The 48,907-nt window shown below is 73.7% G+C and carries 46 protein-coding genes and 2 tRNA genes; 18 read left to right on the top strand and 30 right to left on the bottom strand.

Features of this window, described 5'->3' with window-relative positions; translation table 11 throughout:
* Window positions 1-42 precede the first annotated feature (42 nt).
* Both DEF28_RS08000 and DEF28_RS07995 read left to right on the top strand, forming a co-directional pair.
* A complete protein-coding gene (locus DEF28_RS08000) occupies window positions 43-1,032 on the top strand; it encodes an endonuclease/exonuclease/phosphatase family protein (protein ID WP_114399919.1) in 990 nt (329 codons plus the stop codon).
* A gap of 87 nt (window positions 1,033-1,119) precedes the next feature.
* Entirely contained in the window at window positions 1,120-1,938 is an 819-nt protein-coding gene (locus DEF28_RS07995; protein ID WP_114399918.1) for an alpha/beta fold hydrolase, read from the top strand.
* A 72-nt stretch (window positions 1,939-2,010) separates the two neighbouring features.
* Here DEF28_RS07995 and DEF28_RS07990 read toward each other — a convergent pair whose 3' ends face one another.
* Window positions 2,011-2,784, bottom strand: coding sequence for a L,D-transpeptidase family protein (locus DEF28_RS07990; protein WP_114399917.1), 774 nt, complete (start codon window positions 2,782-2,784; stop codon window positions 2,011-2,013).
* A 318-nt stretch (window positions 2,785-3,102) separates the two neighbouring features.
* On the opposite strand from DEF28_RS07990, the gene DEF28_RS07985 reads away from it, so the two are divergent.
* The gene (locus tag DEF28_RS07985; RefSeq protein WP_114399916.1) at window positions 3,103-4,701 is read left to right on the top strand and encodes an OmpA family protein; all 1,599 of its coding nucleotides are present in this window, start codon (window positions 3,103-3,105) and stop codon (window positions 4,699-4,701) included.
* Between the two features lie 48 nt (window positions 4,702-4,749).
* Here DEF28_RS07985 and DEF28_RS07980 read toward each other — a convergent pair whose 3' ends face one another.
* The gene (locus tag DEF28_RS07980; protein WP_114399915.1) at window positions 4,750-5,409 is read right to left on the bottom strand and encodes a hypothetical protein; all 660 of its coding nucleotides are present in this window, start codon (window positions 5,407-5,409) and stop codon (window positions 4,750-4,752) included.
* 122 nt (window positions 5,410-5,531) lie between these two features.
* A complete protein-coding gene (locus DEF28_RS07975) occupies window positions 5,532-5,756 on the bottom strand; it encodes a hypothetical protein (protein WP_147280224.1) in 225 nt (74 codons plus the stop codon).
* 416 nt (window positions 5,757-6,172) lie between these two features.
* Between DEF28_RS07975 and DEF28_RS07970 the strand changes: the two genes are divergently transcribed.
* Window positions 6,173-7,633 carry a nitrilase-related carbon-nitrogen hydrolase gene (locus tag DEF28_RS07970; RefSeq protein WP_233515157.1) on the top strand — a complete coding sequence of 487 codons (1,461 nt, stop codon included), beginning with the start codon at window positions 6,173-6,175 and terminating at the stop codon, window positions 7,631-7,633.
* 64 nt (window positions 7,634-7,697) lie between these two features.
* Here DEF28_RS07970 and DEF28_RS07965 read toward each other — a convergent pair whose 3' ends face one another.
* The gene (locus DEF28_RS07965) at window positions 7,698-9,266 is read right to left on the bottom strand and encodes a TROVE domain-containing protein (protein WP_114399920.1); all 1,569 of its coding nucleotides are present in this window, start codon (window positions 9,264-9,266) and stop codon (window positions 7,698-7,700) included.
* 104 nt (window positions 9,267-9,370) lie between these two features.
* A tRNA-OTHER gene (locus tag DEF28_RS27485) sits at window positions 9,371-9,516 on the bottom strand.
* Window positions 9,517-11,038: 1,522 nt separating this feature from the next.
* Here DEF28_RS27485 and DEF28_RS07960 point away from each other — a divergent pair.
* Complete coding sequence (locus DEF28_RS07960) at window positions 11,039-11,527, top strand: rubrerythrin family protein (protein ID WP_114399912.1); 489 nt, start codon at window positions 11,039-11,041, stop codon at window positions 11,525-11,527.
* A 991-nt stretch (window positions 11,528-12,518) separates the two neighbouring features.
* Entirely contained in the window at window positions 12,519-12,890 is a 372-nt protein-coding gene (locus DEF28_RS07955; RefSeq protein ID WP_114397125.1) for a hypothetical protein, read from the top strand.
* A gap of 332 nt (window positions 12,891-13,222) precedes the next feature.
* Here the strand turns inward: DEF28_RS07955 and DEF28_RS07950 are convergent, their stop codons facing one another.
* The 7 genes from DEF28_RS07950 to DEF28_RS07920 all read right to left on the bottom strand — a co-directional run bounded on the left by DEF28_RS07950 (window position 13,223) and on the right by DEF28_RS07920 (window position 17,394).
* Window positions 13,223-13,891, bottom strand: a complete 669-nt coding sequence (locus DEF28_RS07950; protein ID WP_114397126.1) for a hypothetical protein — start codon at window positions 13,889-13,891, stop codon at window positions 13,223-13,225.
* Between the two features lie 848 nt (window positions 13,892-14,739).
* Window positions 14,740-14,813: transfer RNA gene (locus DEF28_RS07945), tRNA-Val, on the bottom strand.
* Window positions 14,814-14,876: 63 nt separating this feature from the next.
* Window positions 14,877-15,224, bottom strand: a complete 348-nt coding sequence (locus DEF28_RS07940; RefSeq protein WP_114397127.1) for a hypothetical protein — start codon at window positions 15,222-15,224, stop codon at window positions 14,877-14,879.
* Between the two features lie 17 nt (window positions 15,225-15,241).
* Entirely contained in the window at window positions 15,242-15,703 is a 462-nt protein-coding gene (locus DEF28_RS07935) for a peroxiredoxin (RefSeq protein WP_114397128.1), read from the bottom strand.
* A 124-nt stretch (window positions 15,704-15,827) separates the two neighbouring features.
* A complete protein-coding gene (locus DEF28_RS07930) occupies window positions 15,828-16,259 on the bottom strand; it encodes a DUF3052 domain-containing protein (protein ID WP_114397129.1) in 432 nt (143 codons plus the stop codon).
* A 154-nt stretch (window positions 16,260-16,413) separates the two neighbouring features.
* Window positions 16,414-16,842 (bottom strand): secondary thiamine-phosphate synthase enzyme YjbQ, encoded by a 429-nt coding sequence (locus DEF28_RS07925; protein ID WP_114397130.1) that lies wholly within the window; start codon window positions 16,840-16,842, stop codon window positions 16,414-16,416.
* 66 nt (window positions 16,843-16,908) lie between these two features.
* On the bottom strand, window positions 16,909-17,394 hold the full coding sequence (locus DEF28_RS07920) for a DUF3060 domain-containing protein (protein ID WP_114397131.1): 486 nt from the start codon (window positions 17,392-17,394) through the stop codon (window positions 16,909-16,911).
* 266 nt (window positions 17,395-17,660) lie between these two features.
* On the opposite strand from DEF28_RS07920, the gene DEF28_RS07915 reads away from it, so the two are divergent.
* On the top strand, window positions 17,661-19,472 hold the full coding sequence (locus DEF28_RS07915; RefSeq protein ID WP_114397132.1) for a DUF7800 domain-containing protein: 1,812 nt from the start codon (window positions 17,661-17,663) through the stop codon (window positions 19,470-19,472).
* Between the two features lie 6 nt (window positions 19,473-19,478).
* Here DEF28_RS07915 and DEF28_RS07910 read toward each other — a convergent pair whose 3' ends face one another.
* Both DEF28_RS07910 and DEF28_RS07905 read right to left on the bottom strand, forming a co-directional pair.
* Entirely contained in the window at window positions 19,479-20,285 is an 807-nt protein-coding gene (locus DEF28_RS07910; protein WP_114397133.1) for a putative hydro-lyase, read from the bottom strand.
* 108 nt (window positions 20,286-20,393) lie between these two features.
* A complete protein-coding gene (locus DEF28_RS07905) occupies window positions 20,394-20,693 on the bottom strand; it encodes a hypothetical protein (RefSeq protein ID WP_114397134.1) in 300 nt (99 codons plus the stop codon).
* A 117-nt stretch (window positions 20,694-20,810) separates the two neighbouring features.
* Between DEF28_RS07905 and DEF28_RS07900 the strand changes: the two genes are divergently transcribed.
* Window positions 20,811-21,593, top strand: a complete 783-nt coding sequence (locus DEF28_RS07900; protein ID WP_114397135.1) for a GntR family transcriptional regulator — start codon at window positions 20,811-20,813, stop codon at window positions 21,591-21,593.
* A gap of 31 nt (window positions 21,594-21,624) precedes the next feature.
* On the opposite strand, the gene DEF28_RS07895 is transcribed toward DEF28_RS07900, so the two are convergent.
* From DEF28_RS07895 to pepE, 8 genes are read right to left on the bottom strand one after another with little or no spacing between them, the layout of a single operon-like run.
* Entirely contained in the window at window positions 21,625-22,596 is a 972-nt protein-coding gene (locus tag DEF28_RS07895) for an ABC transporter ATP-binding protein (RefSeq protein ID WP_181874255.1), read from the bottom strand.
* Window positions 22,596-23,627, bottom strand: a complete 1,032-nt coding sequence (locus DEF28_RS07890; protein ID WP_114397136.1) for an ABC transporter ATP-binding protein — start codon at window positions 23,625-23,627, stop codon at window positions 22,596-22,598. Before DEF28_RS07890 ends, DEF28_RS07895 begins: the two co-directional genes overlap by 1 nt.
* 4 nt (window positions 23,628-23,631) lie before the next feature.
* Complete coding sequence (locus DEF28_RS07885; protein WP_114397137.1) at window positions 23,632-24,576, bottom strand: DUF1177 domain-containing protein; 945 nt, start codon at window positions 24,574-24,576, stop codon at window positions 23,632-23,634.
* On the bottom strand, window positions 24,576-25,922 hold the full coding sequence (locus DEF28_RS07880; RefSeq protein ID WP_114397138.1) for a M20 family metallopeptidase: 1,347 nt from the start codon (window positions 25,920-25,922) through the stop codon (window positions 24,576-24,578). The genes DEF28_RS07885 and DEF28_RS07880 overlap by 1 nt, the downstream gene beginning before the upstream one ends.
* Window positions 25,919-27,493, bottom strand: a complete 1,575-nt coding sequence (locus DEF28_RS07875; protein ID WP_114397139.1) for an ABC transporter substrate-binding protein — start codon at window positions 27,491-27,493, stop codon at window positions 25,919-25,921. The genes DEF28_RS07880 and DEF28_RS07875 overlap by 4 nt, the downstream gene beginning before the upstream one ends.
* Window positions 27,494-27,513: 20 nt before the next feature.
* The gene (locus DEF28_RS07870) at window positions 27,514-28,428 is read right to left on the bottom strand and encodes an ABC transporter permease (RefSeq protein WP_114397140.1); all 915 of its coding nucleotides are present in this window, start codon (window positions 28,426-28,428) and stop codon (window positions 27,514-27,516) included.
* Entirely contained in the window at window positions 28,421-29,431 is a 1,011-nt protein-coding gene (locus DEF28_RS07865; RefSeq protein WP_114397141.1) for an ABC transporter permease, read from the bottom strand. Before DEF28_RS07865 ends, DEF28_RS07870 begins: the two co-directional genes overlap by 8 nt.
* A complete protein-coding gene (gene pepE / locus DEF28_RS07860; protein WP_114397142.1) occupies window positions 29,425-30,171 on the bottom strand; it encodes a dipeptidase PepE in 747 nt (248 codons plus the stop codon). Before pepE ends, DEF28_RS07865 begins: the two co-directional genes overlap by 7 nt.
* A gap of 129 nt (window positions 30,172-30,300) precedes the next feature.
* Between pepE and DEF28_RS07855 the strand changes: the two genes are divergently transcribed.
* The 3 genes from DEF28_RS07855 to DEF28_RS07845 all read left to right on the top strand — a co-directional run bounded on the left by DEF28_RS07855 (window position 30,301) and on the right by DEF28_RS07845 (window position 32,648).
* Window positions 30,301-31,125: an IclR family transcriptional regulator gene (locus DEF28_RS07855; RefSeq protein WP_233515156.1), complete on the top strand. Its 825-nt coding sequence runs from the start codon at window positions 30,301-30,303 to the stop codon at window positions 31,123-31,125.
* 53 nt (window positions 31,126-31,178) lie between these two features.
* On the top strand, window positions 31,179-31,862 hold the full coding sequence (locus DEF28_RS07850; RefSeq protein ID WP_114397143.1) for an AroM family protein: 684 nt from the start codon (window positions 31,179-31,181) through the stop codon (window positions 31,860-31,862).
* Window positions 31,863-32,024: 162 nt separating this feature from the next.
* On the top strand, window positions 32,025-32,648 hold the full coding sequence (locus DEF28_RS07845; RefSeq protein WP_114397144.1) for a nucleotidyltransferase domain-containing protein: 624 nt from the start codon (window positions 32,025-32,027) through the stop codon (window positions 32,646-32,648).
* Window positions 32,649-32,706: 58 nt separating this feature from the next.
* On the opposite strand, the gene DEF28_RS07840 is transcribed toward DEF28_RS07845, so the two are convergent.
* The 4 genes from DEF28_RS07840 to DEF28_RS07825 are packed head-to-tail and all read right to left on the bottom strand — an operon-like array spanning window position 32,707 to window position 36,318.
* Complete coding sequence (locus tag DEF28_RS07840; RefSeq protein ID WP_114397145.1) at window positions 32,707-33,576, bottom strand: 5-oxoprolinase subunit C family protein; 870 nt, start codon at window positions 33,574-33,576, stop codon at window positions 32,707-32,709.
* A 53-nt stretch (window positions 33,577-33,629) separates the two neighbouring features.
* Complete coding sequence (locus tag DEF28_RS07835) at window positions 33,630-34,238, bottom strand: 5-oxoprolinase subunit B family protein (protein ID WP_114397146.1); 609 nt, start codon at window positions 34,236-34,238, stop codon at window positions 33,630-33,632.
* Window positions 34,216-35,022 carry a LamB/YcsF family protein gene (locus DEF28_RS07830; protein WP_114397147.1) on the bottom strand — a complete coding sequence of 269 codons (807 nt, stop codon included), beginning with the start codon at window positions 35,020-35,022 and terminating at the stop codon, window positions 34,216-34,218. Before DEF28_RS07830 ends, DEF28_RS07835 begins: the two co-directional genes overlap by 23 nt.
* Window positions 35,023-35,082: 60 nt before the next feature.
* Window positions 35,083-36,318: an NRAMP family divalent metal transporter gene (locus tag DEF28_RS07825; RefSeq protein WP_114397148.1), complete on the bottom strand. Its 1,236-nt coding sequence runs from the start codon at window positions 36,316-36,318 to the stop codon at window positions 35,083-35,085.
* A 229-nt stretch (window positions 36,319-36,547) separates the two neighbouring features.
* Between DEF28_RS07825 and DEF28_RS07820 the strand changes: the two genes are divergently transcribed.
* Window positions 36,548-37,258 (top strand): GntR family transcriptional regulator, encoded by a 711-nt coding sequence (locus DEF28_RS07820; protein ID WP_374058087.1) that lies wholly within the window; start codon window positions 36,548-36,550, stop codon window positions 37,256-37,258.
* Window positions 37,259-37,343: 85 nt separating this feature from the next.
* Here the strand turns inward: DEF28_RS07820 and DEF28_RS07815 are convergent, their stop codons facing one another.
* Both DEF28_RS07815 and DEF28_RS07810 read right to left on the bottom strand, forming a co-directional pair.
* Entirely contained in the window at window positions 37,344-38,192 is an 849-nt protein-coding gene (locus DEF28_RS07815; RefSeq protein WP_374058088.1) for a hypothetical protein, read from the bottom strand.
* A gap of 339 nt (window positions 38,193-38,531) precedes the next feature.
* Window positions 38,532-39,827 carry a PucR family transcriptional regulator gene (locus DEF28_RS07810; protein ID WP_374058089.1) on the bottom strand — a complete coding sequence of 432 codons (1,296 nt, stop codon included), beginning with the start codon at window positions 39,825-39,827 and terminating at the stop codon, window positions 38,532-38,534.
* Window positions 39,828-40,110: 283 nt separating this feature from the next.
* Here DEF28_RS07810 and DEF28_RS07805 point away from each other — a divergent pair, with 283 nt between their 5' ends.
* The 5 genes from DEF28_RS07805 to DEF28_RS07785 all read left to right on the top strand — a co-directional run bounded on the left by DEF28_RS07805 (window position 40,111) and on the right by DEF28_RS07785 (window position 45,318).
* Window positions 40,111-40,998, top strand: a complete 888-nt coding sequence (locus DEF28_RS07805) for an ACP S-malonyltransferase (RefSeq protein WP_114397151.1) — start codon at window positions 40,111-40,113, stop codon at window positions 40,996-40,998.
* On the top strand, window positions 40,995-41,948 hold the full coding sequence (locus tag DEF28_RS07800) for a beta-ketoacyl-ACP synthase III (RefSeq protein WP_114397152.1): 954 nt from the start codon (window positions 40,995-40,997) through the stop codon (window positions 41,946-41,948). The genes DEF28_RS07805 and DEF28_RS07800 overlap by 4 nt, the downstream gene beginning before the upstream one ends.
* Before the next feature lie 79 nt (window positions 41,949-42,027).
* On the top strand, window positions 42,028-42,270 hold the full coding sequence (locus tag DEF28_RS07795) for an acyl carrier protein (RefSeq protein WP_114397153.1): 243 nt from the start codon (window positions 42,028-42,030) through the stop codon (window positions 42,268-42,270).
* Window positions 42,271-42,408: 138 nt separating this feature from the next.
* Entirely contained in the window at window positions 42,409-43,647 is a 1,239-nt protein-coding gene (fabF, locus tag DEF28_RS07790) for a beta-ketoacyl-ACP synthase II (protein WP_114397154.1), read from the top strand.
* A gap of 231 nt (window positions 43,648-43,878) precedes the next feature.
* Window positions 43,879-45,318, top strand: a complete 1,440-nt coding sequence (locus tag DEF28_RS07785) for an acyl-CoA carboxylase subunit beta (protein ID WP_114397155.1) — start codon at window positions 43,879-43,881, stop codon at window positions 45,316-45,318.
* Window positions 45,319-45,483: 165 nt separating this feature from the next.
* Here DEF28_RS07785 and DEF28_RS07780 read toward each other — a convergent pair whose 3' ends face one another.
* Window positions 45,484-46,257: a class I SAM-dependent methyltransferase gene (locus DEF28_RS07780; protein ID WP_114397156.1), complete on the bottom strand. Its 774-nt coding sequence runs from the start codon at window positions 46,255-46,257 to the stop codon at window positions 45,484-45,486.
* Window positions 46,258-46,759: 502 nt separating this feature from the next.
* On the opposite strand from DEF28_RS07780, the gene DEF28_RS07775 reads away from it, so the two are divergent.
* Window positions 46,760-47,929: an EAL domain-containing protein gene (locus tag DEF28_RS07775; RefSeq protein WP_233515155.1), complete on the top strand. Its 1,170-nt coding sequence runs from the start codon at window positions 46,760-46,762 to the stop codon at window positions 47,927-47,929.
* Between the two features lie 7 nt (window positions 47,930-47,936).
* On the opposite strand, the gene DEF28_RS07770 is transcribed toward DEF28_RS07775, so the two are convergent.
* Window positions 47,937-48,788 carry an SGNH/GDSL hydrolase family protein gene (locus tag DEF28_RS07770; protein WP_114400888.1) on the bottom strand — a complete coding sequence of 284 codons (852 nt, stop codon included), beginning with the start codon at window positions 48,786-48,788 and terminating at the stop codon, window positions 47,937-47,939.
* Window positions 48,789-48,907: the final 119 nt, after the last annotated feature.

The raw sequence follows: 48,907 nt of genomic DNA, 5'->3' as shown, positions 1-48,907 counted from the left end.
CGTTTCTCCCGTCCCCGTGTTCTCCGTCGAGAGGCCCCTCACATGGCCGCCACCTCCCACCCCGGCCCGCACCGCGCGGCCGCACCGCCCGGCCGCCGGCGGGCCGGCCGCTGGCTCGCCGGTGCCGCGCTGGCGGTGCCGACAGCCGTGCTGCTGTGCCGGCTGGCGGGCGTGGACGGCGTGACCCCGGTTCCGCAGCTGCTGGCCTTCCTCCCCCACCTGCTCGTTGCGGCCGCGGCCGGACTGGCGCTGTGCGTGCTGGTCCGCTGGCGCGCCGGGCTGGTCTGGTCGCTCGCGGTGGCGCTCGGCATCGGCGCGCTGCTGCCCTCCTACGGCCGCGCGGAGGCCGCCCCCGCCGGGCCGCCGGCGGCCCGGCTCAGCGTGCTCACGGCCAACCTCAGACTCGGCGCGGCGACCGACGCCCTGGTCGAGGTGCTGCGGAGCGAGCACCCGGACCTGGTCTTCGTCCAGGAGTGCGACCTCGCCTGCGGGGAGCGCCTGGAGACGGCCGAGCTGACCCGGCTCTACCCGCACCGGGTCCTGGCGGCGGCGACCGGCGCCGAGGGCTCGGCGATCCTGAGCCGCCACCCGGTCCGCCCGGCCGGCGAGGTGCCCGGCCTGCTGGCCATGCCCGGAGCCGAGGCCGTGGTCGAGGGCGTCCCGGTCGCGCTGCTCCTGGCCCACCCGCTGCCCCCGATCCCCGGCATGGTGGCCGACTGGCGGAGGGAGCTCACCGCGCTGCGCACCGCCGCCGCCGACCTGGACGGCGCGGCCATCGTGGCCGGCGACTTCAACGCCACCCGCGACCACGCCGCCTTCCGCGCCGTCCTGGACACCGGTTTACGCGACAGCGCACCCGCCGTCGGCCTCGGCCGCGAACCGTCGTGGACCGCCGCACCGCTGGCGGGCGCGCAGATCGACCACATCCTCGTCGGCGGCCCCCTGCACCCCACCGCCGGGCGGTTCCTCGACCTGGCCGGCAGCGACCACCGCGCACTGCTGGTCGAGGCGGACCTGTACGCCGGCGGCTGAGCGGTCCCACCGTGTCACCGCGGCGCCGGAGACCCCGCGGACACCGGCTTGACTCTCACATAGATGTCAGGGTCTACGTTCACCGCCATGAACGCACTACCACAGCCGTCCCCGGCGGCACGGCTCGGCCGCGTCGTGCGCGGCTCCGGCCCCGGGCTGCTGCTCGCGCACGGGGCCACCGGCGGCATCGACGCCAACTACGGGCCGATCCTCGACGGGCTGGCCGCGTCCCGCACTGTCGTCGGGCCGGACTACCCCGGCTCGGGGCGCACCCCGCTCGGCCAGGGGGAGCTCGGGCTCGACGCACTGGCCGACGCGCTCGTCCGCACCGCGGTGGAAGAGGGGGTGCCGCGCTTCGCGATCGCCGGGTACTCGCTGGGCGGCCCGGTGGCGATCCGCGCCGCCGTCCGGCATCCCGAGCGGGTCACCGGCCTCGTACTGACCGCGTCCTTCGCCCACCCCAGCGCCCGGATGCGGCTCGCGCTGGCCCAGTGGCACCGGCTGCTGCTGGCCCCCGACCGCGCCGAGGCCGCGCGCTGGTCGCTGCTGACCGGGTTCGGCGCTCCGCTGCTGGACCGGATGGGCTCCGCCGAACTGGACGCAGCGGCCGAGAGCGGCGCCGCGTCCGTCCCGCCGGGCGCCGTGGCGCAGGTGGAGCTGGTCCAGCGGGTCGACGTCCGCGCCGACCTCGCGCGGATCACCGTGCCGACGCTGGTGATCTCCACGACACTGGACCACCTCGTCACGCCCCACCACCACCGCCAGCTCGCCGACGGCATCGCCGGGGCGGAGTTCGCCGAGCTGCACACCGGCCATGTGCCGTTCCTGGAGGCGCCGCAGGAGTGGCTGGCCCTGATCCGCGGCTTTCTGGACCGGCACCGCCCGGACCGCCGCGGCGGGGCCTGACCGCCCCCGCCGCCGGAGCGGGACCACCCGGCCCGTCCCCCGCACCGGGGAACGGGTGGTCCCGCGGGGGGATCAGCGGACGACGACGACGCTGCCGTTGTCCAGGTGGCCGCTCTCCCAGAGCCAGTCCATCGCCTTGATGCTGACGCGGGCGCAGCCGTGGGAGGCGGGGTGGGCCGGCACGGAGGTGTAGCCGTGCACGGCGATACCGCCGTTGAAGTACTTCGGGCGGTACAACTTGCCCAGCGGGCCGGTGTCCCAGCCGTCCACGCCGCGGAAGACGGTGAACTCGCCCTTGGGCGTGGTCGCGACGTGCTGCTCGCCGCGGGACTCGTACGTCTCGCCCGAACCGGTGGACGTGGTGAAGGTCTTGACGACCTCGCCGTCGGAGACCACGAGCAGCAGCTGGCGTTCGAGGTCGATCTCGATGGCGTTGGCGTAGGAGCTCTGGGCGCTCGGGCGCACCCCGTTGTTGAGCGCCTCGCGGGTGTCGGGGCCGACGATGCCGTCCCGGTCGATGCCGGCCGCCTTCTGCAGGGCGATCACGGCGTGGTAGGTGAGCCCGCCGAACTCGCCGTCGGCGGAGTCCAGCCAGTAGCCGAGTTCGAGGAGCCGCTCCTGGAGGTCCCGGACCTCGCGTCCGTGGTCCCCGAGGCGCAGTTCGGAGGAGGAGAACCAGGCGACGCCGGGCGCCGCGGAGGGGGTGCTGGCATGGGCCGTCGCCGCGCCGGGGAGCCCGCCGTCCCCCACGGCGGCGCCGTACCCGACGGCGAGGATGGCGGAGAGGGTGATGACGCCCGCTCGTGCCGCGTACCTCTCGGTACGCCGATGTGAACGTATAGCCATTTTCCGACCTTACCCAGGCTTCACGTGCTCTAGGGATTAAACCGGAAAATATAATGTTTCGCCAGCTCAGCGACAAGATCGAGTAGATCCCGGGCCAAGCCGCGGATCCGCCGCCGGGCTCGCCGGGGGCACCAGGGAGGAAGGGCCGGGAGCGCCCGCGGCGGCCTGCGGACGGTGGTCCACGGCTGCCGCGGGCCGCCGTCCGGAGGCCGCCGCGGGCAACGGTCCACCTGCGGGGACCCGCACCGTTTCGCCAACTCCGTCCCAGGGCGGGAGTATGTCCCCGTCATGTCTCCCTCGTGATCGGAGTTCCCCCGCATGGCGCGGACGACGCCCCTCTCAGTGATCGCGCTGCTCGCCTCGGGCAGCCTGCTGCTCACCGGCTGCAGCATCGTCGAGGACTTCACGTCCTGGGCGGGACGGTTCGGCTCGGAGGACGGGCCCCCGACCGTCCGGGAGGAGTTCCCCTACACCCGGGAGGGGCGCATCTTCCAGGACACCGGCCAGGACTCCGAGATGCGCTTCTCCATCACCGGCCTGGAGCGCACCCCCGACTACACCGTGATGTACTACGAGGTCAGCTACCTCGACGAGTTCGCCGGCAGCAACCGCAACCTGAGCATGCCGCACACCCTGGTCGACCCGATCACCGGCCGGGTGTTCCGCCAGTACATCGACGACGACGGCCTCAAGTACGGCTCGGTCAGCCCCGATTCCAACGGGCTCTACCCGGTGCACGACGGGGTCACCAACGAGTACCGACGCTACTTCCCGCGCCTCCCCGACGAGATCCGGCAGGTCACCTTCGTCGGCAGCGGCCTGGGCGCCATGACCGGCATCCCGGTACAGGACGTGGACGAGGAGCGCCCCGACCCGGAGGACCCCAACGGCGCCGACCACCTCTCGCCGGACGACCCGCCGCCCGGCGGCGAGAACCTCACCTTCGCCAACCGCCGCCCCGACGACGACGCCGTCGCCGACCAGGGCTGGGTGGAGAGCTACGTCGACTCCGAGATCGCCTCCACCACGCGCGACGGCGACCGCGAGATCATCGCGCTGCACTCCGACGTGATGTTCGAGTTCGACCGGTCCGACCTTACCGAGGAGGCGGAGGAGGTGGTCCGCCAGGCCGCGGCCTCCCTCGCCCGCAACGTCGACCCCGACGACCCCGAGATCACCGTCATCGGCCACACCGACGGCCGCGGGACCGACGCCTACAACGAGCGCCTCTCGCTGCGCCGCGCCGAGACGGTGCGCAACCTCCTCGTGGAGGAGATCGGCACCGACTTCGACTACGCGGTGGAGGGGCGCGGCAGCACCGAGCCGATCGCCCGGGAGGGCGGCGCCGACGACGAGGAGGCGCGCGCCCGCAACCGCCGGGTGGAGTTCGCCTACACCGTGGACCAGAACGCCGACCCGGACGAGGAGGAGGCCGACGACGACGGCCTCGGTGTCGCGGTGCGCAACGTCAACTGGCCGGCCCCCTTCACCGACGACCCCGGCGACGTCGCCGCCAGCGTGGAGCGCGACGGCGTCCGGCTCGACGTCTACCCGCTGCGCCGCGACGGCGCCTACGTGATCGGCACGGTCTCCCTGACCAACACCACCGACGAACCGCTCAGCCCCGACATGGGCGGCACCGCGGCGCTCCAGCCCGGCCAGCCCGAGCGGTTCAGCATGGGCACGCTCGGCGGGTTCCAGCTGCTCGACCCCGAGGCCGGGCTGGTGCGCTACGTGGCGCAGATGAACTTCGGCGAGGGCAGGACCGGCGGCTTCGCCGAGGAGGTCCACGAACTGCAGCCGGGCAACACCTACGAGCTCGTCGCGGTGTTCCCCGCCCCGCCCGAGAGCGTCGAGGAGCTGACGCTGCGCGCCGGGCCGTTCGGCGAGCTGCCGGAGATCCCGGTCGGCGAGTGACGTCGGAGCCTGCGCCCCGGTCCGGCCCGGACCGGGGCGCAGGCGCTCTCACGCCCGAGCGCGCTCCGCGGCGGCGATCACCACGCGCTCCATCTCCTCGCGGGTGGCCTCGGAGTACATGGCGGTGACCGACACGTGGAACTCACCGGGCAGCGACAGGTAGAGGTTGCGGCTGGACCCCTCGACGGTGGACACGTACTCCAGCTCACCGCCGAGGGCGTCCGCCTCGGCGCTGCGGTAGCTGTCCACGTCCACGTCCACGTCCACCTCCCAGTTCATCTCCTCCTGCGCACCGGGCAGCCGCACCACCTGGGCGCGTCCGGTCGGGTCCACGTTCAGCGTGAAGACCAGCGAGAACGACTCCGCGCGGACGTCGGTGCCGGCGTGCCAGACGCAGGAGAGCTGCTCGGCGTCCGGGTGCCCCTCGACCTCGGCGGCCTGCTCGTCGACGACCGCGCCCGCGGGCACCAGCTCGCCGGCGAGCTCCTCGGCGCCGATCTCCGCGCACGAGGCGGGCAGCACGAAGCTCGCCTGCTCGGTGGTGGGCTCCGGCGACGGGCTGGGGGCGGCCTCCTCGTCCGCGCCCGGCAGCTCCGGGAGGTCGCCGACGGGCAGGACTCCGCAACTCGCGAGCACTACGCCGGTCACCGCGAGCGTGCCGGCGCCGGTGACGAACCAGAAGAGGCGGGAGGACGGGTCGATGCGCATGGGGGGACCTTCGGGGTCGGCCGACAGGATGCGCGTCGCAATCTACCCCGGACTCCCGCCGGGGACGACCGCGGCGGCGGCCGTCCCCGGCGGGCGGCGGCGCGGGCGCACCGCGCGGGCGGCTAGCGGCCCGCGCCGGCCGAGCCGGAGCACACGTTGAGCCGGCTGTTGACGAGGGTGTTGCTGCGCAGGGTGATGCGGACCCCGCAGGGGCTCTCGTTGATGGCGGAGTCGGTCGCCCGCAGGTTCTGCAGGGTGATGTCGGAGGTGGTGGCGAACTCGGTGCGGGCCGCGATCCGGATGTCGCTGCTCGCCTCCACGGCCGGTGCCATCAGCATCCACTTCATCCGCGATCTGTACGACGTAGATTATTTAGCTACTTGTCCGCCATATCGGACATCCGACTCTCCCCACATCGGCCCCGGGTACAGCGGCCCGCGCTCCCACACCAACAGACCAACACGTGTTGATGGATTGACGCCTCCTCCCCCTGGTCGGACGGCTGCGCGGGCGGGGCTGAGCGCCGGACACCGGAGCGCGGTCCTGCGGCGCACCGCAGTCGGCGGCGGGGGTGGAGCCGCATCCGGTCGGGCGGGCGGCCTCATGGCCGCGGCGCAGCGGCGTTCCTAGTGTTCTCGGCGGGCCGCACCGGCGGCCCGGACCAGTTCCCCTGACCGAGAAAGGCCTTCCGACCGTGGCCTCCTCCCCCGATACCGCACCGACCGGGCGACGCCGGAGACACCTCTGGCTGCTCGTGGGCGCCGTGCTCTCGCTCTTCGCGACGCACTCCGGCTCCGACATCGCCCTGGCCGCCTGGCTGTACCCGGTGTTCCTCATCCACTTCGCCCGCACCGGACGCCCCGGCGGCGCGATGGTGTGGCTCTGGGCGGTCTCCACAGCCGGTGTCCTCTTCTGGCTCTGGCGGGCCGAGCTGTCCTCCCCGCCGCTGCTGCTGATCGCCGTGGTGCTGGGCGCCGTGCAGGTGGTGCCGTTCCTGGTGGACCGGCTGGCCGCGCCCAGGCTCGCCGCGCGCTCGGTCCTGCTGTCCACCCTGGTGTTCCCGGCGGCGAAGGTCGCCGCCGAGTTCGCCCAGACCTCGCTGAGCCCGGTCGGCGGCATCTACGGCGTCCTCGGATCGACCCAGCACGACGCGCTCCCGCTCGTCCAGGTCTCCGCGGTCACCGGCGTCTACGGGGTCAGCTTCCTCGTCGCGTGGGCCGCGGCCGTGGCGGCGCACGCACTCGGCGCGGGGCGGGACTGGCGCACCGGCCTCCGGGCCGCGGTGGCGTGCACCGCGGTGCTGGGCTGCGTCGTCCTGGCCGGCGGCGCCCGCCTGGCGCTCGCCCCGACGCCGACCGAGAGCGTGCGGGCGGCCGGTGTCACCCTGAGTGAGGCGAGCTACGACGCGAACATGAGCCCCGCCTTCGCCAAGTACGACTCCCTGGAGGCGATCGTCAGCGCCGACCCCGACCAGGTGCGCCGCGACTTCGCCCCCATCAACGACGAGTTGATCGACCGGACCGTCCGCGAGGCGCGGGCGGGCGCCGACCTCGTCGTGTGGAACGAGTCCGCGGCGTTCACCCTGGAGGCGCACCGCGACGAGCTGCTCGACCGCGTCCGGGAGGTCGCCCGGGAGTACGGGATCCAAGTCGAGGTCGGGATGTCGGTCTACACCGAGCGGCCGCCCTACCTGCGCAACCAGGCCGTCCTCGTGACCTCCGACGGCTCGACGGCCTGGACCTACGACAAGGCGCACCCCATCCCCGTCCTGGAGCCCTACGACGCCGGGTCGGGCGAGACTCCGCTCCACGACACGGCGTTCGGCCGGCTGGCCACCGCCATCTGCTACGACCTGAACTTCCCCGCGACCATGCGCCAGGCCGCGGCCGGGGGCGCCGACATCGTGCTGCTGCCGGCCAACGAGTGGGCGGCCATCAAGAAGCTGCACGCCGAGAAGGCGATGTTCCGGGCGGTCGAAGGCGGCTTCACCCTCGTCCGCCCGGTCGGCAGGGGCATCTCGACGACGGTCGACCCCTACGGCCGCACGCTCGCCGCGGCGGACTACTTCACCTCGGGCGGCGGCTCCATGGTGGTCGACGTCCCGGTCGAGGGCGTCCGCACCGTCTACAGCAGGGTGGGAGACCTGTTCGCGTGGGCCTGTGTCGCCGCCACCCTCGCGGGCGCGCTGCTGGCCTGGCGCCGCGTCCCCGGAGCCCGCCCGTAGCGGCCGCGCTCCGGGGCCCGCTCCCGGCCGCGGCGGATCCGCGGGCGGGACCGGGCTCGCCGCGCTAGGACTCCCAGGGCCATCCGGCGCGCCGCCCCGCCTCGATGAGCGGGACCATGGCGAACGCGGCGTCGCCCAGGCCGCCGAAGACATGCCGGTTCCCCTCGCCGCTGGGACCGTGGCCGTGGCGGTAGCCGGCCAGGTTCCAGGTGTAGACCGGGACCTCTGCGGGGACCTGGTGCGCCGGGTCCTGGCCGTGGTGCGCCTGCTCGTCGGTCACGATCACCACGCGGTCGTGCCGCCGGTAGTGCCGCCGCACGGCGTCCGCCGTCGAGGTGCCGCCGCGCGGCCCCCAGAACCGCTCCACGACGCGCAGCACGGCGTCGCCGCGGCCGGCGGCGACCGGTTCGCTCACGGCGTCGTACTGCACCAGGTCGGCGTGCTCCGCCCGCAGCGCGAGCGCCGCGCCGAACACCTGGGCGGCGGCCGAGCACGTCAGGTAGGACCGCCGGGAGAGCCGCGCGCTCATGGAGTAGGACTGGTCCACGAGGATGAGCGTGCGCCCCGGCAGCGCGGGCACGCTGCCCAGGCAGTGGCCGAGCGCACGCTCCAGCGCGCCGGCCCAGCGCAGGGACGCCGTGGCGCGGTGGGCGGCCAGGAACCGCATGGGGAGCTGGCGGGACCGCGCCACCTCCGCCGGATCGGCGAGCCGGAGCGCGACGCGCTCGGCGACGGCGTCCGAGACGCCGGCCTCGTCGAAGTTGCGTAGGTTGCGCAGCAGCGCCATGTAGCCCATGGACGGGATGGCCGCCTCCCAGGCGGCCGCGTCCATCGGCCCCTGGAGCCATCCGGCCAGGGCCTCCCAGGTCATGCCCGCCTGGGCGAGCCGCTCCGGGGCCTCGGCGAGGACCCGGCGGCGCCGCTCGGCCGGGACGGCCGCCAGTTCGGCGCGCGCCCGCACCATGCCCAGGCTGGCCGGGATCTCGGCGTCGCGGCCGTGCCGGCGGTCCAGGGCGTGCGCGAACAGGTCGCCCTGCCAGGCCGCGCGGTCCGCGGCCGGGGCCGGGTGCACGAGCTCGATGACGTCGGCGAACCGCCACCCCCTGGTCCCGGTGTCGTACTTCAGCAGCGCGCGCTCGGTGTAGAGCCGCCGGAGGGCGTCGGCGACGCCGCGCTTGACCGGCTTAGGGATCGCCCGGCCGTACCGGGACGTCCAGTAGGCCAGTGCCTCACCCGGTTCGTCGGCGCGCTGGAGGGCCGCGGCCACCATCTGCCGGGAGTGCCCGTGCGCGCCGGCGGCCACGCGGGCCCTCGCTCCCTCCAGGGCGGCGACGAGCGCGGCCGAGCGCATGTTCGCCGTGCCGCGCAGCCACCCGATCATGCCGAGCAGCCACTCCGGGTCGGCGACGGCGATCTGGTGGACGAGGGCGCGGAACCGCTCGTCGCGGGCGTCGGCGGCCTCGTAGAACGTCTGCTCGCCGACCATGTTCGACACGGCCAGGAGGAACAGCTCGCTCTTGTCGTCGCGCGCGTAGCCGGGGCCGCCCTCGTGGGTCTGGCCGGACGGCACGCGCTCCGAGACGACCGGCCCGCGGCCGGCCGACCGGGCCGCGGCGGTGTTGAACTTGGACAGGGGGACGGCTCCTTTCCGCGCGGGAAGGAGCCGGATCCGTCGGGGGCGCCCGAGGTCAGGGGGCGACCGCGGGTCTACCGGCTTCGGCCGCTCGCCCACACCGGTGGACCGGTGGCGGGATTCGAACCCGCGAGGAACTCGTTTGGTTCCATGAAGTAACCGCGGTCTGCGCACCGGGCGCCCCGACGAAGGCTCCTCCCGAGATCGAATCGGCTGCGGTACACAGCGCTCTGTCCGCTTGAGCTACCGGTCGCACCGCGACCAGGCGGGACTCGAACCCGCATCCTCTCGTTCCGGAAACGAAGTATCCGCTGCCTGCGCACCGGGAGGTGCGTATGAAGTTGCGACGTTCCCCCGAGTTCGAAGTGACCCGCGGAAGACGCCCCGCCGAATGGGGCACGCAGGAGACCCGGGGGTTCCTGCCGGAGTCGAACCGAAGTATCCGCGCGTCTGCGCACCGAGGGAACGAGTAGCACCGTACACGGCGGAATCGGAAATGTCGCGCGGATATCCGCACCGGTGGCGTGCGGGACACGTCCGGCTTGGAGCGGCGGCGCCTCGCCATCGTCCCGGCGGCACGCGAGCCCGCAGTGGCGAGCCGCCAGCCGCACGCACCGCCCATCGCGCGGTCCGCTCGGCGGCCGGGCCGGGGCCGGGGTGGACCGGCCACGGCACCGGGACCCGCGGCCCCGGAAATGGTGGCCGACAAGTCCGCATTCGGCCTCTGGGACGGATATGGCCAGCGGGTCCGACTCACCCGTTTCCCGCCGACTCCCGTTTCCCGAGCACCGCGCCATGGGGACTGTATTTCCGGCCCACGGCCGGTTACGGCACCAGGAGAACGGTACCCGGGAAGCGTCTCGGGAAATCGGACCCAGGCGCTCTCTTCGGCCGCAGCGCGGGACTGGGGAAACCGCTGCTCTTTCCCCTCAGCCGCCCACTCGACACCGATCTGACCGGACCGGGCATGCTCGCGACGCGGATATCGCCCAGCACGCTCGGCTGCCCACTGGTCGCTCGCCGCCGCGAGCGGGGTCGGCATCCCGTCATACTCTCGGGCCCGCTGCCCGGCGGTTCGGCGCGGGCGCCGCTCCAGCGGACGGACCCGAAACGGCTGGTCAGCGGCGGACGGCGCCTGACGCATGACGACGAGCTGATGATGCTCACCCACACGCCGGGAACGACGGGAACCGCGGAGCTTTTCAGGCCAGCCCTTCCGACCTCAAGGGCCAGAGGGCACGGCTGGAGTGCCGCCATTCGCCGCCGATCACGTTTCGGCGCGACGCCGCCGTTGCGGTTCTCATGGCCACGTCCACGCCCGCTCCGGCGCAGGGGTGCATTCGGCGCTCCTCTCCCCCTCCAACGGTGCTCGGGATGCGTGACAGCGCCCCCGAGGTCGTCCGCGAGGTGACCCCCGGTTCGTCCGCCGACCGAGCGCCTCCCGCCATCGTTGGCCGCTCTGGCGGGACGGACGCGGGAAGTCGGAGACCGGCGGACGTCCGCGCCGGTGGAACGGCGGTGGTTGGCGGGGCGGCTGGCCGGCAGGGCGGGTCTGGGGGCCGGCGATCCCATGCCCGCTCCCGTCCGGGGCCGCCAGCGGCCAGGCGCGCGAATTGGCTCTTGGGCCGAAACGGCCACGGGGGTGTTGAACCGTTTGCCGATGCCGCCGTAAGTCGGGAGCGGTTTTACCGGGGCGGCCGTTCGCACCTGCCTCGCCGGGTAGCCGACGCCGCAATGGGCGTGAGCGTCATGCCAGGTAAGGAGGTCGACTCATGAATTCGTTCTGGACCCGTGCGCTGGTCACCGGCGCGTTCACCGCCGTTCTCGGTACGCCGGTCGGCGGCGCGTTCGCCGCTTCGGCCCTGGCTGCGGACGACCTGAGTCCGCAGACCCGCGCCGACCTCGATCAGTCGATGCGGGGGGAGGCCTTAGCGAACGCCTCCTATCGCCTCTACGCCGAGCAGGCCCGCCAGGAAGGCCTACCGGCGGTCGCCGACCTGTTCGAGCGGACGGCCGACGTCGAACTGGGCGAGCACTTCAAGGAGGAGGCCGATCTCGCGGGCCTCGTCGGAACGACACGGGACAACCTGTCCGCGGCCATCGCCGGCGAGCACTACGAGGCGGAGACCATGTATCCGACCTTCGCCGAACGCGCCGAAGCCGCGGGCGACACCGAGGCCGCCACCCGCTTCGCGCACAACGCCAAGGACGAGGCCGACCACGCCCGCGCCTTCGAGGAGGCTCGGAACCAACTGCCGTAGGGACCGTGCCCGGGTACGGGCCCGCTGCCGCACCCGCCGAATCGCCCGCGCGCCGCGGGCGGCACACGCACCGCCCGCGGGCCTCGGCACCGTCCCGGCGGCGCGCGCCGGGCATTGCCGCCGCCGACGAGCTCCACCGCGAGCGGCGAGCAATCCGGGAGGCGCGACGGACGGCAGGCCCGAGCTGACACACTCGGGGCCCCGCCAGCGACCCGCTGGCGGGGCCCCGACCCGTCCGCCAGCCCGGCCACGACCACGGGCGCCGCTGACCAGGCGCGCGAACGCGTGTTGGCACGTCGTCGGCCAGGCGGGCGATCGCCCCATAGCGCCTCCGCCGCGTGGCGTCCCTTCTGTCCGAGGAGCGTCCGTGCTGCCGTCCTCGCCATGTATCTGGGTGCTGCTGTCCATGCCGGCACTCGTGGTGTGGCCGGGGCCGCGAGTGCGGAGGCGCCCGCCACCGCAGCCTCGGCGGACGGGGGAACCGTGAATCTCCTGACCGTCGTGGGCTCCACGGAAGGAGCAGGGCCCGGAACGCCCCTGACATCCGGGCTCCGGGCAGAGCCCCGCTCTGGCGCTGGGTTCGGCGCGACGGAGGCACAGCGCGGCGCATCGGCTTTCCGCGCTGACTCGGAGTTCCGGGTGCCCGCCAGCGGAACCGCGGCCGGGTGCGGGTCTCCGGTAGGAGGCCACGCGGTCGCCAGATCGCGGCCGACGCCGCACCCATCTCCCGAGCGGCCCCAGGGGGACGGTGCGGCCGTCCACCGGGGACCCTCTCTCGACACGGCTGCCAGGGGGTGGCGGCGAGGCCCGCGCGGACGAATGGCGAGCGTGGCCAACCAAATCCAACCAAGGCCACAAGAGGACAGCGGAAAAGTCACACGAATCCCTGTTTCGGGCCGTTCGTGTGTGGTTGACTGCAGCGCGTCACACCTACCGGCGCGGACCGGTCCCCGTCCGGCCGGTCCGCGCCCCCTACGGTCTTGGAGACGCCATGTCAGCTTTCCGCAGGGGCAGGGCCATCGCCTCGTCGCTCCTCGTCGGCCTGCTCCTCACCTTCGGCCTCTCCGTCGCCGCGGCCTCCCCGGCCTCCGCCGCGGGCACCTTCCGGCTCTGCAACGTCGCCTCCGACTACACCGCCACGGCGCACTTCCCGGACCGGGGCGGCTTCTCGACCCACGTGGTCAGCCCCGGCCAGTGCACCAGCGTGAGCACCAACGGCGGCGAGAACTTCTACGTGCAGATCAGGAACTCCGGCGGGCGGAACAAGGCCACCACCCTGTACCACATCCCGAGCGGCCGGAGCATGCAGTTCTCCACCGGCGGCACCTTCGCCGCCCCGCAGTACACCCCGCAGGTCTACTGAGACTCCCCGCCACCGGGAGGCCTGCCCCGGGGCAGCGGGCGGCCGACCGCGTAACCGCCGCCCACCGAGACGGCCCGCCGGAGTGCTCGTCCTGGCGGTCTCCCCGCCGGCGCCACACTCACGGCGGTGTCCCCCCTGGGGGCCGTCCGGCCGCAGCCGCCCCCCCACCCACCGAACCTGGCGGGTGGGGGCGCTGGCGTTCAGACGGGCGTCCGCGCACCCGCCAGGCCGGCGCTGGATGTGCGGTGGTCCCGGATTCGCCGCTGGGAAGGACCAGGGCGACGGCATCCCGGCTGCGCCCTGCCCAACGCTTCTCCGGGGCCCGCGTAGCGTCACGAGGACGTGAAGGAGAACGTGCCGTACGTCCCCGTCTCCATCGCGAAGGTCTCGACTCCGCCGGACCCCTGCGCCTGGCAGGTCACGCCGGTGTCGCCGCCCGGGGTGACGAGCGCGAACTCCTCCATGTCGCACAGCACGGCCTCGGCCTCGGCGTACCACCGCAGCGCGTCCTCCGCGACGTCGCGGGAGATGGGCTTGCTCTCCGCCGCCGCCTCGAAGGAGAAGACGTACTCGCCCCCGTTGATGTCGACGTTCCAGGGGACCTCAAGGCCCTGGTAGGTCACCGTGCAGGTGATGCTCTCCTGTGCGGTGGCACCGGTCTCCGGGCACTCCGCCGTCGCGGAGGGGTCGGCGGCCTGCGCGAAGGTGATCGTCTCGGTCAGCAGTTCGTACTCGATCTGCTCGCCCGGGGACGCGGAGTCGGCCGGCTCCGGCGGCAGCTCGCTCTCGTCGAACCTGGGCGCCGAGGAGGGGACGGGGCCGGTACGGAAGTCACCGGAAACCGCGGGGGCCTCGCCCGGCGTCTCCTCCACGGCGGCCGGCGCCGGAGCCTGGGCGGGCAGCTCACTGTCCGAAGCTCCGCCGCAGCCGGCAAGGGCACCGACGGCGAGCAGACCGACGACCGTGCCGGTGAGTCGCTGCTGGACGGGGGTAGGTCTCATGGATCTCTCTTCTCACTGATGCGGGGACGCCTGACCAGGTCCGCGGGACGGAGCCGGATCGGACCGGGCCGCGTTTCGCCTGCCGCGGCGTGGTCGTCCTCATCACGTCATGCCTGAAGTCACTGGCACGGACCATGATCACGACTCGCCGCACGCGTGTCCATCACGATGCCTCCACACCTTCTTGACGCTGCGTCCACGCGGCTGCCCCCTGCCCCGCGACCTGGCGGGTTACCGGGTGCGCCCCGCCATCGCCCGGAGTCCCGCCCGGCAAGCGCTGTCTGACGTCGCCCGGGCTGGGCGCGGCCATCGGCCATTGACCGCCCCACACTCGGTTCGCGCCCGTGCGGCAGCCCTTCGACCGCACGGGGAACGGCGCCACCACGATCGGCGGCGATCCCAAGGACCCACCGTCGACAACCCGTGGCGCCTGCGCCCCCTGCCTCCAGGGGACGCGGTCCCCGCCGTCATGGCCCAGCGGCGGGGGCGGCCGGGGTGTTTCGCGAGGTCGGCCGGTGGGTCAGGACGGCGGCGCTGCTGCGGAGACCGATTGGACCGGCGAAGTGCTCTACCGGGTGATCGTTCATCGCTACAACCAGCAGCTCCCGCGCATCTACACGGCGAATTACCCGCCCAAGCTACGCCAAGTGCCTCGTCGGCGAAGAGGAGCACGCCAAGCAGCGGATCGAGGAAGCCCTCCGCCGCTCGCACGGCTGAGGAATGTTGCCGCGTATTTGCCGTAACCAGCTGCTGACGGCCACCGCCGCTCACCAACAACCACCGAGGCACGACAACGCCCCCTGCCCTGTTGTCCCAGGCCAGGGGGCGTTTCTCGTGTTCGGGGAGTGTGGGCGCGAGAGGACTCGAACCTCCGACCACCCGCTTGTAAGGCGGGGGCTCTGACCAACTGAGCTACACGCCCGTGGTGATGCCGGGTCGCCACTCTGCTCGGGGTGGCGACGACGACGATAGTACCGGTTTCGCGCTAGCCGTGCGCTCGTGGTGTGGGGAGGCGGGAGAGGCCGCTCAGGGCGCGGGACAGGGCCTGTTCGACCTCGTTGGTCAGGGCGGTGTCCGGTTCCGCCGGTGCCGGGGCGGCGGGTGGGGTCTGCGGGCGGACGTGGCCGCAGCTGTGGCACTCGATCTCGCCGAGGCGGCAGAGCAGGAACGTGGACCGGCAGCGGCCGCAGCGGTCGAGGTCGGCCTTCCAGTCGTGGACGAGTTGGCAGTCCGGGCAGATCTGGACCTGGCGGTCGTGGCGTACGCCGCGTTTCCACGGGTCGGCGCCGCGGGTGGGGTCGTTCTGCCGCGCCCCGCAGATATGGCAGGGCATGGTGTCCTCCGGTCGAATCAGCTCAGCTCGGCGAGCGCCTTGCGGTACTCCTCCAGGTCGCGGACCTCCGAGATGGGGTGCACGACCTTCCAGCGGACGACGCCCTCCCTGTCGATGAGGAACGTCCCGCGCACGGCCAGGCCGCGGGTCTCGTCGAAGACGCCGTACGCCTGCGCCACCCCGCCGTGCGGCCAGAAGTCGGCCAGCAGCGGGAATTCGAGTCCGTCGCGGTCGGCCCACACGCGGTGGGCGAAGACGGAGTCGACGGAGACGGTGAGCAGCTGGGTGTCGTCGTTCACGAACGCGTCGATGTCGTCACGGAGCGCGCCCAGTTCCTCGCCGCACAGTCCCGAGAACGCGAGCGGGTAGAAGACCAGGACGACGTTCTTCTGCCCGGCGAAGTCCGCCAGCCGGACCGGCTGTCCGTGCTGGTCGGAGAGCTCGAAATCCGGCGCCTTGTCGCCAACCTCGATCGGCATGTCGGTCCTCGTTTCCCGTCCCGGAGCGTCCGGGCGTGCCGCCCGCCGGCGGCGGACGGCACGCTCGGTAGTCAACTCTAGGGCAGATGCCTCCGATGGTGCCGCCGGGGCACGTCAGGATCGATCAACGGTGCGTCTTCGGGGCGACCAAGCGGGTGCCCGACCAGTCCTGGCCCGCGCTGACGGCGCTGGTCTGCGACAGGCCCGCGGTCGTGGCCGCCTCGGCGACATCGCTGGGCGACACGTGGCCCTCGCGCCCCGCCTTCGGAGTCAGTACCAGGATGATGCCGCCACCCTCGATGGTGGCCAGCACGTCGACGAGCACGTCGGTCAGGTCGTCCTCTTCGTCGTCCCGCCACCACAGCACCGCGGCGTCCACGACGTCGCCGTAGTCCTCATCGACCAGCTCGTTACCGGTGCACTCGGCGATCGACGCGCGCAGCTGCTCGTCCACGTCGTCGTCGAACCCGAACTCCTGCACCACCTGACCCGGTTTGAATCCGAGTCGTTCGGCCAGGCCACGTTCGCTCTGTGCCTGGCCCGCGGTCGCGCTCACGAAAGTCCTCCTCCACACATCGATGTCGCCCGCTCCTTCCGGGCTCGGCCTACGCGGCCCCGACAACCACCGGGTCGATCCCGCTGTTGCTGGCTAAGTTCACACGCTGGGGTGTCATCCGTCAACGCGTCGCACCCCTCGTGTGCTCCTGCTTCTACCATCCTGCCCCGTTGGCGGAGCTCGTCAAGAACGACAGCCGCACCTGACGCTGTGGATTGTCGATGTTGACGTCCACAATGGCGATAGATTGCCACGTCCCCACCTCCAGCTTCCCGGAAACCACCGGAATCGTGGCGTAGGGCGGGATCAGCGCCGGCATCACGTGCGAGCGCCCGTGACCTGGGGAGCCGTGCCGGTGCCGCCAGCGGTCGTCGGCGGGGAGCAGGTCGCGCAGCGCCGCGAGGAGGTCGTCGTCGGAGCCGGCACCCAGCTCGATGATCGCCACGCCGGCGGTGGCGTGCGGCACGAACACGTGCAGCAGGCCGTCCCCGCCGGCCTCGGCGACGAAGTCCGCACACTGCCGGGTGATATCGGTGATGCTCTCCGAGCGGCCGGTGTGCAGGTCGAGAAGTTGTGTCCGCATGCGGCAACCGTTACCCAGCCGGGCGCCCTGGTCAACATGGGGCGGCGGCCGGGGGGCGCGGCCGCGTCACTCGGTGGCGTCACCGCCCTGCCCGATGGAGTTGCCCTCGCCGACCTGGAGCGACCGCGGGTCCCCCGAGGCGTAGCGGATGGTGTTGCCCGACCCGGCGACGGTGAACGACTCGGCGGTGCCGACGTCGATCTGGTTGTCGCTGCCGGCCACGTTGATGGCACCGCAGGCGCCGTTGAGGACGATCACCGCGTCGCTGGCCAGGACCGTGACGTCGCGGCCGGCGCAGTCCTCGGTGCGTTCCGACTCGCCGCCGGCGATCCGCAGCGTCTCCTCGTCGGAGAGCGAGACCCCGCCCTCGTCGCCGATAGAGACGTCGCCGCCCTCACCGTCGGAGACGGAGACGCCGCTGTCGTCCACCGAGACGCCGCCGTCCTCCCCGGTGACGGACACCCCGTCCTCCGACACCGACACTCCGCAGCCCGTGCCGAACACGCCCACGATCGCCAGGCCGCCCGCGAGGGCCGCGATCCGGTGCCGCATGGGCACCTCCTTCCGTTCGCGCCGGCCCCACGGGCCGGACTCCGCTCTTGACTCGCACCTTAGAGCGACGGAGGGTGCGGCGGAGTTCCCAAGGACACCGCATCGGGGTGACACTCGCCTCTCCGCCCGGACTCCGCCGCGCCGTCCGGCCGGGCGGCCGCGCCGGAGTGCCCGACGCCACTTCGCCCGCCGGCGGCGGATACCGCCATACTCGGCAGCGGGCCGCATCCCGGCGGCCCCGCAGGAGGCACGGAGGAGACGCGACAGTGGGCGCCCGACTACGGCTCGGCCCGGTGCTGCGGCACGCCGGCGAGACAACGGCGACGGTCTGGGTGGAGACCGACGCCCCGTGCCGCGTGACCGTGGCGGCAGGGGAGCGCACGGCGGAGGCCGCCACCTTCACCGTGCACGGCCACCACTACGCGGTCTGCGACGTCGCCGGCCTGGCTCCCGGCACGGCGGCCCCCTACCGGGTGTCGCTGGACGGGGAGCAGGTGTGGCCGGAGCCGGCCGCCGGACGGCCGCCGAGCCTGCTGCGCACCCTCGACCCCGCGGCGCCGCCCCGGATCGTGTTCGGCTCCTGCCGCACGCCGGCCGGCCACGGTCCGCAGGAGGTGCGGCGCTTCGGGGTGGACATGCTGCGGGCGTACGCGCTGCGGCTGGCCGGGCACCGCGCCCGCGCCGACGGCGGTGCTGGCGCCGACGCCGGCACCAGCACCAGCACCGAGGAGCCGACGCTGCTGCTGCTCACCGGCGACCAGGTCTACGCCGACGAGCTCCAGCCGCCCATGGTGGAGTTCCTGCGCGAGCGGCGGGGCGGGCATCCGGCCGCCGCCCCGGAGGCGCCGTCTGCTGGGGCCCCGGAAGCGCCGCCCGCCGGGGGTTCGGCGGCGCGGCCGCCCGGCGAGGTGGTCTCCTTCGCCGAGTACGCCGAGCTGTACCGGCAGGCGTGGAGCGACCCCGACATCCGCTGGCTGCTGTCCACCGTCCCCACGCTGATGCTGTTCGATGACCACGACGTCCGGGACGACTGGAACACCTCCGGAGCGTGGCGGCGTGAGATGGCCGCGCGGCCGTGGTGGCGCCCGCGCGTCACGGCGGGACTCGGCGCCTACTGGGTGTACCAGCACCTGGGCAACCTCTCCCCCGCCGAACGGGCGGCGGACCCGGTGCACCAGGCGGTGACCGCCGCGGCGGGGCCGGACGCGGCGCGCGGCGCCCCAGAGCTCGCCGCTGCGGGGTCCGCGGACTCCGGCGGCCGCGCCCTCGACGCGTTCGCGTGGCGGGCGCACACCGAGCCCGCGAGCTACCGGTGGAGCCACCGCCACGACGTCGGGCGCACCCGCGTACTGATGGTGGACACCCGCTGCGGCCGCGAGGTGGACGACGACGCTCGGCGCTCGATGCTGGGCGCGCGCGGCGCCGCCTGGCTGGACGAGCAGCTGACCGGCGACGTGGACCACCTGGTGCTGGCGAGCACGATCCCGTTCCTGCTGCCGAGCGGCGTGCACCACCTGGAGGCCTGGAACGAGGCCGTGTGCGCCGGGGCGTGGGGGCGCCGGGCGCGGGGCCCGGCCGAGCGGCTGCGCCAGGCGCTGGACCTGGAGCACTGGGCGGCCTTCCAGCGGTCGTTCGGCGAGGTCGCGGCCGCGGTGCTGGAGATGGCGGCCGGCCGCCGCGGGGCGCCCCCGGCGAGCGTGCTGCTGCTCGGCGGCGACGTGCACTTCTCCTACCTCGCCCGGGCCCAGGCGCAGGCGCCGGACCCGGCCGCCGCCGCATCCCCGACCCGGATCGCCCAGCTCGTGTGCTCGCCGATCCGCAACCCGCTGTCGCCGACGCTGCGCCGCATGATGCGGCCGGCCTCGTGGCGGGCCATGGGATGGGCCTGCCGGCTCGCCGCCCGCGCGGCCGGAGTGCGCCGTCCGGCGCTGAAGTGGCGCCTGGACGACGGCCTGTGGTTCGACAACACGCTCGCCACGCTGGTCCTGGACGGCCGGACGGCTGAGGTGCTCTGGGAGCACGCCCCCGACGCCGACCACGCGGTGCGGGAGCTGGCCCGGCACCGGATCACGGACTGAGGTGGTTCAGGGCACCTGGTAGGAACTGTCCCGGACGTCGGTGACGGCCATGTGCCCCGGGGCGTGCCCGATGGCGAACTCCGGGGCCGAGGCCATGACGGCGGCCTGCGGGGTGACGCCGCAGGCCCAGAAGACCGGGACCTCCCCCGGCTCGACCGGCACCGGCTCGCCGAAGTCGGGGCGGCCGAGGTCGGTGATCCCGAGGGCCCCGGGGTCGCCGATGTGCACGGGAGCGCCGTGGACGGCCGGGTAGCGGGAGGTGATCCGGACAGCGTCGGCGACGCGGTCCGCCGGGATCGGCCGCATGGAGACGACGAGGGGCCCGGAGAACCGCCCGGCCGGCCGGCATGGGCGGCTGGTGCGGTACATGGGGACGTTGCGGCCGAGTTCGATGTGGCGGACGGGGACGCCGGCCGCGAGCAGCGGCGTCTCGAAGGTGAAACTGCACCCGATGAGGAAGCCCACGAGGTCGTCCCGCCATGCGTCGCGGACGTCGGTGGGCTCGGCGGTCGGCTCGCCGTTCACGTAGACGCGGTAGGCGGGGAGGTCGGTGCGCAGGTCGCCGCCGAAGATCTCCGTACTGGTCTCACCGGGCTCGGTGACGTCCAGCACCGGGCAGGCCTTCGGGTTGCGCTGCGCGAACAGCAGGAAGTCGAACGCGAGGTCGCGGGGCAGCGCGATGAGGTTGGCCTGGGTGTAGCCCGCCGCGTAGCCGGAGGTGGGCACCCGCAGCCCGGCCCGGAACAGCGCGCGGGCGTCCCGGGGCGAGAGGGCGGCCGGATCGGCGGGCGGGGCGACGCTGGGCGCGGACACGGGGCGGCTCCTTCACATGGCGGGACTCGCTGACCAGGCTATCGAGGCGGGCGGCGGCGGTGGTGACCCGCCTGGGGGGACGGGTCGCCGGCGCCGTGACGCGTACGGTCAGTTCAGCGAGGGGGTCGGTTGGCCGTCCATGGCGACCAGTGTCAGCTCGCGGCTCCGGAAGCGCTTCTCGTGGGCGGCCTGGAACTCGGCGATGGAGGGATATGCGGTCACGTTGATCCGGTCGAAGCGGTAGACGACGACCTGGTCGGACCACGCGAGCAGCCAGCCGAGGATGGCGCCGTCGTGCTCGGCGTAGTCCATCCCGGCGAGCGCGTAGAGCTGGGGGCGGTGGGCCAGACACATGGCGGCCATCGCGTCTTGGAGCGCGAGCTCTGAACGGATGCGTTCGAGGGACATTACCTCTCCCAGAACAAATCGACTTAGTACCGGTACTGTTTTGATGTTTGGACCGGCTCTATGATGCACAACACTCCAACTTTCGTCAACAGTACCGGTACTGTTAAAGTCTCAGTCATGACATCCAAGTACCGCGCAATCGCCGATGACTTGCGGAAGCAGATCGCTTCCGGCCGCTACCCGACGGGAACCACGCTGCCGGGGTACGAAGCGCTCACCGCTGAATACGGAGTGGGGCGAGGAGTCATTCGGTCCGCCCTCGAAGTGCTGGAGGCCGAAGGTCTCGTGTCCGTCGCGAAGCGCAGGGGAATCACGGTGCGGGAGCGCGGCGATCGCCGCCGGCTGCGACGCGGAACCCAGGTGGCCCGCGATCCCGCCAGGGGGTACGTGTTTCCGGCAGCATCCAGACCAGACGAACCGTGGCAGGTGCACGGTCGCCCGCGCCGGGAGACGCTGCCCATTCCCGCTCGCCCTGCCGAACTACTCGGTCTCGACTTGGACACTCCAGTGCTCCGCCGACGACGGGTGACCAGCCCGACCGGTGAGCCTCCGTTCCAGCTCGTGGACACGTGGATCCACCCGCGTGGAGTCGAGGACGCGCACCAGGTTGCCGAAGCGCACACGGGGCCGGGTGGTTACCTAGATCGACTCGAAGAGGCCGGGCACGGACCGCTGTCCTGGACCGAGTACGTGCGAGTGCGCATGCCGCTACGTGAGGAGGCACGCCTCCTTGAGATGCCCGAGGCCATGCCGGTACTCGAACTGGCTCGGGTCGGGACCTCTGCGGCGACCGGCGCCCCGATCGAGGTGACGGTATGTGTCATCCCGTCCGACCGGGTGGAGATGGTGTCTCAACTGCGACGTGCGTCGTCAGCGAAGTGGGAGGAGACGGCGTCCTGACAGCGGCCGGCCCGGACGCCGAACGTCCGGGCTACTCCGCCAGGTGACACGCCACCTCGCGCGGTCCGCTCTCCCCCGCCAGCACGCGCGTCTCCGGTCTCTCCACCCGGCAGCGCTCGGTGGCCAGCGGGCAGCGGGTGTGGAACGCGCACCCCGCCGGCGGGTCGCTCGGGCTCGGCAGGTCGCCCGTGAGGACCACCCGCTCCCGGCGGGCCGCCGGGTCCGGGACCGGGAGTGCCGACAGCAGCGCCCGGGTGTAGGGGTGCTTGGGGTCGGCGAACAGGTCGGCGGTGTCGGCCAGCTCCACCACCCGCCCCAGGTACATCACCGCGACCCGGTCGCTGATGAAGCGCACCACCGACAGGTCGTGCGAGATGAACAGGTACGTCATCCCGAACTCCTGCTGGAGGTCCTTCATCAGGTTGATGACCTGCGCCTGCACGCTGACGTCCAGCGCGGAGACCGGCTCGTCGGCGACCACCAGGTCGGGGTTGAGCAGCAGGGCGCGGGCGATGGAGATGCGCTGGCGCTGGCCGCCGGAGAACTCGTGCGGGTAGCGCGAACGGTGGTGCGCGCTCAGGCCCACCGTCTCCAGGATGTCGCCGATGCGCTCCCGGACCGCGTCCCGGCCGAGGTCGGTGTGGGTGCGCAGCACCTCGGTCAGGGTCCGCTCCACGGTCCAGCGCGGGTCCAGGCTGGCGTAGGGGTCCTGGAAGACGAGCTGCATCCGGCGGCGGAACCGGCGCAGCTCGGCGGGACCGAGGCCGGCGAGGTCGGTGCCGTCCACCCGGACGGTTCCGGCGGTGGGCTCGATGAGCCGCAGGATCGCACGCCCGGTGGTGGACTTGCCGCAGCCGGACTCACCGACGATGCCGAGGGTCTCGCCGCGCCCGGCGGTCAGGTCCACGCCGTCGACCGCACGCACCGGTGCGCCGGTGCGGCCCCAGCCGCCGCGCACCGGGAAGTGCTTGGTGAGGCCCTCGACCGTGAGCAGGGTGTCCATCAGCTCGCCTCCGGGTACAGCAGGCAGCGGGTGTCGTGGTCCTCGCCGGTGGGGACCAGCGGCACCCGGGTGTGGTCGCAGCCGGCGAAGCGGCGGTCGCAGCGCGGCGCGAACCGGCAGCCCGGCGGCAGGTCGTCCGGCGGCGGCACGCTGCCGGGGATGAGGGCGAGCCGGTCGGCGCCGGCGTTCATCGCGGGCAGCGACCGCAGCAGCCCCCGGGTGTAGGGGTGCCGCGGCTCGGCGAAGAGCCGGCCGACGTCGGCCTGCTCCACGATCTGCCCGCTGTACATCACGGCGACCCGGTCGCAGGTCTCGGCGACCACGCCCAAATCGTGGGTGATGAGCAGCACGGCGGTACCGGTCGCCTCCTGCAGGTCCCGGATGAGCTCCAGGATCTGCGCCTGGATGGTGACGTCGAGCGCCGTGGTGGGCTCGTCGGCGATGAGCACCTCGGGCTCGCACGCCATCGCCATCGCGATCATCACGCGCTGCCGCATCCCGCCGGACAGCTCGTGCGGGTACTGCCCGACCAGCCGCGCCGGACGTGAGATACCGACCTGGCCGAGGGCGTCCACGGCCCGGGCGCGCGCCTGCGCGCGCGACATCCCCAGGTGGCGGCGGAGCGGCTCGGCGAGCTGGTCCCCGATGGTGAACGCCGGGTTCAGCGAGGTCATCGGCTCCTGGAAGATCATCGCGATCCGGTTGCCGCGGATGGCCCGCATGCGGCGCTCGGAGAGCTCGGCCAGGTCCTGGCCGCCGAAGCTGATGCACCCGCCGGTCACCCGCGCGGTGTCGCGGGGCAGCAGCCGCATGATCGACAGCGAGGTGACACTCTTGCCGCAGCCCGACTCGCCGACGAGGCCCAGGGTCTCGCCGCGGCGCAGCTCCAGCGACACTCCGTCGACGGGCGTGATCGCGCCGCGCGACGTGCGGAAGCCGACCCGCAGGTCCTCGACCCGCAGGACGGGCTCGGCGGCGCCGCCGGGCGCCCCGGAGCGGGGCGGGCCGGCGGCGCGGTCCGTCGATGTCACGGCCTCACCCCACGTCCGCGCCGAGGGTCTGGAACCGCGTCATCGACCCGTACAGCCGCACCAGCCGGTCGAACTCCGCGGCGTCGTGGAACTGCGCCTGTCCGGCGGTGAACGCCTTGCCGACCTCCACCGCGTAGCGGGCGGCCTCGGCGATGTCGGTCTCGTGGCTGGCGCCGGTGCCGCACCCGGGGACGGCGCTGGCCGCGGTGATCGCCAGCCCGACGACGGGCGCGGCGGTGGCCACGGCCGGCTGCAGGATGGAGTTGATGTGGTACAGCTCGTTGCCGTAGGGCGTGATGTCCTGCGTGGTCACCGGGTAGGTGACCACCGGCCGGCCGGTGACGGTCTCCAGCAGTTCGACGAGGTCGGGGCTGACCCGCAGGATGTAGCCCTCCTTGACGGTGGGCGACAGCGCGAGGCCGCGGTGGTTGATGATCCGGTTGCCCTTGGTGGTGTCGATGGACAGCACGGCGTCCATCTCGGGCGACACCTCGTGGTCGTTCATCTGGTCCATGTCGACCGAGGAGCCCATGAACGGCACCGGGTCGTGCGGCTCGGTGGGGGCGTCGGGGCAGACGTGCGTGCCGATGATGACGTCGCCGGCCAGCCGGTCGCCGCGCCGCGCCATGACGGTGAGCTTCTCGGCGGCGCTGAGCGCCGCGACCGCGCCGTCGCCGTCGGAGACGAAGCCGATGCGTTCGGGCCGCGCCCCGACACCGCCGAGCCGGCCGACGATGCCGAGCGTGGGCGCGGCGCCGCCGGAGAGCTTGCCGTGGGTCCCGGGGACGACGACCCGCACGAAGTCGGTGCTGCCGAGCTCGCCCTGCACGGTGGTGACGTCGATCTTGACGTCGGCCGCGCCGATGGCCGCGAGGCGGTCGGCCACGGCGGCGCCGGTGACCGCCGGATCGTCGAGCAGGTCGATCATGTCGAGTACATGCCGGAGCACTAGTTCGTTCCCTTCTGCCCGGCGGCGGAGCCGGGGTCGACGGTGTCCAGGTAGCGCAGCGCGGTGAGGGCGTAGACCTTGGCGGAGTCGACGACCTGGTGGGCGCGGGTCCGCTCGTTGAAGCCGTGGATGGTCGGCAGGTGGGCGGGGCCGTACTGCAGGACCGGGATGCCGGCCTGGCGGAACCAGCGGGCGTCGCTGGTCGCCCACTGCAGGACGCCGTAGCCCTCGGGGTCGACCACCTCGCGGACGGCGCCGACGAGGGTGTCGACCACCGGGTCGGTGGGCGGGGTCCAGTTGGCCTCGGAACGCGAACCGCGTTCCACGAGTTCGGCCTCCACCCCGACCTCGGCGAGCAGCCGGCGGGCCTCGGCCAGGACGTCGTCGCGCCGCACCCCGAACGGCACCCGGCAGTCCACGGTGAGCACGCAGGTGTCGGCGACGACGTTGATGGCCGTGCCGCCGTGCACGGTGCCGATGTTGACGGTGACGTGGTCGAACGCGGCGCCGAAGTCCTCGGGTTCGCGGGTGCGCACGTACTCCTTGGAGACGGCGATGATCTCGGCCATCTCCTCGGGGATGTCGGGTGTGATGTCGAACAGCGACTGCAGCGCCATGATCGCCTTGGCCGCCTTGACGTTGGCCGACACGCCCGAGAGCGGGGACAGGCTGCCGTGCCCCGGCCGGCCGGTGATGCGCAGCTCGAACTGGCAGCTGCCCTTCTGCCCGATGGTGGGGTTGCCGGGGGCGGACGGCTCGGCGATGACCGCGCCGGTGACGCCGGCCAGCAGGCCGTCCGCCACGATGCGGGGCAGGCCGCGCACACCGCCGGTCTCCTCGTCGGCGACGGACACGAAGGTGACCGGTCCGCCGAGCGGCACCCGCAGCTCGGCGAGCAGCGCGGTCACGAACAGCACGCCGGCGAGGCCGGCCTTCATGTCGCTGGCGCCGCGGCCGCGCAGCCAGCCGTCGACGACGTCGCCGGCGAAGGGGGCGAAGTCCCAGCGGGAGCGGTCCCCGACCGGGACGACGTCGGCGTGCCCGGCCAGGGCGAGGTGCCGCCCGCCGGGGGCCGCCGCGGCGGCCCCCGGGTAGGTGGCGAGGACGTTGGTCCGCCCCTCGCCGCCGTCGTGGCGCACGGCCGCCAGGCCGCGGCCGTCGAGGTAGTCGGCGATGAAGTCGCTGACGGCGGGGTCGTCGCCGGGCGGGTTCTCACTGGGGATCCGGATGAGGGCCCCGGCCAGCTCCAGCAGCTCCGCGGAGCGCTCGTCGATGGCCGCCAGCAGCGCACGTTCCCAGTCCCGCCGCCCGTTCCCGCCGCGGGAGCTCGCACCGGACGCGGTCACGCCTCCTCCTTGCTCATCGGGTAGAACCGGATGATCTCGTCGGGGTAGAAGGTGTAGCCCCGCACCGCGGTGCTGGTCACGACGACCTGCTTGTACTGGTACAGGTACAGCCACGGCGCGTCGGCGGTGATGAGGTCCTGGGCCTCGGCGTAGAGCGCGTCGCGCTTGTCGGCGTCCTGCTCGTCGCGGGCCTGGTCGAGCAGCTCGTCGACCTCGGGGTTGCTGTAGTGGCCGTAGTTGCTGGAGGCGTCGGTGGCGAGCAGGAACCCGAGGTGGTAGCCGGGGTCGTTGACGAAGGACGTCCACTTGCTGATGAACGCCTCCGCGCTGCCTTCCTTGATGGTCTCTAGGAACTGCTGGCGGGCCATGTTCTCGATGTTCATCGTGACGCCGACGTCCTCAAGGGCGGCCTTGATGAGCACGGCGTCGTCGTTCCAGTCCTGGAAGCCGGAGCCGAGGGTGAAGGTGAACTCGAAGCCGTCCTCGTAGCCGGCCTCCCTGAGCAGCTCCCGCGCCTTGTCGGGGTCGTAGGAGTAGGGGTTGCCGCTGTCGGTGTGGCCGGGCATGGTGCTGGGCAGCGCGGAGCGCAGCGGCTCGGCCTGACCGTACATGACGTCGTCGACGAGCTGGTCGTAGGGAATGGCGTAGGAGAGGGCCTCGCGGACCTCGGGGTCGTCGAACGGCTCGACCTCGGTGTTCAGCGCGAAGTAGAGGATCCGGTTGGACGGCTCGGAGCTGACCGCCAGGTCCTCGTTCCGCTGGAGGGTCTCGATGTCCTTGGCGGGGATCTCGATGGCCGCGTCGATGCTGCCCTGGTCCAGCAGCTGCACCCGGTTGGACGCCTCGCTGATGAACTTCATGGTGACCTGCTCCAGCTGGGGCGCGCCCTGCCAGTAGTCGGTGTTCGCCTGGAGGACGGCCTGGGTGGCGGGGTCCCACTCCTCGATGGTGTAGGGGCCGGAGCCGGCGGTGTTGCGGGCCAGCCACTCGGCGCCGCCGTTGGCCTCGGCGGTCTCGCTGTCGATGATCGACCAGGAGTACTGGGAGACGAGCGGCAGCAGCAGGGAGGTGGGCTGGGACAGGGTCAGGGTGACGGTGTGCTCGTCGGTGGCCTCGACGTCCTCGATGTTGGCGAGCTCGTACATGAAGGACGCCGAGGAGGAGTCGCGGACGTGCTCGAAGGAGTAGACGACGTCGTCGGCGGTGAGGGGGTTGCCGCTCTGGAAGGTGACGTCGTCGCGCAGGTGGAAGGTCCAGGTGCGCTCGTCGTCGGAGGTCTCCCAGGACTCGGCGAGCATCGGATCGAACTGCCCGGAGTCGGCGACGGCGGTGCCGTCGCGCTCCTCGACCTTGGGCTGCACGAGCTGATCGTAGGCGGCGTAGACGAAGGTGTCGCTGGTGAGGTCGTTGGCCTCGGCGGGGTCGAGGACGCTGCCGCCCTCGGAGTAGCCGATGACCAGCGAGGACGCTCCGGATCCGGCGGAGTCCTGGTTGGCGTTGGCGGCGCAGCCGCCGGCGAGCACCGCCACGGACAGCGCCGCGGCGGCGCCTCCTATCAGTTGCTTGCGCATGGGTGTGTTCTCCTGCTGTCTCATCTGGAGGTGCGCAGTCGCGGGTCGAGGACGTCGCGCAGACCGTCACCCAGGAGGTTGAATCCGAGGATCGACGTGGCGATCGCGAGGCCGGGGAAGGTGGCCAGCCACCATTCGCCGGTGATGATGTAGCCGCGCGCCTCGGAGATCATCACGCCCCATTCGGGCGTGGGGGGCTGCACTCCGAGTCCGAGGAAGCTCAGCGACGCGGCGGTGAGGATGGCGAAGCCCATCCCGAGGCTGGCGCGGACCAGCAGCGGGGCGAGGGCGTTGGGGAACACGTGCCGCACCAGGATCGCCGGTGTGGTGAGTCCCAGGGCCCGACCCGCCTCGATGAATTCGCGTTCCTTCAACGACAGGGTCAGTCCGTACATGATCCGCGCGAACTCCGGGATGCCGACCACGCCGACGGCGATCATCGCCGAGAGCAGGCCGGGCCCGAGCGAGGCCGCGATGGCCATCGCCAGGATGAGCTGCGGGAATGCGAGGAGGGCGTCCATGAGCCGCATGACCGCGCCGCCGAGCCGGCCGCCGCGGAATGCGGCGATCGCGCCGAGCGGCACGCCCACGGCGAAGGAGATGCCGACGCCGATGAGGCCGGTCCACAGGGTGAGCCGGGCGCCGTAGAGGACGCGGGTGAAGATGTCGCGCCCGTAGCTGTCGGTGCCGAACCAGTGCTCGGCGGAGGGGGCGAGCAGCTTGATCGCGGTATCGGGCCGGTTGGGCTCGAAGGGGGCGACCAGCGGCGCGAGCAGCCCGAGGACGGTCCAGGCGAGGATGATCGCCAGGCCGGCGGTCGGCAGCGGCTTGCGCAGCAGCAGCCGCAGCGTGCCGGCGTCGCGGCGCGGCCGGGCGGCGGGGGCGCCCGGTGCGGCGCCGGGTGCGGCGGAGGCCGGGGTCGTGGTGTCAGGCATGGCGCACCCTGGGGTCCAGAAGGCCGTGCACGAGGTCGACCGCCAGGTTCACCAGGCTGAAGACGACGGCCGAGATGATGGTGAACGCCTGAACCGGCGCGTAGTCGTTGGCGAGGATCGCCTGCGTGACGTAGCTGCCGATCCCGGGCCAGGAGAAGATGGTCTCGGTGATGACCGCGCCGCCCATGAGCGCGCCGAGCTGCAGGCCCAGCACGGTGACGACGGGCGGGGCGGCGTTCTTGAGGGCGTGCTTGCCGACGACGACCGTCTCGGGCATGCCCTTGGCGCGGGCGGTGCGCACGTAGTCCTGCTCGACTACTTCGAGCATGCTGGAGCGGGTCATCCGGGAGATCACGGCGAGGGTGCCGGTCGCCAGGCACAGCGCCGGCCAGATGACGTGCGCGGCGGCGGAGCCGAGGGCGATCACGTCGCCGGACAGCACCGCGTCCAGCAGGTAGAGGCCGGTGATGTCGGTGGGCGGGTTGAGGCCCTGGCCGATCCGGCCGAGCGGGGCGGGCTCCCAGCCGAGCATGCCGTAGAAGACGTTGATCATCAGCAGGCCGAGCCAGAACAGCGGCATCGACGCGCCGACGAGGCCGAGCACCCGGGAGAAGTGGTCGATCGGCCGGTCGCGGCGGACGGCCGAGGCGATGCCGAGGGGCACGGCGACCAGCACGGCGATGGCGAGGCTGACCAGCGCGAGCTCCAGGGTGGCGGGCAGCCGGTCGGCGAAGTCCTCCAGCACCGGGCGCCCGGTGTGCCAGGCGGTGCCGAGGTCGCCGCGCAGCAGTCCGCCGAGGTAGCTGACGAACTGGACGGGGAGCGGCTGGTCGAGGCCCATCTCGGCGCGGACGCGCTCGACGGCCTCAGGCGGCGCCTGGTCGCCGACGACCGCGCGGGCGGGGTCGCCGGGCAGCAGCCGCGTGAGGGCGAAGCTGATCACCACGACCACCAGGAGGGTGGGGACGGTGGCGAGCAGCCGGCGCAGCGCGAACCTCAGCACTCGGGCCCCCGCGGCTCACCTGCGCGGGGCGCGGTCTCCAGGGCGGCGAGGTCGGAGCCGAGGGGCAGCGGCGCGGGGTCGGCGCCCCGGGCGAACAGCACGCCGTCGCGGGTGCCGCCGAGGGTCACCGTGCCGCCGAGGGCGGTGATCCAGGACCCCTCGGGGAGCCCGACCACGGGGACGGCGTTCTCCTCCAGGTACTCGGCGAGCCGCTGCTCCCGGGTCTCCCCCATGTGGCCGGGGGCGATGCCGCCGCCCACGTAGTGCGGGTTGATCTGGAAGCCGACCAGGCCGAGCGCGGTGAAGCTGGGCGGCTGCACGATGGGCATGTCGTTGGTAGTGCGGATGCTCGGCCCGGCGAGCACGGTGCCGGCGCTGGCGCCCATGTAGGGCAGTCCGGCGGCGACCCTGCGGCGCAGCACGTCGAGGAGCCCGGTGCGGTACACGGCGTCGGTGAGGCGGAAGGTGTTGCCGCCGCCGACGAAGACCCCGTCGGCTTCGGCCACGACGGCCGCCGGGTCGCCGGTGTGCACACCGGTGACCTGGTAGCCGAGGGCGCCGAGTCCGGCGGCGGCCTTGGCGGTGTAGCGGTCCCAGTCGTGCAGGGCGTAGGGCACGAACGCGATGCGCCCGCCGGCCGGGAAGTGCGCCCGGATCGGGGCGGCGGCGTGCGCGAGGTAGTCGCGGCCGGCCTGAGTCGAGTTGCTCAGCAACAGCACGCGTCGGCCGTGGTCGGCCATGTGGTCCCTCCCCTGCCTGAGCTGCGACGTTTCGAGAAGAGTCGCACCGGTATTGCGGAGACCGCAACCGTTTCTCTAATATCGCAACAAGTTCACGGAAAAGTTACATAAAGTCCAGAAAATGAGATAGTGGGCAAATCACGTATACCGGACAGCGATGGATGGCCGCAGCGCGACCAGCGGGAGCCCCCCGGTCTGCTCCAGACCGCCGACCGCACCCTCCAGGTCCTGCTGGCCTTCGACCGGGACCGCGCCGACTGGGGCGTGACCGAGGTCTCGCGGGAGTTCGGCTGGGACAAGTCGGTGGCCCAGCGCATCCTCGCCACGCTCGCCTACCGCGGCTTCCTGGTGGCCGACCCCGCCACCCGCCGCTACCGGATCGGCCCGGCGACGATCCAGCTGGCCCGGGTGTGGCAGCAGTCGCGCAGCCTGGAGCTGCTCGTCCAGCCCGTGCTGGAGGAGCTGACCCGGCGCACCGGTGACAGCTCGCTGCTCTGCGTCCCGGACGGGTTCCACGTGCGGTGCGTGGCGGCGGCCGACGGGCCGTCCGGGCCGCTGCGCTACTATCCGCTGGTCGGCGAGCTGTACCCCGCGCACGCCGGCGCCACCAGCAAGGCCTACTTCGCGTTCCTGCCCCCGCAGGAGCGGAACCGGCTGTTCACCGACCGCCCCCTGGCCCGCTTCACCGACCAGACGCCGGTGGACCCGACCCGGCTCGCCGAGGAGTTCTCGGCGATCCGGGACCGCGGATACGCCCTGTCCGAGGGCGAGTACGACGGCGACACCGCGGCGCTCGCCGTCCCGGTCCACGTGCGGCGCGAGCTCTACGGCAGCCTCAGCCTCGGCTGGCGCTCCGGGCGCTCCGACGACGACGCCTCGACCCGGCTCCCGCTGCTGTGGGACGCCGCCTCCGTCATCGACGACATCCTCGGCGGCTCCGGCCGGCGCCGTTAGGGCGCCTCCGGCCGGCACCGCACCGCCCACCCGAGAGAGGGAGACCCATCCCCATGGCCAAGCTGGGAGTCGTGACCATCGGCCAGTCGCCGCGCGACGACGTCGTGCCCGACCTGGCGGCGCTGCTGCCCCCGGGCGCCCGGATCGTCGAGGCCGGCGCGCTGGACCCGCTGTCCGGAGCCGAGATCGCCGCGCTCGCGCCGAGCGGCGATCCCGGCGACGAGGAGCTCGCCTCCCGGCTCCGCGACGGCACCGAGGTCGCGCTCTCGCACCGCCGGCTGCTGCCGCACCTGCACGCCGCGCTGGAGCGGGTGCGCGACGCCGGCGCGGAGCGGGCCCTGCTGCTGTGCACCGGCAGCTTCCCGGAGCTGCGGGCGCCGCTGCCCACGCTGACCGCCGAGCAGCTGCTCACCGGCACCGTCCAGGCACTCGCCGCCGGCCGCACACTGCTCGTGGTCTGCCCCCTTCCGAGCCAGCGCGCGGCGCTCGCCCGCCGCTGGAGCACCGCCGCCGCCCGGGTCGAGGTCGCCGCGGCCTCCCCCTACGGGGCGCTGGAGGACTTCGCCGCGGTCGCGGCCGAGCTGCGCGGCCGGCTCTCCCCGGGCGAGGACGCGATCGGCCTGCTCGACTGCGTGGGCTACGACCTCGCGCACCGGCAGGTGCTCGCCGACGCGCTGGGACTCCCGGTCCTCGTCCCCCGGCTGGCGATGGGGCACCTGCTCGCCCAGGTGGTCTGACGAGGGGTCCTGCCGCGGGCGCACCCGCGCCACCCGCCGCGGGGAGCGCCGGCCGGCCGCGCCGGCCCCGCGGCGGCCCCGCGGCGGCGATGCCCGTCCTGGCGCCGTGCCGGCCGCCGTCCTCTCGCGCTGAGGCGGGTGCGGCCGGGTAGCCTCCCCGCTATGCGGCGCACCGACACTGCCTGGGGGCCCTGGGAACCGGCGGTCCCATCCGACGTGGCCGCGCTCTTCTCGGCGGCCCGCGTTCCCTGGTGGATCGCCGGCGGCCACGCCATCGCGCTCGCCGTCGGTCACGTCTTCCGCGAGCACGGCGACATCGACGTCCTGCTGCTCCGACGCGACCAGCTGGCTGTCCAGCGGCTGCTGCCCACATGGGAGTGGTGGGCGGCCGACCCGCCCGGCACCCTCCGTCCCTGGGCGGCCGGCGAGACCCTGCCGGCCGGCGTCCACGACGTCTGGTGCCGCCCAGGCCCGGCGCAGCCCTGGCGGATCCAGATCCTCCTGGACGAGGCCGACGGCCGGGAGTGGGTCTCCAGGAGAGACCCCCGCGTACGGCGCCCCCTCGACCGCCTGGGAGCCGTCTCCCCGGAGGGTGTCCCCTACCTCCGCCCCGAGGTGCAGCTGTTCTACAAGGCCCAGCGGCCCCGGCCCAAGGACGAGCAGGACCTCGCCGCGGCTCTCCCCGTACTCGGCTCCGGCCAGCGGCGGTGGCTGGCCGGAGCCATCAGCCTGGCCTACGGGGACCATCCGTGGACCGGCCGTCTCCACCAGCGAGGCCGGACCTGAGCGGCCCGGCGGCAGCCGGCCGCCCGCGCGCTCGGGCCGCGCGGGGGCCTTCGGCCGCTCAGCGCCGCGCCCGCGCGCGAACGAACCGCAGCCGCATCCCCGGCGGGGCCTGCGCGGCGAGCGGGAGGTCCGCGGCCGCGACGACCGCGATCACGGGGTAGCCGCCGGTCACCGGGTGGTCGGCGAGGAAGAGCACCGGTTCGCCGTCCGGGGGAACCTGGACGGAGCCGGGCACCATGCCCTCGCTCGGCAGCTCCCCGGAGCGCGCCCGGCGCAGCTCCGGGCCGGCGAGCCGCATCCCGATCCGGTCGCTGCGGCTGGTCACCTCGTACTCGGCGGCGAACAGCGTGTCCAGCGCCTCGCGGCGGAACCAGTCGTCGCGGGGGCCCGGGACCGCGCTCAGGACCAGCAGGTCCGCGGTGAGCGCGGGCACGGCGGCGACATCGACGTTCGGGAAGGCGGCCGGCGGCGGGCCGACGGGAAGCACGGCGCCCGGGGCGAGCACCGGCGGGCCCAGGCCCGCGAGGATGTCGGTGCTGCGCGACCCGAGCACCGGTTCGACGGCGACGCCGCCCCGCACGGCGACGTAGCTGCGCAGCCCGCGGGCCGGCGCCCCCAGGCTGAGCTCCGCGCCGTCCGGCACCACCAGCGGCGCGTCCATGGCGGCGCTGCGGCCGGCCACGGTGAGCGGGCAGGGAGCGCCGGTGACCGCCACCGTGACCGTCCCGCGGGCGCGCACCCGCAGGCCCCCGAAGGTCACCTCCACGGTGGCGGCGTCCGCCGGATTGGCGACCAGCCGGTTGGCCAGGGCGTGGGACCGCTGGTCGGCCGCGCCCGAGGCGCCCACCCCCAGCGCGGCGAACCCCGTCCGGCCGGTGTCCTGCACGGTGGCCAGCATCCCGGTCGCCCGCACCTCCAGCGCCGGCATCGGTCCCGCCTCCGTTCCGTCGTGATCACCCCGTCGTGCGCCCATGGTGACCGTCATACCGCCACGAACCTCACCCGCACGCCGGGGCGGAGCAGGCCGGGAGGGTCCCGCTCAAGGTCCCAGACCGCCACGTCGGTGCTCCCGATAAGCTGCCAGCCGCCGGGCGACTGACGCGGGTACACCCCGGTGAACTCGCCGGCCAGCGCCACCGCCCCGGCCGGGACCCGGGTGCGCGACTCCGAACGGCGCGGCACGTGCAGCCGCGGGTCGTCGCCGACCAAGTAGCCGAAACCGGGGGCGAAGCCGCAGAAGGCCACGGTCCAGGAGGCACGGGTGTGCGCCTCGACGATCTCGTGCTCGGTCATGCCCGTGTGGCGTGCCACGTCGACGAGGTCGGCGCCGTCGTACTGGACCGGTATCCGCACCTCTCCCGCGTCGCCGTGCCGCCGCCGGCTCGGCCGCAGGCCGCGGATCGCCGCCGCCAGTGCCGTGATGTCGGTCGTCTCCGGCTGGATCCGCACCAGCACGGTCCGGGCGGCGGGGACGATCTCCGTGACACCCGGCGGCAGGTCGGCGTACAGGGCGGCCTGCAGCGCGAGCACGTCGTCGAGCCCGTCAACCTCGACCAGCAGGCCGTGGTCACCGCACGTCCGGATGAACACGGCTGCCCTCCAGGCCGGTGCGCTCGGGAGCGGCGAAAGCCGCGAGGTCGACGCCGGCCGCGCTCAGCCGGTCGGCCACCGCGCGTGCCATGCGGACCGCTCCCGGGCTGTCCCCATGCACGCAGATGGACTCGGCCTCGATGTGCAACCGCGAGCCGTCCGAAGCCGTGATGGGCTCGCCGCGCACCATGCGCAGGCAGCGTTCCGCCACCTCGCTGGGATCGTGCAGCACCGCTCCGGGGTGCCGGCGGGGCACGAGCGTGCCCTGCGGGGTGTAGGCGCGGTCGGCGAACGCCTCGCGCACCACGGTCAGACCGGCCTCCGCCGCGAGGCGCAGCCACACCGAACCCGGCAATCCGAGCACCGGGAGCCGCGCGTCGTACAGCCGGACCGCCTCGACCACCGCCGCGGCCTGCTCCTCGTGGTGCACGATGGCGTTGTACAGCGCGCCGTGCGGTTTGACGTAACGGACACGGTCCCCCGCGACGCGCGCGAAGGAGTCCAGGGCGCCGATCTGGTAGAGGACCTCGTTGGTCAGTTCCGCGGGGTCCATGTCGATGAACCGGCGGCCGAAGCCCGCGAGGTCGCGGTAGCCGACCTGCGCTCCGATGACCACCCCGTCCTCGACGGCCTGGTCGCACGTCCGGCGCAGCACCGTGGGGTCGCCCGCGTGGAAGCCGCACGCGACGTTCGCGCTGGTGACAATGGCCAGCAGCGCCGCGTCGTCCCCCAACTCCCAGTTGCCGTAGCTCTCTCCGAGGTCGGAGTTGAGGTCAATGCGCATGTGTCGCTCCTCTCCTCCCGGCGGGGAGTCGGCCCGCCCGCCGGGGCGACGGTTCGGTTGTCACTGCCACAGCGCGGCGATGCCGGACAGCGACTGCCACGCGATGTAGATGGTCAGCAGCCAGGCGGACACGCCGATCCCCAGCAGCCAGACCGGGTAGCGGTAACCGTGCAGGAGGTCGTGCGAGCGGCGCGCCGCGACCCACAGCATGATGCCCATACCCACCGGGAGGATGAGCCCGTTCAGGGCCCCGGCCAGGATGAGCAGGGTGGCGGGGGCCTGGCCGAGCGCCAGGTAGATCACCGTGGACAGGGCGATGAAGCCGGTCACCAGCCAGCCGCGGTTGCGGGTCAGCCACGGGGAGAAGCCGGCGACGAAGGACACCGAGGTGTAGGAGGCGCCGATCACCGAGCTGATCGCGGCCGCCCAGATGATCACGCCGAACAGCCGCAGGCCGACCTCGCCGGCCGCCGCCGCGAAGGCCGCCGCCGGCGGGTTCTCGGCCGTGAGCAGGTCCACCCCGCCCGCGACCACGCCGAGCACGGCGAGGAAGAGCAGCACCCGCATGACGGCGGTGACGATGACTCCGGTCACCGACGCGCGGCTGATGGCGCCCACGTTCTCGGGGCCCTTGACCCCGGTGTCGACGAGGCGGTGCGCGCCCGAGTAGCTGATGTAGCCGCCGACGGTGCCGCCGATGATGGTGACGATCGCGACCCAGCCGATCTCGTCCGGGAGCACGGACTGGCGCAGCGCCTCGCCGACCGGCGGTCCGGAGACCACCGCGACGTACAGCGTCAGGACGATCATCAGCACGCCGAGCACCACGATGATGCGGTCCATGGCGACGCCGGCCCGCCGGCTGGCGAGGATGCCGATGGCGATCAGCGCCGAGACGGCGCCGCCGATCTTCACCTCCAGCCCGAACAGCGCGTCGAGGCCGAGCGCGGTACCGGCGATGTTACCGACGTTGAAGACGAGGCCGCCGAAGACGATCAGGGCGGCGAGGAGGTAGCCGGCGCCGGGCAGCACCCGGTTGGCGAGGTCCTGGGCGTGCACGCCGGCGACGCCGATCACCCGCCACAGGTTCAGCTGGACGGCGATGTCCACGACGATCGACACGAGGATGGCGAAGGCGAAGGCGGCGCCGAGCTGCGCGGTGAAGTTGGTGGTCTGGGTGATGAAACCGGGACCGATGGCGCTGGTGGCCATGAGGAACATCGCGCCGAGCAGGGTGCCGCGGCGGGTGCGGGACGCTGCGGCGGTGGAGGTGCCGGAGGCTGGGGACTCACTCATGCTGGCCTCGATCGGGGAGGGGCGACGTTCGGATGGTCGACAACGTTGTCTCGTCCTATTGTTGAACAATCCTGAAATACGGCAAGCCCTCGCCGGTTACAACTGTGTTTCCGCTACCGGCTCCACCTCGGTGTTCGCCGCGGCGGGCCGCCGACAGCGACCGCACCGTCGCACTGCGCGGGGGATCCCCCAGAATGGTGGGCGAAGCGGATCGGCGGATGGAGTGGACGTGACCGTGGCGCAGGACGGGGTCGAGCGGCTGGCCGGTGACCGGGCGGAGCTGGAGCGGCCGCCGAGCACCGCGGAGCTGGTCGCCGAGGCGCTGCGCGGCCAGATCATCGACGGGGCGCTCGCCCCGGGCACCCGCCTCTCGGAGAAGGAGCTCTTCACCCGCCTCGGGGTCTCACGCAACACGCTGCGCGAGGCGTTCCTGCTGCTCGTCCACGAGCGGCTGCTCGTGCGCAGGCCGCACCACGGCGTCTCGGTGGCGAAGCCGACCGTGGCCGACGTGATCGACCTGTACCGGGTGCGCCGGGCCCTGGAGCTGTCGGCGGTGCGCGCGGCGGCGCAGGCGCCGCCCGGGGCGCTCGACGCGGTGGGCGCGGCGGTGCGCGAGGGCGAGAGGGCCGCCGCGGCGGCCGACTGGAAGGCCCTGGGCACCGCGAACATGCGCTTCCACGCGGCGATCGCCGGGCTCACCGGGAGCCAGCGGGTGGCCGAGGTCATGCGCCAGCTGCTGGCGGAGATGCGGCTGGTGTTCCACGTCATGGCGGCGCCGCGCGAGTTCCATGAGCCGTACCTGGCCATGAACCGCGAGATCCACCTGCTGCTGCGCGACGGCGCCGCCGAGCGCGCCGCCGAGCGGCTGGCCGACTACCTCGACGTCGCCGAGCGCCAGCTGGTGGACGCCTTCGCCGCGCGGGAGGCGGACACCCGATGAGCGCGGCCGCCGGCCCCGCACGCGGGCGGGCTCCCACCGGCCGCGCCGGTGGGAGCCCGCCCGCGAAGAGCGTGCCGCCCTCCGCTCAGTTCTTCGCCTTCGGCCGCGACCGCGCCGCGTCGCGGCGGGAGCGGCGGCGGGCGGCATTCCGGCCGCGCTGGACCGCGCGGGCGGAGGGGGTGGCCGACATCCCCGGGATGAGGATCTCGGGACGCTGCGGGGGCTCGCTGGCCGGCACCGCCCAGCGCTCGGGGAGATCGGCGTGGTCGCCCAGGACGCCCTCCGGCTCCCGGTCGGAGTCGGCGGCGGCCTCCGTGCTGCTGGCGCCGGCCCCGGCGGTGCCGCCGGCCGAGCGGGCCGCCCGGGCCGCGCGGATCCGGCGCGCGAGCTGGGTCACCACCGGCCACTCCACCGGGGAGGGCTGGGCGAGCGCGGCCCACAGGTAGGCCTTGGTGCCCCACGCCTCCATGGCCTTGCGGGCCCGGGAGACCGTGAAGTAGCCGGGCAGCGCGAGGAGCAGCTGCGGCCAGGCGAGCAGCAGCGCGGCGAGGAAGGGGAACAGCCCCCCGCCGGCCAGGGAGGCGCCCGCGCCGACCGCGATCGGGGTGAGCGCCAGACCGATGCGCAGCGCGGTGATCTGCCGGAACCGGTGCAGCGACCGGCGCACCGACGCCTCCGCGGACAGGCCCTCCGGAAGGGGGGTGGGCTGGACCACGAAGGCGAGCAGCAGCGCCGCCACGGCCACCGAGAAGGCGACGAGGATGGTCCAGCCGGGGGCGGACCAGCGCAGTCCCCCGTGCGCCAGCACGAGGACGGCGAACAGCGGAATCGGTAGCGGAACGAAGAAGAGGACCTGGCGTCTGAGCTGACCGAGCATGGTGGGTCGGCGCACGGCCTCCACCAATGTCGTGTACAGCTTCCTTACGCCGGTCACAGCCATGGCACCCCCAACCCCGAGCGATGTGCAGTTGCACCGGGGGACCTCCCCCGATTCGACCTGTTGACACTCGCGACCCAATGTCACCGAACAACCCCATTCGGCAACGCTTCGTGATGAACCGGTCACGGTCCACGTTATCCCGTTTCCACCGTGCGGCGCGCGGCCCGCTCCCTCCACTGGACGCGCATCGCGCCCCGGAAGTTCACCGCCGGTGACCGGCGTTTCGCGGCCCCGCACCCGCACCGGGCCCGAGCGGCGACGGCGCACGTCGCCGCCGCTTCCCGCCCGGGACAACGGACCGCGCCGCCACCGGGTTCCGGGGGCGGCGGACGACTAGCCCGGCGCGGGTCCGTCGCGCTCGGCCAGGCGGCCCAGCGCCATCGCGACCCGCAGCACGAAGGAGCCGCGGCCGTCCGCCGGCGCGAACCCCGTGAGGTCGGCGATGCGCCCGAGGCGGTAACGCACCGTGTTCGGATGCACGAAGAGCATGCGCGCGGTCGCCTCCAGCGACGCGGCGTGCTCCAGGTACACCGCGAGGGTGTCCAGCAGCGGCGAACCGGCCCGCCGCAGCGGCCGGTAGACATCCTCGACCAGCCGTCTGCGGGCGGCGGGGTCGCCGTCGAGGGCGCGCTCGGGCAGCAGGTCCTCCGCCGACACCGGCCGGGGGGCGTCCGGCCAGGCCGGCGCGGCCCGCAGGCCGCTGATCGCGGCGCCCGCCGAGCGCCCGGCCGAGGGGAGGTCGGGGACGGGCGGCCCCACCACGACCGGCCCGGCGCCGAACAGCCCGGCCAGCGGGGCCGCGGCCGCCATCGGATCGGAGCCGTGCTGCTCGCCGAGCCCGATGACCACGACCACGCGCTCGCCCTGCGTCCCGGCCAGCACGTCGTGGCCGGCGCGCCGGGCCAGCGCGCGGACCTCGTCGAGCATCGCGTCGCCCTCGCCTTCGGCCACCTGCCCGGCGATGGCGAGCACCGGGGTGCGCGACCAGCCCAGCGCGGACCCCCAGGTGTGCAGCCCCTCCTCGCGGTCGCCGTGCAGCAGCGCGTCGACGATCAGCGCCTCCAGCCTGGCGTCCCAGGCGCCGCGGGCCTCAGCGGCCCGCGCGTAGACCCGGGCGGAGCTGAACGCCACCTCGCGGGTGTAGCGGAGCACGGCCTCGCGCAGCTGCTGCTCGCCACCGGGCGCGGCGAGACCGTCGACCTGGTTCTCCACCACCTCGATCATGATGCGGATCATCTCGACGGTCTGCTGCAGCGACACCGACCGGGTGAGCTCGCGCGGCGCGGTCCCGAAGACCTCGACGGTGATCGCCGGGCGGCCGCGGTTGGCGTTCTTGAACCAGTCCACGAAGGCCGCCACGCCGGACTGCGCCACCAGGCCGACCCACGAGCGGTCCTCGGCGGACATGGTGCGGAACCACGAGAGCCTCCGCTCCATGCGCGCCACCGCCGCGGTGCCGAGCGCTCCCATGGAGCGCTCCAGCCGGCGCACCGTCTCGGCCCGCACGGCGTCCGCGGCGGAGTCGCCGGACTCCGCCGCGCACCCGTCCGCGGGCCCGCGGTCCCGGGGACGGCGGTCGGCGGCGCCGTCGGCACCGGTGGGCGGTGGTGTCAGCTCAGCGGGGTCGATGATCACGTCTCCAGGGTGGCACCGCGGCCGGCGCGGCGGCGTCACCGCCCGGCCGGGATCCGGCTACCGGCCGGTCAGAACGTGACGCGCGACACGCGAATCGACCACTCGAATGGACCGTTTTGTAGGGGTCTTACAAATCGTACGTCCTAAACTTCGTGCCAGTCCTCATCAAGCTGGTGATGTTCTACAGGGCAAGGTGGATGTCGTGCTTGTAATCGTCGCTCCCGGCCAAGGCGCCCAGGTTCCCGGATTCCTGTCCCCATGGCTCGAACTGCCCGGCATGGCCGAGCGGTTCGAGCGCTGGTCGACCGTCGCCGAACTCGACCTCGCGCGGTGCGGGACCACCGCCGACGCCGAGGAGATCCGCGACACCGCGATCGCGCAGCCGCTCCTCGTGAGCGCCGGGCTGGCCGCCGCCACGGCACTGTTCGGCGGGCTCGACGCCGCGCCCGCCGCCGTGGACGCGGTGGCCGGGCACAGCGTCGGCGAGTTCACGGCGGCGGGTGTGGCCGGGGTCCTCTCCCCGGAGGACGCGCTCACCCTGGTCCGCGAGCGCGGGCGCGGCATGGCGGAGGCCGCCGCCGCGACCGCCACCGGGATGACCGCCGTGCTCGGCGGCGACCGCGACGAGGTGCTCGCCGCCATCGAGGCCGCCGGGCTCACGGCCGCCAACGACAACGGCTCCGGGCAGATCGTCGCCGCCGGGACCACCGAGCAGCTGGCCGCGTTCGCCGAGGCCCCGCCGGCCCGCGCGCGGCTGCGCTCGCTCTCCGTGGCGGGCGCCTTCCACACGCACCACATGGCTCCGGCCGTCGAGCGGGTGCGCGCGGTCGCGGAGCGGACCGCCGCGGCCGACCCCCGGACCCGGCTGCTGTCCAACCGCGATGGCGCGGTCGTCGCGAGCGGGCGCGAGTACCTCGACCGCCTCGTGTCGCAGATCAGCTCGCCCGTGCGCTGGGACGCGTGCACGCGGACGCTGGCCGACCTCGGGGTGACCGCTGTCATCGAGCTTCCGCCGGCCGGCACCCTCGTGGGCCTGGCCAAGCGCGCGCTGCGCGGCGTCGAACTCCTCGCGGTGAAGACCCCCGACGACCTCGACCGCGCCCGTGACCTGGTCAAGGAACACGCCGGACTGCCCCCTGTCGAACCGGAAGGTGCCGCCTCATGAACCTCGCTCCCACGGCCCCTGGCGCACGTGTCCTCGCCTTCGGCGAGTACCAGCCCGGCCGGGTGGTCACCAACGAGGAACTCGCCCGGACGGTCGACACCTCCGACGAGTGGATCCAGAGCAGGGTCGGCATCAGGGAGCGCCGGATCGCCGCCGAGGACGAGTCGGTCGCCGACATGGCGGTGGCCGCCGCCGGCAAGGCGCTGGCCGCCAGCGGGCTCGCGGCCAACGACATCGACCTCGTGATCGTCGCCACGTGCACGCAGCGCGACCAGGTCCCCAACGCGGCCGCCACGGTCGCCGCGCGGCTCGGCATCACGGCCCCCGGTGCGTTCGACGTCAACGCCGCGTGCGCCGGCTTCTGCTACGCCCTCTCGCTCGCCAACGACGCCGTCCGCGGCGGCTCGGCCCGCAACGTCCTGGTGATCGGCGCGGAGAAGCTCTCCGACTGGCTCGACTGGAACGACCGCACGACCTGCGTGATCTTCGCCGACGGCGCCGGCGCGGCGGTGGTGTCCGCCAGCGCGACCCCGGACATCGGCCCGGTGGTGTGGGGCAGCTCGGGCGACCGCGCGGACAAGATCTACCTGCGCGACCACCGCTACCTGTACCAGGAGGGCCAGTCGGTCTTCCGCTGGACCACCACCGAGCTGTACCCGGTGGCCCTCAAGGCCCTGGAGCGCGCCGGGGTGCGGCCCGAGGAGCTGACCGCCTTCGTGCCCCACCAGGCCAACCTGCGCATCGTCGAGGCGATCGCCCGCAAGCTGGGCGCTCCGCAGGCGATCATCGCGCGCGATATTGTCACGGCGGGCAACACCTCGTCCGCATCGATCCCGCTGGCGCTCTCGCGCATGGTCGGGCGCGGCGAGCTGCCCTCGGGAAGCACCGTGCTCACTCTGGGGTTCGGTGCCGGTCTTACCTACGCGGCCCAGGTGCTGCGGATTCCCTGACCCCCGCGCAGGCGGTGCTTCGGCACGCGCCGGCCCGTCGCGGTGAACGAACGACCAAACACGAAGGAGCAGACCCCACATGGCGACGCACACTGAGCAGGAGATCCTGGCCGGCCTCGGGGAGATCATCGACGAGGTCGCCGGCGTCCCGGCCGACCAGGTCACCGCCGACAAGAGCTTCGTCGACGACCTCGACATCGACTCCCTGTCGATGGTGGAGATCGCGGTCGCCGCGCAGGACAAGTTCGGCGTGGAGATCCCCGACGACCAGCTCAAGGACCTCAAGACGGTCCAGGACGTCATCACCTTCATCCAGAAGTAGGACGCCGCCCGGGTGCCCGCCGGCCGCCTCGGCGGCGGCGGGCACCGCGGCCCCGCCGCCGCGACAACGCATCCACCATCACCGCACTCCACCGGCTCCCGCGGTCGGTGATCGACCAACGAGAAGGGCGAGCGACCAATGAGTACTACCGAAGTCGTCGTCACTGGCCTCGGAGCCACCACCCCGCTGGGGGGTGACGTCGCCACTACCTGGTCCGCGCTCCTCGAAGGTCGGTCCGGTATCTCGACGATCGAGGAGGACTGGACGGCCGAACTGCCGGTGCGCTTCGCCGGCGTCGCCGCCGAGGACCCCTCCACGAAGCTGGAGCGCCACCGGCTGCGCCGGCTGGACCGCACCCAGCAGTTCTCGCTGATCGCCGCGCACGAGGCGTGGCGGGACGCCGGCGAGCCGGACGTGGACCCGGTGCGGCTGGGCGCCGCGGTCTCCAGCGGCATCGGCGGCATCCTGACGATCCTGAACCAGTACGACACCTTCCGTGAGAAGGGCTGGCGGCGGGTCTCCCCGTTCACCGTGCCGATGCTGATGCCCAACGGCCCGGTGGCCGCCGTGGCGCTGGAGTTCGGTGCCCAGGCCGGTGCGCACGCCGCGGTGAGCGCGTGCGCGTCCAGCGCCGAGGCGATCGCCGACGGCATCAAGCTGATCCGCTCCGGCCGCGCCGACGTCGTCATCGCCGGGGGCACCGAGGCCGCGATCCACCCGCTGAACCTGGCCTCCTTCGCGGCGATGCGGGCGCTGTCCACCCGCAACGACGACCCGCAGGGCGCGTCCCGGCCGTTCGACGCCAACCGCGACGGCTTCGTGATGAGCGAGGGCGCCGGGATGCTGGTGCTGGAGTCGGCCGAGCACGCCGCCGCGCGCGGCGCCCGCGTCTACGCGGTCGCGGCCGGCGCCGGGTACAGCTGCGACGCCCACGACATCGTGCAGCCCGACCCCGAGGGCACCGGCCAGGCGCGCGCCATCCTCGACGCGCTGGCCGACGCCGACCTCAAGCCGGGCGACATCGCGCACGTGAACGCGCACGCCACCTCCACGCCGATGGGCGACGTCGGCGAGACGGTGGCCATCCGCAAGGCGCTCGGTGACGCCGCCGCCGACAGCGTGGCGGTCACCTCGACCAAGTCCATGACCGGCCACCTGCTGGGCGGTGCGGGGGCGGTGGAGTCCATCGCCACGATCCTGGCGCTGCACCACGGCCAGATCCCGGCCACCATCAACATCGAGGAGCTCGACCCAGGCGTTGTGGTCGACGTCGTGCGCGAGAAGCCGCGCGAGCTGTCGGCCGGCGCGGTCGCGGCCCTCAACCAGTCGTTCGGCTTCGGCGGGCACAACATCGCCGTCGCCTTCCGCCGCCCGTAGCAGGGCGCGGACCACCCGTCCGCCGGGCGCCGCCGCCGCGCGGCGCCCGCCGTCCCACGCGGGGCGCGACCTCGCAGCCCGGCCCGGTCCGGTGCCCGTCCGCCCCATCGCGGCCGACCTCCGCGCGCCCGCCACGGGCGCGTCCGGTCGGCCGGCACCGCCGCTCAGCGACCCGTCGGCGGCCACCGTTCCGCTCGCACACCGACCGCTTCCTCGAAGGAGCTGGCCCACGTGACTGTCACCGACAACCGAGTGGTCGACCCGCCCGCGGCGACCGCCGTACCGGAGGATCCCCGCGACCCGCGCGTCCGGCTCGCCGCGTTCTTCGACGAGGGCTCGCTGCGGCTCATCACCGCCGAGGACGACAGCGCCGCGCTGTCCGCGGTCGGCCGGATCAGCGGTATGCCCGCCGTCGCGTTCGCCAACGACGCGCGGATCCAGGGCGGCGCCATGGGCACCGCGGGGTGCGCGGCCATCGAGGTCGCCTACGAGCACGCGGTGCGGGAGCGGATCCCGGTGGTCGGGCTGTGGCACTCGGGCGGCGCGCGGCTCGCCGAGGGGGTCGAGAGCCTGCACGCGGTGGGCCGGGTGTTCGCCGCCATGACGCGGGCCTCGGGCATCGTCCCGCAGATCTCGGTGGTGCTGGGCCCGGCCGCGGGCGGGGCCGCCTACGGTCCGGCGCTCACCGACGTCGTGGTCATGTCGCAGGGCGGCAAGGTGTTCGTCACCGGCCCGGACGTGGTGCGCAGCGTGACCGGCGAGCAGATCACCGCCGACGAGCTCGGCGGTGTGGACGCGCACGGGCGGCGCAGCGGGGTCGTGCACGTGACGGCCCCGGACGACACCGCCGCCATGGTGCAGGGCCGCCGGCTGGCGCTGCTGCTGGGACACCAGGGCCAGCTGCGGACGGCGGACGTGCTCGACCTCGACCTGGGCGGGGTGCTGCCGGAGTCGGCGCGCCGCGCCTACGACGTCAAGCCGCTGGTGAACGGCGTGCTGGACTCCCCGCTGGGCGAGGAGTCGGTCGAACTGCAGGCGAAGTACGCGCCGAACATGGTCACCGCGCTCGGCCGGCTCGGCGGGCGCACGGTCGGCATCGTCGCCAACAACCCGCTGCGGCTGGGCGGCTGCCTGGACTCGAAGTCGGCGGAGAAGGCCGCCCGCTTCGTCCGGATGTGCGACTCCTTCGGCGTCCCGCTGATCGTCATGGTGGACACGCCGGGGTACCTGCCCGGCGTCGGCCAGGAGTGGGACGGCGTGGTGCGGCGCGGTGCGAAGCTGCTGCACGCCTTCGCCGAGGCGACTGTTCCCCGGGTGACCCTGGTGACCCGCAAGTCCTACGGCGGCGCCTACATCGCGATGAACTCCCGCTCGCTCGGCGCCACCCGGGTGTTCGCCTGGCCGACCGCCGAGGTCGCGGTGATGGGCCCGGTCGCGGCGGTGCGCATCCTGCACCGCAAGAAGCTGGCGGCGGTCCCCGCCGAAGAGCGCCCGGCGCTGGAGGCGGAGCTGGCCGCCGAGCAGGAGAAGAAGGCCGGCGGCCTGGAGCGGGCCCGCGAACTCGGTGTGGTCGACGAGGTCGTCCTCCCCGAGCGCACCCGGAGCGCCCTGGCCGAGGCCATCGCCACCGCGCCGTCCGCACGCGGCGCGCACGGCAACATCCCGCTCTAGGGGCTTGGCCCCGGGCGGCGGAGACGGACGCACTGATCGGGCGCCCGACCGGAACCACCGGTCGGGCGCCCGTCCGCGTTGCGCCGCACGGTCTGGCGGCCGCCGGGCCGCCAGCGGGCGGTGCGGGCCGGCGTGAGGGGGACCAGGCACGTGGTCCGCGTCGGGCTAGTCGCCGGAGTCGGCGGGCGAGGGCGGTGCCTCGACGGCGAAGAAGAGGAAGCCGATCCGGGTCGACAGGCTCTGGAAGTCGTCGGGGAACAGCGCGCGGGCGGCCGGGTCGGGCTGCGGCTCGCTGATGACGCGGAGGCGGAAGCCGGCGGCGGTGAAGGCATCGGTCATCGCGTGCAGCGGCCGGCGCCAGAACCTCAGCCGGACGGACTGCCCGCCGAACGAGAAATCGGAGGTATAGCTGGTGGTCGCGGAGTAGTCCGGCCGGGGAGTCTGGATCACGTAGTCCGCGAACGGGTGCTGCACCGACGCGATCAGCCGGCCGCCGGGCCCAAGCACGCGCCGTATCTCGGCCAGCGTCGGCCCCCAGTCCTCCAGGTAGTGCAGCACCAGCGACGCGACCACGTCGTCGAACGCGCCGTCGGGGAACGGGAGGGGGTCGCTCAGGTCGGCCACGTGCAGCTGCGCGTCGTCCCCGAGCCGCCGCCTGGCCAACGCCAGCATCCCGGGGCTGGCGTCGATGCCGGTGACGTCGGCACCGCGGTCGCGCAGAGCGGCGGACAGGGGGCCCGCGCCGCACCCGGCGTCCAGGATCCGGCGGCCGGTCACGTCTCCGGCGAGGGCCAGCATCGCGGGCCGTTCGTAGTAGGCGTTCATCAGGTTGGCCTCGGTCTCCGCCGCGTAGGCCTCGGCGAAGCCGTCGTAGTCGTTCGCCTGGGCCGGATCCGCGGGCTGGGCGGGATTCTCGGGCCAGTCGGGTACTCGGTCCATCGCCGGAGCCTAGCGTTCGCGTGATCCGCCGGACAGGCCCCTGGTCAGGGTGCGAGGCGGAAGGGCGGGAATGCCGCACGGATCGGGCGGGACCGGGGAGGGGACGGCCTCGCCCCACCCGGTATTTCCGCGGTCCGGCCGCACGGACGGGGGTGGGGCAGGACAGCGCCGGCGTGCGCGGCGTCCCGGCGCGGGACAGCTCCGGTGGCGGGGCGCGGACCGGGGTCCGACCCGGTGACAGGCCGCTGGCGCGCGGCGCTGCCGCCCGGCGCGGCCCCGTGTGCTCCGGTTCCGGTGGACGGCGCCGGCCCCCTCCGAGTGGCCCGACGCCGGGCCGCGACGGGCCGCGGGGTCACGGTCGGCGCGGGTCCGGTGACGCGCCGCGCGGGGCCGCCGGGACGGGTGAATGCGGCGGCGCACGGCGGCGAACAATGGGTGAACTGGACGGACGTCACGTCCGTCTCCCCTGGTCAGTGATCTTGTCCGCGGTCATGATGGGCGGGTGCCCTCCAGCCGAGAACCCCTCCCAGCCTCCGATCCGCGCCCGGCCGCGTCGGTCGGCGGCGGGGGTGTCCACGGCGACCAGCCGGAGGACGCCCTCCTGTTCCGTCCCATCGTCGATCTCGACTCCGGAGCCGTCCTCGCGGTCGCGGCCGAACCCGCGGCGGCCGCTCCCCCGGCCGGCGACGCGGCGGCGCAGGCCGAGCGGCTGGCCCGGCTGGCCCGGCGGGCGGCTGTCCGGGAGACCCTGCTGCCGCTGGTGCTGCCGGTCCCCGCCCCGCTCCTCACGGTCGGGCCCGAGCCGTTCACGCTGGTCGAGCACGGGCTGCGCCGCGCCGGGCGGCGGCCGCGCGACGTCACGCTCATGGTCGGCCCGGAGTTGCGCGACCTGCCGCCCGAACCGCTGCTGCGGGGGATCGCGCACCTGCGCGAGGCCGGCTTCCGGTGCGCGCTGGGCACGGCGTCGGTGGCGCCGGACGTGCTGCTGCGGATCGCCCCGTTCGTGTTCCGGGTGGACCCGGCCTACGTGGCCGGAATCCCCGGGGACGAGCGGCTGACCGCCGTGGTCGAGGGGCTGGCCCGCATCGGGCGGGGGTCCGGGATCTTCCCGCTCGCGGCGGGCGTCGCCACGGTGACGCAGCTCATGGCGCTGCGGCGGGCGGGTGTCCGGCTCGCCGAGGGCCCGTTCTTCGCCGACGACGCCTGGACGCCGGGCGAGCGGGTGGCCCCGCTCCCCGACGCCGCGCTGGTGTCGACCGCTCCCGGGCTGGACGTCGGCCCGCGGGTGTCGGAGTTCGTGGTCCCCGCCGTCACCATGGGCGAGGCGACCACGGCCGAGGAGGTCCTGGAGGCGTTCGGCGCCGACGAGGCGCTCACCAGCGTCATCCTGGTCGACGGCCGGGAGCGGCCCGTGGCGTCGCTGGACCGCGCCCGGTTCCTGCTCGCCGTGACGGGCCCCTACGGGCACGCGCTGCACGCCAAGCGGCCGGCCGCGCGGCTCGCCGACCCGCCGCGCACGGTGGCGCGCGACGTTCCGGCGATGGCCGCGCTGCGGGCGGCCGGCGCCGGCCAGGAGCGGGTGTACGACGACCTCATCGCGGTGAACGAGTTCGGCCAGTGCGCCGGCGTGGTGCGGGTCGGTGACCTGATCCGCAGCCTGGCGCGCGAGTGACCCGCGGTCAGTCGGCGGCGGCGCCCTCGCCGCCCGGCGCGTCGCGCAGGGCGGCCAGGAAGGGGCGCTTGGGGTGCCGGCCGTCGCCGGAGGACCTTCCCAGCGCCCGCCGGCTCAGCCACGGCACCAGGTACTCGCGGGCCCAGCGGGCGTTCTCCCGGCGGCGCAGGATCCGGGGCAGCGGGACCGCCGGAGCCGTCCAGGGGCACCGCCACTCCTCCGGTCCGCCGAGCGGGTGGCCGAGCAGTTCGGCGATGCGGGCCGCCACGATGCGGTGCCCGGTGCCGTTGAAGTGCAGCCGGTCCTCGCTCCACGCCCGCGGGTCGTTCAGCGCCGACATGGACCACAGGTCGACGATGTCGCAGCCGTTGCGCTCGGCGATGGCGCGCAGGTGCATGCTGAACACCGCGATCCGGCCGCGGTACACCCGCAGCACCGGAATCCACCCGGTGTCGTGCCCGGAGAGGATGACCACCCGGATTCCGGCCGCGCGCAGCCGGCGGACGCCGCGTTCGTACTCCGCGGCGAGCACGTCGAGGTCGGTGCTGGGACGCAGCACGTCGTTGCCGCCGGCGTGCACCGTGACGAGGTCCGGCCGGTAGCGGAGCGTGCGTTCGAGCTGCTCGCCGAAGATGTGCCGCATCCGCCGGCCGCGGACGGCCAGGTTGGCGTAGCGGAAGTCCGGGAGGTCGGCGCCCAGGTGCTCGGCGAGGCGGTCGGCGAAGCCGCGGTAGCTGCCGTCCGCGCGCGGGTCGTCCAGGCCCTCGGTGATGCTGTCGCCGATGGCGACGTAGGAGCGTATGACCGCCGGGGCGTCCGCCTGAGCGATTCCAGGGGGATGTGTGTCCAGGTCAGTCACGGTTACCAATCATGCGGATCCGACACGGTGCGCGGGGCTCCGCGATCGCGGGGGATGCGGGCCGCCTGTGCCTTTCGCGACACCGGGGGCGCCGGTCGGGGAGTCTCGGGGGAAGGGGA

The organism is Marinitenerispora sediminis, assembly GCF_003336425.1.
Taxonomy (GTDB): domain Bacteria; phylum Actinomycetota; class Actinomycetes; order Streptosporangiales; family Streptosporangiaceae; genus Marinitenerispora; species Marinitenerispora sediminis.
This window is presented reverse-complemented; position numbering and strand designations above follow the sequence as displayed.

Bases quoted from the DNA above. Each gene is read 5' to 3' on its own strand.
- DEF28_RS08000 (WP_114399919.1), top strand. From the start codon at position 43: ATGGCCGCCACCTCCCACCCCGGCCCGCACCGCGCGGCCGCACCGCCC.
- DEF28_RS07995 (WP_114399918.1), top strand. From the start codon at position 1,120: ATGAACGCACTACCACAGCCGTCCCCGGCGGCACGGCTCGGCCGCGTC.
- DEF28_RS07990 (WP_114399917.1), bottom strand. From the start codon at position 2,784: ATGGCTATACGTTCACATCGGCGTACCGAGAGGTACGCGGCACGAGCG.
- DEF28_RS07985 (WP_114399916.1), top strand. From the start codon at position 3,103: ATGGCGCGGACGACGCCCCTCTCAGTGATCGCGCTGCTCGCCTCGGGC.
- DEF28_RS07980 (WP_114399915.1), bottom strand. From the start codon at position 5,409: ATGCGCATCGACCCGTCCTCCCGCCTCTTCTGGTTCGTCACCGGCGCC.
- DEF28_RS07975 (WP_147280224.1), bottom strand. From the start codon at position 5,756: ATGAAGTGGATGCTGATGGCACCGGCCGTGGAGGCGAGCAGCGACATC.
- DEF28_RS07960 (WP_114399912.1), top strand. From the start codon at position 11,039: ATGAATTCGTTCTGGACCCGTGCGCTGGTCACCGGCGCGTTCACCGCC.
- DEF28_RS07955 (WP_114397125.1), top strand. From the start codon at position 12,519: ATGTCAGCTTTCCGCAGGGGCAGGGCCATCGCCTCGTCGCTCCTCGTC.
- DEF28_RS07950 (WP_114397126.1), bottom strand. From the start codon at position 13,891: ATGAGACCTACCCCCGTCCAGCAGCGACTCACCGGCACGGTCGTCGGT.
- DEF28_RS07940 (WP_114397127.1), bottom strand. From the start codon at position 15,224: ATGCCCTGCCATATCTGCGGGGCGCGGCAGAACGACCCCACCCGCGGC.
- DEF28_RS07935 (WP_114397128.1), bottom strand. From the start codon at position 15,703: ATGCCGATCGAGGTTGGCGACAAGGCGCCGGATTTCGAGCTCTCCGAC.
- DEF28_RS07925 (WP_114397130.1), bottom strand. From the start codon at position 16,842: ATGCGGACACAACTTCTCGACCTGCACACCGGCCGCTCGGAGAGCATC.
- DEF28_RS07920 (WP_114397131.1), bottom strand. From the start codon at position 17,394: ATGCGGCACCGGATCGCGGCCCTCGCGGGCGGCCTGGCGATCGTGGGC.
- DEF28_RS07905 (WP_114397134.1), bottom strand. From the start codon at position 20,693: ATGTCCCTCGAACGCATCCGTTCAGAGCTCGCGCTCCAAGACGCGATG.
- DEF28_RS07900 (WP_114397135.1), top strand. From the start codon at position 20,811: ATGACATCCAAGTACCGCGCAATCGCCGATGACTTGCGGAAGCAGATC.
- DEF28_RS07895 (WP_181874255.1), bottom strand. From the start codon at position 22,596: ATGGACACCCTGCTCACGGTCGAGGGCCTCACCAAGCACTTCCCGGTG.
- DEF28_RS07875 (WP_114397139.1), bottom strand. From the start codon at position 27,493: ATGCGCAAGCAACTGATAGGAGGCGCCGCCGCGGCGCTGTCCGTGGCG.
- DEF28_RS07870 (WP_114397140.1), bottom strand. From the start codon at position 28,428: ATGCCTGACACCACGACCCCGGCCTCCGCCGCACCCGGCGCCGCACCG.
- pepE (WP_114397142.1), bottom strand. From the start codon at position 30,171: ATGGCCGACCACGGCCGACGCGTGCTGTTGCTGAGCAACTCGACTCAG.
- DEF28_RS07850 (WP_114397143.1), top strand. From the start codon at position 31,179: ATGGCCAAGCTGGGAGTCGTGACCATCGGCCAGTCGCCGCGCGACGAC.
- DEF28_RS07845 (WP_114397144.1), top strand. From the start codon at position 32,025: ATGCGGCGCACCGACACTGCCTGGGGGCCCTGGGAACCGGCGGTCCCA.
- DEF28_RS07840 (WP_114397145.1), bottom strand. From the start codon at position 33,576: ATGCCGGCGCTGGAGGTGCGGGCGACCGGGATGCTGGCCACCGTGCAG.
- DEF28_RS07830 (WP_114397147.1), bottom strand. From the start codon at position 35,022: ATGCGCATTGACCTCAACTCCGACCTCGGAGAGAGCTACGGCAACTGG.
- DEF28_RS07825 (WP_114397148.1), bottom strand. From the start codon at position 36,318: ATGAGTGAGTCCCCAGCCTCCGGCACCTCCACCGCCGCAGCGTCCCGC.
- DEF28_RS07805 (WP_114397151.1), top strand. From the start codon at position 40,111: ATGGCCGAGCGGTTCGAGCGCTGGTCGACCGTCGCCGAACTCGACCTC.
- DEF28_RS07800 (WP_114397152.1), top strand. From the start codon at position 40,995: ATGAACCTCGCTCCCACGGCCCCTGGCGCACGTGTCCTCGCCTTCGGC.
- DEF28_RS07795 (WP_114397153.1), top strand. From the start codon at position 42,028: ATGGCGACGCACACTGAGCAGGAGATCCTGGCCGGCCTCGGGGAGATC.
- fabF (WP_114397154.1), top strand. From the start codon at position 42,409: ATGAGTACTACCGAAGTCGTCGTCACTGGCCTCGGAGCCACCACCCCG.
- DEF28_RS07780 (WP_114397156.1), bottom strand. From the start codon at position 46,257: ATGGACCGAGTACCCGACTGGCCCGAGAATCCCGCCCAGCCCGCGGAT.